Source organism: Collinsella aerofaciens (genome assembly GCF_015548375.1).
In the GTDB taxonomy this organism is placed as follows: Bacteria; Actinomycetota; Coriobacteriia; order Coriobacteriales; family Coriobacteriaceae; genus Collinsella; species Collinsella aerofaciens_AB.
Genome location: NZ_JADMWW010000009.1, coordinates 1 through 57671 on the forward strand (window position 1 = coordinate 1; position 57671 = coordinate 57671).

53 protein-coding genes and 1 pseudogene (1 of these 54 running past the window's edge) are annotated in these 57671 nt (G+C 60.0%); 48 read left to right on the forward strand and 6 right to left on the reverse strand.

The window, feature by feature from the left end; all coding sequences use genetic code 11:
• Window positions 1-1601: 1601 nt before the first annotated feature.
• Genes I1969_RS05155 through I1969_RS05165 form a run of 3 tightly spaced genes read right to left on the reverse strand, consistent with a single transcriptional unit; the run spans window position 1602 to window position 3736 of the window.
• A complete protein-coding gene (locus I1969_RS05155) occupies window positions 1602-1784 on the reverse strand; it encodes a hypothetical protein (protein ID WP_195233559.1) in 183 nt (60 codons plus the stop codon).
• Window positions 1785-1796: 12 nt separating this feature from the next.
• Window positions 1797-2843 (reverse strand): radical SAM/SPASM domain-containing protein, encoded by a 1047-nt coding sequence (locus tag I1969_RS05160; protein WP_195233561.1) that lies wholly within the window; start codon window positions 2841-2843, stop codon window positions 1797-1799.
• Window positions 2843-3736, reverse strand: a complete 894-nt coding sequence (locus I1969_RS05165) for a PqqD family protein (RefSeq protein WP_195233563.1) — start codon at window positions 3734-3736, stop codon at window positions 2843-2845. The genes I1969_RS05160 and I1969_RS05165 overlap by 1 nt, the downstream gene beginning before the upstream one ends.
• A 170-nt stretch (window positions 3737-3906) precedes the next feature.
• Between I1969_RS05165 and I1969_RS05170 the strand changes: the two genes are divergently transcribed.
• From I1969_RS05170 to I1969_RS05270, 21 genes and pseudogenes are all read left to right on the forward strand, one after another.
• Window positions 3907-4266 carry a hypothetical protein gene (locus tag I1969_RS05170; RefSeq protein WP_195233565.1) on the forward strand — a complete coding sequence of 120 codons (360 nt, stop codon included), beginning with the start codon at window positions 3907-3909 and terminating at the stop codon, window positions 4264-4266.
• Window positions 4267-4362: 96 nt separating this feature from the next.
• Window positions 4363-5967 (forward strand): ATP-binding cassette domain-containing protein, encoded by a 1605-nt coding sequence (locus I1969_RS05175; protein WP_195233573.1) that lies wholly within the window; start codon window positions 4363-4365, stop codon window positions 5965-5967.
• A 104-nt stretch (window positions 5968-6071) separates the two neighbouring features.
• Window positions 6072-6653, forward strand: a pseudogene (locus I1969_RS05180) (ATP-binding cassette domain-containing protein); the annotation flags it as partial.
• A 746-nt stretch (window positions 6654-7399) separates the two neighbouring features.
• Window positions 7400-10150, forward strand: coding sequence for a pyruvate, phosphate dikinase (ppdK, locus tag I1969_RS05185; RefSeq protein ID WP_195233577.1), 2751 nt, complete (start codon window positions 7400-7402; stop codon window positions 10148-10150).
• Window positions 10151-10359: 209 nt separating this feature from the next.
• Window positions 10360-10701 carry a 50S ribosomal protein L19 gene (rplS, locus tag I1969_RS05190; RefSeq protein ID WP_117583231.1) on the forward strand — a complete coding sequence of 114 codons (342 nt, stop codon included), beginning with the start codon at window positions 10360-10362 and terminating at the stop codon, window positions 10699-10701.
• A gap of 93 nt (window positions 10702-10794) precedes the next feature.
• Window positions 10795-11583 (forward strand): ribonuclease HII, encoded by a 789-nt coding sequence (locus I1969_RS05195; protein ID WP_195233580.1) that lies wholly within the window; start codon window positions 10795-10797, stop codon window positions 11581-11583.
• 189 nt (window positions 11584-11772) lie between these two features.
• The gene (locus tag I1969_RS05200) at window positions 11773-12258 is read left to right on the forward strand and encodes a YraN family protein (RefSeq protein ID WP_195233582.1); all 486 of its coding nucleotides are present in this window, start codon (window positions 11773-11775) and stop codon (window positions 12256-12258) included.
• Window positions 12258-13781, forward strand: a complete 1524-nt coding sequence (locus I1969_RS05205) for a YifB family Mg chelatase-like AAA ATPase (RefSeq protein ID WP_195233584.1) — start codon at window positions 12258-12260, stop codon at window positions 13779-13781. Before I1969_RS05200 ends, I1969_RS05205 begins: the two co-directional genes overlap by 1 nt.
• Window positions 13778-14713, forward strand: a complete 936-nt coding sequence (locus tag I1969_RS05210; RefSeq protein WP_324248647.1) for a DNA-processing protein DprA — start codon at window positions 13778-13780, stop codon at window positions 14711-14713. Before I1969_RS05205 ends, I1969_RS05210 begins: the two co-directional genes overlap by 4 nt.
• Window positions 14714-14727: 14 nt before the next feature.
• Window positions 14728-16065, forward strand: coding sequence for a methylenetetrahydrofolate--tRNA-(uracil(54)-C(5))-methyltransferase (FADH(2)-oxidizing) TrmFO (trmFO, locus tag I1969_RS05215; protein ID WP_195233586.1), 1338 nt, complete (start codon window positions 14728-14730; stop codon window positions 16063-16065).
• 8 nt (window positions 16066-16073) lie between these two features.
• Window positions 16074-16982 (forward strand): tyrosine recombinase, encoded by a 909-nt coding sequence (locus I1969_RS05220; protein WP_229028276.1) that lies wholly within the window; start codon window positions 16074-16076, stop codon window positions 16980-16982.
• A 219-nt stretch (window positions 16983-17201) separates the two neighbouring features.
• A complete protein-coding gene (gene rpsB, locus I1969_RS05225; RefSeq protein WP_006236109.1) occupies window positions 17202-17930 on the forward strand; it encodes a 30S ribosomal protein S2 in 729 nt (242 codons plus the stop codon).
• A gap of 45 nt (window positions 17931-17975) precedes the next feature.
• Window positions 17976-18845, forward strand: coding sequence for a translation elongation factor Ts (tsf, locus tag I1969_RS05230; RefSeq protein WP_089573406.1), 870 nt, complete (start codon window positions 17976-17978; stop codon window positions 18843-18845).
• Window positions 18846-18962: 117 nt separating this feature from the next.
• Window positions 18963-19685, forward strand: a complete 723-nt coding sequence (pyrH, locus tag I1969_RS05235; RefSeq protein ID WP_040359955.1) for a UMP kinase — start codon at window positions 18963-18965, stop codon at window positions 19683-19685.
• A gap of 2 nt (window positions 19686-19687) precedes the next feature.
• Window positions 19688-20224 (forward strand): ribosome recycling factor, encoded by a 537-nt coding sequence (gene frr, locus I1969_RS05240; protein WP_195233588.1) that lies wholly within the window; start codon window positions 19688-19690, stop codon window positions 20222-20224.
• 1 nt (window position 20225) lies between these two features.
• Window positions 20226-21020 (forward strand): isoprenyl transferase, encoded by a 795-nt coding sequence (locus tag I1969_RS05245; protein ID WP_161155514.1) that lies wholly within the window; start codon window positions 20226-20228, stop codon window positions 21018-21020.
• A gap of 2 nt (window positions 21021-21022) precedes the next feature.
• The gene (locus I1969_RS05250) at window positions 21023-21922 is read left to right on the forward strand and encodes a phosphatidate cytidylyltransferase (protein WP_233539903.1); all 900 of its coding nucleotides are present in this window, start codon (window positions 21023-21025) and stop codon (window positions 21920-21922) included.
• On the forward strand, window positions 21922-23109 hold the full coding sequence (gene dxr, locus I1969_RS05255) for a 1-deoxy-D-xylulose-5-phosphate reductoisomerase (RefSeq protein ID WP_195233590.1): 1188 nt from the start codon (window positions 21922-21924) through the stop codon (window positions 23107-23109). The genes I1969_RS05250 and dxr overlap by 1 nt, the downstream gene beginning before the upstream one ends.
• Before the next feature lie 25 nt (window positions 23110-23134).
• Window positions 23135-24496, forward strand: a complete 1362-nt coding sequence (locus I1969_RS05260; protein ID WP_195233592.1) for a M50 family metallopeptidase — start codon at window positions 23135-23137, stop codon at window positions 24494-24496.
• 13 nt (window positions 24497-24509) lie between these two features.
• Entirely contained in the window at window positions 24510-25592 is a 1083-nt protein-coding gene (gene ispG / locus I1969_RS05265; protein WP_229028270.1) for a flavodoxin-dependent (E)-4-hydroxy-3-methylbut-2-enyl-diphosphate synthase, read from the forward strand.
• Complete coding sequence (locus I1969_RS05270) at window positions 25593-27314, forward strand: proline--tRNA ligase (protein WP_229025872.1); 1722 nt, start codon at window positions 25593-25595, stop codon at window positions 27312-27314.
• Between the two features lie 178 nt (window positions 27315-27492).
• Here I1969_RS05270 and I1969_RS05275 read toward each other — a convergent pair whose 3' ends face one another.
• From I1969_RS05275 to rpmB, 3 genes are all read right to left on the reverse strand, one after another.
• Entirely contained in the window at window positions 27493-28257 is a 765-nt protein-coding gene (locus I1969_RS05275) for an aminoglycoside phosphotransferase family protein (RefSeq protein WP_006236119.1), read from the reverse strand.
• 89 nt (window positions 28258-28346) lie between these two features.
• Window positions 28347-30995 carry a bifunctional acetaldehyde-CoA/alcohol dehydrogenase gene (gene adhE, locus I1969_RS05280; RefSeq protein WP_117716641.1) on the reverse strand — a complete coding sequence of 883 codons (2649 nt, stop codon included), beginning with the start codon at window positions 30993-30995 and terminating at the stop codon, window positions 28347-28349.
• 515 nt (window positions 30996-31510) lie between these two features.
• On the reverse strand, window positions 31511-31699 hold the full coding sequence (gene rpmB, locus I1969_RS05285) for a 50S ribosomal protein L28 (protein WP_022094725.1): 189 nt from the start codon (window positions 31697-31699) through the stop codon (window positions 31511-31513).
• Window positions 31700-32151: 452 nt separating this feature from the next.
• On the opposite strand from rpmB, the gene pyrR reads away from it, so the two are divergent.
• The 27 genes from pyrR to I1969_RS05420 form a co-directional block, all read left to right on the forward strand.
• Entirely contained in the window at window positions 32152-32736 is a 585-nt protein-coding gene (pyrR, locus tag I1969_RS05290; protein ID WP_006236123.1) for a bifunctional pyr operon transcriptional regulator/uracil phosphoribosyltransferase PyrR, read from the forward strand.
• Window positions 32737-32740: 4 nt separating this feature from the next.
• Window positions 32741-33685, forward strand: coding sequence for an aspartate carbamoyltransferase catalytic subunit (locus I1969_RS05295; RefSeq protein ID WP_035138537.1), 945 nt, complete (start codon window positions 32741-32743; stop codon window positions 33683-33685).
• Window positions 33669-34958, forward strand: coding sequence for a dihydroorotase (locus tag I1969_RS05300; RefSeq protein ID WP_195233594.1), 1290 nt, complete (start codon window positions 33669-33671; stop codon window positions 34956-34958). Before I1969_RS05295 ends, I1969_RS05300 begins: the two co-directional genes overlap by 17 nt.
• Window positions 34959-35074: 116 nt before the next feature.
• The gene (locus I1969_RS05305; protein ID WP_195233690.1) at window positions 35075-35842 is read left to right on the forward strand and encodes a dihydroorotate dehydrogenase electron transfer subunit; all 768 of its coding nucleotides are present in this window, start codon (window positions 35075-35077) and stop codon (window positions 35840-35842) included.
• Between the two features lie 14 nt (window positions 35843-35856).
• Window positions 35857-36765: a dihydroorotate dehydrogenase gene (locus I1969_RS05310; protein ID WP_006236128.1), complete on the forward strand. Its 909-nt coding sequence runs from the start codon at window positions 35857-35859 to the stop codon at window positions 36763-36765.
• Complete coding sequence (pyrF, locus tag I1969_RS05315; RefSeq protein ID WP_195233596.1) at window positions 36759-37475, forward strand: orotidine-5'-phosphate decarboxylase; 717 nt, start codon at window positions 36759-36761, stop codon at window positions 37473-37475. Before I1969_RS05310 ends, pyrF begins: the two co-directional genes overlap by 7 nt.
• A gap of 239 nt (window positions 37476-37714) precedes the next feature.
• Window positions 37715-38023 (forward strand): integration host factor, actinobacterial type, encoded by a 309-nt coding sequence (mihF, locus tag I1969_RS05320; protein WP_006236130.1) that lies wholly within the window; start codon window positions 37715-37717, stop codon window positions 38021-38023.
• Window positions 38024-38593 (forward strand): guanylate kinase, encoded by a 570-nt coding sequence (gene gmk, locus I1969_RS05325; protein WP_006236131.1) that lies wholly within the window; start codon window positions 38024-38026, stop codon window positions 38591-38593. It begins immediately after the preceding gene.
• A 5-nt stretch (window positions 38594-38598) separates the two neighbouring features.
• Complete coding sequence (locus tag I1969_RS05330; protein WP_035138532.1) at window positions 38599-38880, forward strand: DNA-directed RNA polymerase subunit omega; 282 nt, start codon at window positions 38599-38601, stop codon at window positions 38878-38880.
• Window positions 38881-40125: a tRNA uracil 4-sulfurtransferase ThiI gene (gene thiI, locus I1969_RS05335; RefSeq protein WP_006235944.1), complete on the forward strand. Its 1245-nt coding sequence runs from the start codon at window positions 38881-38883 to the stop codon at window positions 40123-40125.
• A 213-nt stretch (window positions 40126-40338) separates the two neighbouring features.
• On the forward strand, window positions 40339-41052 hold the full coding sequence (locus tag I1969_RS05340; protein WP_195233599.1) for a helix-hairpin-helix domain-containing protein: 714 nt from the start codon (window positions 40339-40341) through the stop codon (window positions 41050-41052).
• Window positions 41049-43352, forward strand: coding sequence for a DNA internalization-related competence protein ComEC/Rec2 (locus I1969_RS05345; RefSeq protein ID WP_195233601.1), 2304 nt, complete (start codon window positions 41049-41051; stop codon window positions 43350-43352). The genes I1969_RS05340 and I1969_RS05345 overlap by 4 nt, the downstream gene beginning before the upstream one ends.
• Window positions 43353-43430: 78 nt before the next feature.
• Complete coding sequence (gene holA, locus I1969_RS05350; RefSeq protein ID WP_195233603.1) at window positions 43431-44396, forward strand: DNA polymerase III subunit delta; 966 nt, start codon at window positions 43431-43433, stop codon at window positions 44394-44396.
• Between the two features lie 130 nt (window positions 44397-44526).
• The gene (gene rpsT, locus I1969_RS05355; protein WP_022094714.1) at window positions 44527-44793 is read left to right on the forward strand and encodes a 30S ribosomal protein S20; all 267 of its coding nucleotides are present in this window, start codon (window positions 44527-44529) and stop codon (window positions 44791-44793) included.
• Between the two features lie 96 nt (window positions 44794-44889).
• Window positions 44890-46701, forward strand: coding sequence for a translation elongation factor 4 (gene lepA, locus I1969_RS05360; protein WP_117770326.1), 1812 nt, complete (start codon window positions 44890-44892; stop codon window positions 46699-46701).
• Between the two features lie 4 nt (window positions 46702-46705).
• A complete protein-coding gene (dusB, locus tag I1969_RS05365; RefSeq protein ID WP_195233605.1) occupies window positions 46706-47749 on the forward strand; it encodes a tRNA dihydrouridine synthase DusB in 1044 nt (347 codons plus the stop codon).
• A 2-nt stretch (window positions 47750-47751) separates the two neighbouring features.
• Window positions 47752-48984: a radical SAM family heme chaperone HemW gene (gene hemW, locus I1969_RS05370; RefSeq protein ID WP_195233615.1), complete on the forward strand. Its 1233-nt coding sequence runs from the start codon at window positions 47752-47754 to the stop codon at window positions 48982-48984.
• 58 nt (window positions 48985-49042) lie between these two features.
• Complete coding sequence (locus I1969_RS05375; RefSeq protein ID WP_195233623.1) at window positions 49043-50146, forward strand: DnaJ domain-containing protein; 1104 nt, start codon at window positions 49043-49045, stop codon at window positions 50144-50146.
• Between the two features lie 81 nt (window positions 50147-50227).
• Entirely contained in the window at window positions 50228-51376 is a 1149-nt protein-coding gene (gene dnaJ, locus I1969_RS05380) for a molecular chaperone DnaJ (RefSeq protein ID WP_161161351.1), read from the forward strand.
• Between the two features lie 9 nt (window positions 51377-51385).
• Complete coding sequence (locus I1969_RS05385) at window positions 51386-52678, forward strand: MiaB/RimO family radical SAM methylthiotransferase (protein ID WP_195233625.1); 1293 nt, start codon at window positions 51386-51388, stop codon at window positions 52676-52678.
• Window positions 52659-53645: a PhoH family protein gene (locus I1969_RS05390; protein WP_195233627.1), complete on the forward strand. Its 987-nt coding sequence runs from the start codon at window positions 52659-52661 to the stop codon at window positions 53643-53645. The genes I1969_RS05385 and I1969_RS05390 overlap by 20 nt, the downstream gene beginning before the upstream one ends.
• Window positions 53642-54151, forward strand: a complete 510-nt coding sequence (gene ybeY / locus I1969_RS05395; RefSeq protein WP_195233636.1) for an rRNA maturation RNase YbeY — start codon at window positions 53642-53644, stop codon at window positions 54149-54151. Before I1969_RS05390 ends, ybeY begins: the two co-directional genes overlap by 4 nt.
• 9 nt (window positions 54152-54160) lie before the next feature.
• Entirely contained in the window at window positions 54161-54538 is a 378-nt protein-coding gene (locus I1969_RS05400; protein WP_117639888.1) for a diacylglycerol kinase family protein, read from the forward strand.
• Between the two features lie 12 nt (window positions 54539-54550).
• Window positions 54551-55618 carry a GTPase Era gene (gene era / locus I1969_RS05405; RefSeq protein WP_195233638.1) on the forward strand — a complete coding sequence of 356 codons (1068 nt, stop codon included), beginning with the start codon at window positions 54551-54553 and terminating at the stop codon, window positions 55616-55618.
• Between the two features lie 15 nt (window positions 55619-55633).
• Window positions 55634-56383 carry a DNA repair protein RecO gene (gene recO, locus I1969_RS05410; RefSeq protein WP_195233640.1) on the forward strand — a complete coding sequence of 250 codons (750 nt, stop codon included), beginning with the start codon at window positions 55634-55636 and terminating at the stop codon, window positions 56381-56383.
• 138 nt (window positions 56384-56521) lie between these two features.
• Window positions 56522-56800: a 30S ribosomal protein S15 gene (gene rpsO / locus I1969_RS05415; protein WP_035138510.1), complete on the forward strand. Its 279-nt coding sequence runs from the start codon at window positions 56522-56524 to the stop codon at window positions 56798-56800.
• Between the two features lie 149 nt (window positions 56801-56949).
• A protein-coding gene (locus tag I1969_RS05420; protein WP_055309899.1) for a polyribonucleotide nucleotidyltransferase crosses the window boundary here: on the forward strand, window positions 56950-57671 show its 5' end (the start). The gene runs 1525 nt beyond the window's last position; the window shows 722 of its 2247 coding nt (coding positions 1-722); it begins with the start codon at window positions 56950-56952; the stop codon falls past the right edge of the window.

A 57671-nucleotide genomic window follows, 5' to 3' on the forward strand; every position in this document is an offset into this window, starting at 1 on the left:
ATTGTGTCACAGGTAAGGGATAGCCGGTCCTTATGAGTTGAATTACGCGCGTGCGGATATAAAGGGTGGCATGTTAAGCTGGTCGTTTTCTCGTTCTGGGACATTTGCAGTAGGATGAGTGGGACTAGGCGCGCTGCGGTGTGATGGTTGAGACTTGTATCGCTGCAAATCCGCTGATGCACATTTTGCTATTGGGCTTGAAGGTGGGACCGGCAGGCCTTTGTTTGGGATGTTCTGGTCGTCCAACGCGTGTTGCACGGCTTTATATTGTTACGCTCGTTCGGCGCTCCGTTGGAGCATTTCCGGGTTTGTCGGCATCATGACTTGGCCAAGTGACACGCTTGCCGGGACGGTTGTAACGCCGCGCCGGTTCCGTGTGCTCCTTCGTTGTTGGCCTGTCCAGCCGGGGGCGGATTCGGCCTCATGTTGTGGCGCACGGCCTTCAGGGGCTTCCCCCTGGCGAGTTATGTTCGTCCGTATGGGTAAGGGTCGGGTTGAGCTGACAATCCCGTGTCGGAAGGGGCTTGCACCATGCGCGCGATGACAGAGATTGAGTGGCTGGACGGCCGTGTGACGAAGGTGCCGGAGCTCGCCCTGGGCGATGCGCTCGGCGAGAGCGTCCAGGCGGAGCTCGATTTCGGGTTCGACGACGTGTTGGAGGGCCTTTGGGTTGAGGTGCGCCATCATGAGCCGGATGAGGACTCGGACGGCGACCCGCGCGGGAGGGGCTGCGCACTGTACGCGGACTGCCGGTACAGCCTGGTCGAACCGTCGGACCTCGACCGTGTCTTCTGCATCCTTTACGAGGGGCAGCCGAGGGTCCAGCCGCGTCGCGGGGGAGCTCGTGAACCTTTCGCGGGCCTGCGCGTTGTCCTGCCTCATGCTCGGATCTCCCTACCCGCCAGGCGCCCTCGAGGCCCTGGCCGCGTGCGCTCGATACCTCTGCGGTCCGGCTTTCACATCCGACCTCGCCGCCCGTGCCCGCGCCGCGGGGGAGCTAGGGCCCCCGCGGCGGCGGTGAACGCGGCCGCTGCGTGGGAATTTGGGATGGGGGCGGGTTCCGAAACGCCTGCGGAGGGGAGAACCCCGTTGGGCGGGGACTATTCGTGATGCTTGATATCGCATTGCAGTATGGAAGCACGGATCATCTTCGCGATGGTCCGACCGGTTGATGGGCTAGGACGCGCATTCAGCAGGGAAGGGGATGGCTTTTAATGCCGCTTTTGGCTTATGCGTGCCGCGCTCCGCGTATGGCCATCCTGCGGTGCTAAAGCATTCTTGAAGTCTGTTAAGTGAATTCGTTTTAATCGCGCACGTGGCCGTTTGCCCATGTCGCATAACAGGATTCACTGTTGATTGCCCGTGTGATGACAGCGTGAGTTTCGGGGGGGGGTAGCGTGAGCGGAGTCGCCGCGTTGTATAAGTCTGGCCGGCCCGACTGATGTGTCGATCTGTCGGGCCGGCCGAGAATGGTGAAGAGATCTCGCTGTTGAATGAACGAATGTTACAAGCAGCTCTTCAAGGCGCTTTGGGCGTTGGCTGGGGCTGCGCAGTCAATCGCATGCAGTGATAGGCGAGGCGATTGCTCGATGAGCCGGCGACTAGTTCTGTGCTGCACTCGTCCCGGTGCCGTCGTTGTCTGCCGAGTACCAGAATGCGTAGGCCGCAACGACGGCATCATAGACGGCTGCGACTACGTTATCCACGACGGCTGCAAAGTTGACCACAACGGGAACGGGGCCGGTTTTGGAATCCATCTTCTCTACTTCTGGGGTCTCATACATGGGAACATCTCCTTAGAATTGTGACAGGACGCTCAGGTCGCCTAGATCATCGTCGATCAGGTCGATATAGAGGTCGCCGTCCATATTGATGTCTGCAATCAACGATGAGATCTCTTCCATCTCGTCAATCGAGTGCATACGATTGGCCAACGCGGTAACAACGGGCTTATCCCAAACGGTTGCCATTCCGGCATCGTAGTATTCCTGAAGGCTGTGTTTGCGAACGTTTCCGATGATGAGAGGTATATAGGGGGATGCGACGATATCGCCATTGGCGTGGATGGCCACTTGGTCAAATTGCATTTGCAGTTGAGGGAATCTGACCAAGTGGTCGATGGGGTCGCCCCACTCAAGCATGAAATAGCCTCGATAGTCCGGATCGTATCGAAGGTCATTGATCGTGTTGACTAGCCGACGGTATTGATTATTCGAAGGGCGAATCGTGCGGTTTCTTCGGGCTCTACCGAGGAGCATGAGCGGCTGAACTCTAAGGTCAATTCGGTCAGTTCTACCCGACGATTTCAGCTTGTCTCGAAGCATCGTGCAAACTGGTTTGAAATCGTCGACATTGAACGATGTCGGACAAAAGGCAATTGAAAGGTGCAGTGAGGTTTCGTTCAGCGTGATATCGATGGCGTCGAGCACCCGGTCGTATAATCCCGAGAGTCCTCGCATATGTTCGTGAGAATCGCGTAGGCCATCGAGGCTAAACTGTATGCCGTTTAAACCGGCGCGTTCGAGCTCATGCAAAGTATTTGAGTTTGCGAGCAGACCGTTTGACACGAGGTTGCATTTGACGCCAGATGCGCTGAGCCGCCGCAAGGACTCGATGACAAGATCCTTTCGCAGGAGGGTCTCGCCTCCGCAGAAGCAGAAGCTAAAGGGGTGCATTTGACAAATCGAGTCGACGAGTTCGAGGACTTCGTTGTCGGATAATTCGTTCGCGACGACATCGTTTTCTCCACTGTTGTTGAAGCAGTGTAGACAACGAAGGTTGCATTTGTTTGTAATGTCGAGCGCAACGCTGTGGGGCGCTCCGATTATTGCCGGCATGCTCATTATTGCTTCTTATCGAGCGGGCGAACAAACAGCTTGACGTCGCCCGAGTCGAGCTCATTGGGCAGGGTGCCGACTAAGGAAAAGCCAAGGCGCTGGTCGGAATGGTCAAGTTGTTCGGCGATTGGGGTGGAATCAGGCGCGTCAATTCTGAGCGCGCGGTAGGCTTTGGGAGCGGAAGATCCGTAGTATTCCGCAAGGCGGTCGAGCACACCGGCAAGCAGCGTGGAGCTGCATGAGATAAATTTGATGATGACGCTGCGGCCGGCGGGATTAGTGGCCGGCTCGCATATTATCAATCCATTAATTTCTCCGGACTGGCTCGTGAGTAGAAAATAATCATGGGTAAAGGAAAAGAGCCTTTGGCGAAGAACCAGAAAGTTCTCCAATTCGGGCTCAACGTCGAACTCAGAGAAATAGATCCTATTGCCATTTTTGGACTGTTTTGCAGAGAGGGATTTTGCAGCCGCCTCTTCGATTTCAGCAAACCTGCTCGCGTCCGCGAGAATAAGCAGCTCGTCGGGATTCACCGATGTTAGGTAATCGGAGCCGAAAGGGTCGTTCATATATCTCCCTTCTTTCTTCCAAACGATAAGACAGTTTACGGTCAGGCTATGCAGGGTTTGGGCCAGGTCATGCGCTAGCGTCTCGCGCGGTTGATCTGGGTATTTTTCTTGGAACAGACGGAGAATTTTGGGCAAATCGCAGGTGCCGTCGCATAAGTCAAGAATCTCTTTAGCGACCCTGTTGAGGATCGTATAGATTTGTTTCCCATCTGAGCTTAGGACGCTCAGGCGGTTATTTGGTTCACTGCGAAGGTAGCTTGGGACGAGGGGGATAGGGATGACTCCAGGCAATGATGAGATTTGCGCGCTCCAAACATTCACGGATTCCATTGATCTCCTTTGGTTGTGGCCTATCTTCCTCGAATAGCAACTCGTTCGATAAAATATCACAAATCGAAACGATATAAAAAAGAATATATTTATATCGATATACAATATTAGGTTAAAAAAAGTTTTGATGTTTGTCGATAGGGCTGGTATTGAAGGAGTGGACTGGAGTGATGGCGATGTCGGACGTTGTGGTTTCAATGGTGGGGTCATGCCTGCTGCTGTTGTTCGGAATAATGATATATCGAGGCAAGCTCACGGGATTGCTTGCCGGAATGTCATTGCTATCGGGAGAGCGTTTAGAGGAGGCAAAGCGGACGGCCGAGTCTCTAGGCGCAAACCGAGTGGTGGGGGCGTCTATAGTTTTCTCCGCAATATGCCTTTTTCTCTCGTCCCTTTTTCCGGACAAAAGGGCTATTCTCGGTCTGATGGTGGCTGCTGTTATAATCGCCGCGCTTGCCTATGCAAATAGGGGGCTTATTCGTATGTATATAAAGGTGAAATGGAATCCTGGGCACCGCAACCCGAGATAATGTCTTGAGCAAGGATTAACAACAAGGGATATATGGGAGCGATTAAGCGGCGAGCAAATTCAGTTTTGGATAAAAGGCCGCTTGATGGGAGCTGGCATGTTTAAGAAGACGGTTCACGAGTTGTTTCGGTGTAAAGGGTCACGGCTTTTCGTGATTCTCATGCTGGTGAATTTTGCTCTCTCGTGCGTCATGCCCGCCTTAAACGGTGGGTTTGTAGACTTTCTCGTGACGAATAGGGATCCATCTCGCGTCGTGTGGTTTGCGGCCTTTGTTGCGGGCATAGGGATATCGGCCTCCTTCATGTCGTATGCGATGGGTGTGAACGTATCGCGCGTCATCTTGGAGATGACGACGAGACTGATGGGGACCACGTGTGAGTCGTTTGAACGGGGGCCCCTGGAAAAGGGGGAGCAGGCGGATCCATCCTATACAACGCAGAGGGTGTATGCGGATTCGAATGCGGTGTCATCGTTTGTCGTGAACAACTTCCTGACGATCGGGCTTAACATCGTTCTGGTTGTGTTGATATGCATCATCCTGTTTTCGATTAATCCGGTGTTCCTGGTGTTAAGTGCATGTTCGCTTGTTGCGTACTTCATTTTATTCAGGGCGTTGAAAAAGCCGTTGTACAACAGTTCGCTTGCGAACAAGGAGGGTTTGAGTAAGCTTTTCGCGTCCGTGAGCGGCGAGCTGTCGCAGTTGTTTGACATTAAGTGCGATGGCGCATATAACCAGAGCGCTCGGACGCTCAAAGGGGTATTCGAGGGGTACTACCCGATTTACATGAAAGCAAGTAGGGTCTCGAATCTGGCCACATCAAGCGACGGCCTGATCTCGTCTGTGTTTCGGGGGGCACTGCTCGTGATCTCCGGGATGGAAATATTGAGCGGAAGAATGAGCTTAGGCGAGTTCACAATGGTGAACTCGTATTACTCGATGGCGTTCGGATGCTTCAAGTATTTTTTGAATTATTTCAAATCGTATCAGGACGCAAGGGCCTCGTTCGACCGATTGGGGGCTCTGACGGAGGACGCCGAGGACCGCGGCACCCTCACGGTTGGGCACGTGGAGAGCATATCGTTGTCCAACATCGCGTACCGATACGCGGGAAAGCCCTACTTATACCGCGACCTCTCCGTGGAGGTGGAGGAAGGAAAAACCTATGCCATTACCGGGCCGAACGGATGCGGAAAAAGCACGTTTCTGAAGGTGCTCCTTGGACTATATTCTGCTGGGGGACATCGGGCTTTGGGGTCGGTGCCATATGAAGAGCTCGATATGGAGACGATCCGACGGGACCTGTTTGCGGTGTGCCCGCAAAAGCTCTTTATTCCGAACGAAACGGTGGAGAATTACCTTGAGAGGACGTCGATTCGGGGATCGAGCGAAAACCTCCGAGAGCTTGTGCCGAGTTTCTATCGAACCGTCGAATCGTTAAAAGGCAAGAATTGTAGAGACCTTTCTGGTGGAGAGTATCGAAAGCTAAGGATATTCGCAGCACTTCGCAGGCAGCCGGAAGTGCTTGTGTTCGATGAACCAACGAACGATTTAGATGAAGAAAGCCGTCGGGAGTTCACGGAGTATATTCATCGAAATCCCTTCGATCAGCTAATTCTTGTTGTAAGCCATGATCAGGATTTGATTTCAGCATGCGATAGGAAGCTGGATTTGGATTTCGATCCGAAAAATGGGCAATGCTGATGGGAAACGCTTAGAGTTCGGGCTTGCGCGTCATGGAGTAATCTTTCCTCTTATCGAAAATCGTTACAATATAAGAAAAACAGTAAGCAAGAAGAAATGGCTCGGGGAAGAGCTCGCTGCTGTCAGTGATATTGGGTCTATATCCAGATAACACGGAAGGGGCCGTCCTCTACAACGGGGTATCACAGCGTCGCATCGACCGATACGCATTGCGGCGGTGCCGAGTTGGCATTACGGAGCAAGAGCCCCCTATTGTTGGGGGGACGATCCTCGATAATCTTACGCTGCTTTCTGATGATTTCGAGGCCGACAAACTGAATCGGATGCTTGCCATATTGGGGTTAGACAAAATGATTGCCGCTGCGGAGAACGGGGCGGCAGCGATGCTTGGCAGCAAGAAAGGAGGGGTGTCCGGCGGGGAGAAGCAGAACATCGCAATTGTGCGGCAGATGTTGAAATCGCCGGACGTCATGTTGTTTCTTGAGTCAACTTCAGCTCTTGATGCGAAGAGCCGGAGCGCGCTAATTAAATTGCTTCATGAGGTTAAGAGAGACCATATTGTAATTGTTGTCACTCATGACGAAGAGATGCTTGCGGCTTGCGACGAGGTCATTCCGATGCCCGGATGCTTATCGGGACGTGGCGTTGAAGGCCCAGAAGATCGAAATGGCGTGGGTGTTGGGTAAGTCCCTACGCGTACGACGTTGGGTTTCTGATCTTCATCGTCCTGCAAAGAAGGCTTTGTAACACGTTTCCCCTGGGAGGCCCCTTTTGTCCGTAGTGGCAAAGAGGGGCTTTTTCGTTTCCCTCTTGCGGCGGAGGGGGACACCATGCGCCTATACAGGACGACCTGCGCGCTTTCGTCGGATGACGGGCTATGTGTCGAGATGGGGGTCTCGGGTGGAGGCCGCGTCGCGGTCGCGGTCGGCCAGCGACCATCGGTACGGCTCAATCGTATTACCAGAACTAGTAAGGAGCCGCCCTTTCGGACGACTCAAACTGTAATGGGGCTTTTTTAGCTACCCCGGCCGTTACTCCGCCAAAGCATTCGCGCTATCTGCCGGGGTGGCTAAAATAGCCCCGTCCCAAATTAGCTACTCTGACCAAAATCCCTGGGACAAATACTTCTGATAGATTTTGTCTTTCTTGGCTATTGCGTAGTTTAAGAGATTCCATTACAATAATTACAGCTTTTTGCTAAAGCGTTTTAGCAGTTTATACCGCTTTTGACCTGCGACTACGTTGTACTGGTATCTTCATAAGGTAACCACCTTTACCTACCGTTTACCGCCAGTTTTAGCACGTTTACCAAACCGCGCAGCCTCTGCTCAAGCCCGCCCAAAACCCGCCGTATAGTTCCCTCACGGTCCGCATCCGGCGGGTCGATTCGTTACCACGGTCGTGTGTGCGAACACATAGAAGGGGAAGTATCGTGAGCGATTGCAAGAGGGTTTACCGTTTTGGAACCGACGCCCAGGGCACTTGTGTCACCGAGGGCGACAAGTCTATGAACTTTGTGCTTGGCGGCAAGGGCGCTAACCTTGCCGAGATGAGCCGTATCGGCCTGCCGGTCCCCGGTGGCTTTACCATTACCTGCCAGACCTGCGTTGAGTACTCCGGTGCCGGCAATGTTTGGCCTGCCGGCGCGCTTGACGAGATCGTTGCCGCCGAGGCCGACCTCGAAGCCCGCTGCGGCAAGAAGCTCGGAGATGCCAACGATCCGCTGCTCGTCTCGGTGCGCTCTGGCGCTCCGTTCTCCATGCCCGGCATGATGGACACGGTCCTCAATCTGGGCCTCAACGACGATTCCGTCCTGGGCCTCATCGCCCAGACGCAGAACCCGCGCTTTGCTTGGGACAGCTATCGCCGCTTTATCCAGATGTTCTCCAACGTCGTCATGGGCGTCGACGCCGACCTGTTCGAGAACGCCCTGACCCAGGCCCGCCTGGTTGCCGGCGTCCGCGTCGATTCCGAGCTTTCGGCCGAGGACCTGCAGGAGCTCGTCGAGACCTTCAAGGGCATCTTCTCCGATAACGTCGAGGCTGCCCTGTATCCCGAGCTCGAGGTCGTCGATGGCAAGCCCATCTTCCCGCACGACCCGGAGCTCCAGTTGCGCCTTGCCATCCAGGCCGTCTTTGGCAGTTGGATGAACGAGCGCGCCTGCATCTACCGCAAGCAGCACGGCATCTCCGACGAGCTCGGCACCGCCGTCAACGTTCAGGCCATGGCCTTTGGCAACAAGGGCGAGACCTCCGCGACCGGCGTCGCCTTCACGCGCAATCCGGCCGACGGCACCAAGGAATTCTACGGCGACTTTCTGGTCAACGCTCAGGGCGAGGACGTTGTCGCCGGCATCCGCAACACCGAGCCCATCGCCGACCTCAAGACCACTCCGGGCCTCGAGTCTGCAGGCGATGAGCTCGAGCGCGTGTTCCTGACGCTCGAGGATCACTATCGCGATATGTGCGACATTGAGTTCACCATCGAGCAGGGCAAGCTCTGGATGCTCCAGACCCGCGTGGGCAAGCGCGCCGCCACGGCGGCCCTGCGCATCGCCATCGAGATGGTCGAGGAGGGCCTCATTACTCGTGAGGAGGCCGTGAGCCGCATCGACCCTGCGCAGCTCGGCCAGCTCTTACATCCGCAGTTCGATTCCTCCAAGAAGTACGAGGCGCTCGCGACTGGCCTTAACGCCAGCCCCGGTGCCGCCGTGGGCGAGGTCGTGTTCTCGAGCGATGACGCCGTCGTGCGTTCTGCCGAAGGCCACAAGGTCATCTTGGTCCGCTGGGAGACCAACCCCGACGACCTGAAGGGCATGGTTGCCGCCGAGGGCATCCTGACGAGCCATGGCGGCAAGACAAGCCACGCCGCCGTTATTGCTCGCGGCATGGGTACGCCCTGCGTCTGCGGTGTCGAGCGCTTCCATATTGACGCGGCCGAGAAGGTTGTGCGCATCGAAGGCAGCGATCGCGTACTGCACGAGGGCGACATCATCTCCATCGACGGAACCCAGGGCATCGTCGTCGACGGTGCGGTCGACCTGGTCTCCGCCGAGCTCACGGGCGACCTGGACACCATTCTGTCCTGGGCCGACGAGATTCGTCTGGACGAGACCTGCGGCCACGCCAACCACGTGCGCGTCAACGCCGACAACCCCGAGGATGCCGAGCTTGCGCTTGAGTTTGGCGCCGAGGCCATCGGCCTGTGCCGCACCGAGCATATGTTCCTGGGCGATCGCAAGAACATCATCCAGAGCTTTATCCTGTCCGATGACGAGGCCGTGAAGCAGCAGGCGCTCGCCGATTTGCTCAAGGTCCAGACCGAGGACTTCTTGGCTATGTTCAAGACCATGTCCGGCCGCGATGTGGTCGTTCGTCTGCTCGATCCGCCGCTGCACGAGTTCCTGGATGATCCTCGCGAGCTCGAAGTCGCCATCACCAAGAAGGAAGCCGCTGGCGCTCCCGAGGAGGAGCTCGCCGCCCTGCGTGCCCGCCTGCGCCGCATCGATAGCATGGTTGAGTCCAACCCCATGCTGGGCCTGCGCGGCGTGCGTCTGTCCGTCGTCTTCGGTGACCTGCCGCTCATGCAGGTCCGCGCTGTGGCTACGGCTGCCGCCCGTCTCATCAAGGAGGGTGTCGACCCGCGTCCCGAGATCATGGTTCCGCTCGTCTCCATTACGGCCGAGCATGTCCAGACGCGCGAGGTCATTGAGCGCGTGATCGCCGAGGTTTCCGCCGAGGAGGGCGTTGAGCTCAATATCCCCGTGGGCACGATGCTCGAGCTGCCGCGCGCCTGCATGGTTGCCGACGAGATCGCCCAGCACGCCGACTTCTTCTGCTTTGGCACTAACGACCTCACGCAGACGACCTTCGGCTTCTCCCGCGACGATGCCGAGGCCAAGTTCATCCCGCTGTACATGCACAAGAAGATTCTGAAGGATAACCCCTTCGAGACCATCGACACGGCGGTGCTCGAGCTGGTGCGCATGGCCGTGGCCAAGGGTCGCGCCACCAACCCCGGCATGCACTTTGGTGTGTGCGGTGAGCACGGCGGCGACCCCAAGTCCATCAAGGGCCTGTTCAACGTGGCCGATGTGGACTACGTGTCCTGCTCGCCCTACCGCGTGCCGCTCGCACGTCTCGCTGCCGCCCAGGCCAAGCTCGAGGCCAAGCGTAACGCCTAACGCCTTGCGTTTCCGCGCGTAACGTAGCCCCCTTCATACCGCCCGTCTCATATTTGAGACGGGCGGTTATCATGTGCGGGTTTTGTCTTTTTGTCTGCGTAAAAAATAGTTCTTGCAGCGCAAACCTGCGCGTGTATACTCGAATACGTTTGTTCAACTACGTGCCGGCCAAGGTGGTACGGCACCTCTAGAAGAGTAAGGAATTGCACATGGATTACATCCGCGCAATCGAGCGTCAGCAGATCCGCGAGGACATCCCGCAGGTCCGCGTTGCCGACAACGTCAAGGTTCACTACCGCATTAAGGAAGGCGACCGCGAGCGCATCCAGGTTTTCCAGGGTGACGTCATCCGCATGGCCGGCGCCGGTGCCCGTGAGACCTTCACCGTCCGCAAGATTTCCTTCGGTGTCGGTGTTGAGCGTACCTTCCCGCTTCACAGCCCCAAGATCGCCAAGCTCGAGGTCGTTCGCCATGGTCGCGTCCGTCGCGCCAAGCTGTACTACCTCCGCGACAAGGTGGGCAAGGCTGCTCGCATCCCCGAGAAGCGCTAAGAAGATCGCAGCGTCTGTCCACTCGTTTGGACACAAGGGTCACCTTCGGGTGGCCCTTCTTTTTATCTGATTTGCATGCAAGGAGGGCCTGGTATGGCCAACATGACGAGCTCGGTTTCGGCATCGCAGGTTGCCGGTGAGTTGGCGAGCGCTACGTTTGAGGAGATTCCCGCCCTCGTGGAGCATTATCGCGAGGACCCGCGCCAGCAGGTGATCAAGGCTTGTGAACGCGCCCTCAAACGCCATGCCAAAGAGCTTGTCGAGCGCGAGCGCGTCAATGACATGTACGAGCTTATGCACGAGCTTGGCGGCGATGGGGTGGTCGTTGGTGTCGACGAGGTGGGTCGCGGATCGGTGGCCGGTCCTTTGACGGTATGCGCCGTCTGTCTTCCTATGGAGCCGCGCGTCTGGGGTATCAACGATTCCAAAAAGCTCACGCCCGCGCGCCGCGAGTTGCTCTCAGTGAAGATTGCCGAGGTGGCGACGGCGATCGGTTTTTGCCATATCGCGCCGAAGGATATCGATGAGATGGGCATGGCCCGTGCTATCCGTGCCGCCGTTGCGGGCGCCGTGGCCGATACGGGACTTGAACCCGACTGCGTCCTCATGGATGGCAACCCCTTGGGCGCCGTTCCTAACGAGCGCGACGTGGTCAAGGGCGATGCCAAGATCGCCTGTATCGCCGCGGCATCCATCATGGCCAAGGTCACGCGTGACGAAATGATGGTCGAGTACGACGCCGAGTATCCCGAGTACCATCTGGCCGAGTCGAAGGGCTATGCAAGCCCCGAGCATATCGAGGCCATTCGCAAACATGGACTTTGTCCACTGCACCGCGTGAGCTTTTGCGGAAACTTTCTGCAGACTGAGCGCCTTTTCTAGGTCAATTGTGGAGACAGGGACCTCTGGGGTTTTATAAACCTGCTGGTAGCGGGCCGTGTGCAACGTGAGTGTTGCGTACGGTCCGTTTTTTGTCGGCATTTGGTCAGCTATTGGTTTGCTTCCGGTACTTACCCGCATGAAAGGTGCCCTCATCATCGGGGCAATGCAGTGTGCGGGAAAGGAGACCCCATGTGTGCCGCAAGCAAAAAGAGCAAGACGCAGCAACTCAAGGAGCGCTGGGAAGACGGCGAGCTCGACTGCGGGGCGATTACGCCCGAGTTTATCAAGGGGCTCAGTCCCCGCGAGCTCGGCATGCTGGGCGAGCTGATCACCATCGATTACTTTAACGAGCGTGGATACACCTTGTTGGAGCAGGGCTATCGTTGCATTGAGGGTGAAGCCGATCTGGTGCTGCTCGATGAGCTCGACGATGTCGTTGTGATGGCCGAGGTCAAGACGAGACGCGTCGCCCTGGATTGCACCACGCGGGTCTTTCCCGAGGAGGCCGTGGACGCCCAAAAGCAGCGTCGGTATCGCCGTATCGCAAGTTGCTATCTCATGGAGCACTATCCGCTCAGGTCGATTCGCTTCGATGTCGTGGGCGTCACCATCCGCGGCGGGCATGTCGCCGAGATCGAGCATCAGTACAATGCGTTCGATTGGCAGGTGTCGTGATGGCGTTCGAGACGTTTGCCGTGCATGCGGCCTGCATCCGCGGCGTTGAGGCAATTCCCGTTACCGTCGAGGTCTCGCTTGCCGGTGGCGTTCCGGGCATCCAGATGCTCGGCATTCCGAGTATGGAGGTGATGGAGTCGCGCGGGCGTATCCGGTGCGCCATGCGCTCGGCCGGCTTCGAGATCCCTCGGTCTGGCATTACCGTCAACCTGGCACCTGGCGATATCCGCAAAACTGGCAGCGGTTTTGACCTGCCCATCGCCATCGCGGTTCTGGCGGCCGATGGGCAGATTCCCCGTGACAACCTCGATCGTTGCCTTATCGCAGGAGAGCTTGGCCTGGACGGCACGGTGCCACCCGTCAAAGGCGAGGTGGCGTTTCAGCTGTTGGCGCGCGATATGGGGCTTTCCTTTATCGCCGGTAGGTCCGATCAGCATGTCCCGCTTGCGGGCGTTGACTGCGGGTTTATCGACCACCTATCTCAGCTTGCCCATGGCATGGGGGATGCCGCACGGCATTACCTGGATTCTGAAGTGCTCGAGGCGACCTTTGAGCCCGAGCTCGATTATGCCGACGTTCTGGGGCAGGAGGTCGCCAAACGTGGCATGGCGCTTGCGGCCGCCGGCGAGCTCGGATTGCTCATGATCGGTTCGCCCGGTTCGGGCAAGACCATGCTTGCGCGGCGCATGACCGGCATCCTGCCCGAGCTTTCTCTCGAGGATCAGCAAGAGGCGCTGTGCATCCATTCGGTCTTGGGCGAGAACATCGATGGACTGCTTGCGGGGCATCGCCCCTTCCGCAGTCCGCATCACAGTATTTCGACCGCGGGACTTATCGGCGGCGGGCGTCCGGTGCATCCGGGCGAAATTAGCTTGGCTCATGGCGGCGTGCTCTTTTTGGACGAGCTCGCCGAGTTTCCCACCGGCGTGCTGCAGACGCTGCGTCAGCCCATCGAGCGCGGGTACGTGAGGATCGTGCGCGTTGACGGGGCCTTTACGTTTCCGTCGCGCTTTCAGCTGCTGGCCGCGAGCAATCCCTGCCCCTGCGGCTTTTTGGGCGATCGCGAGGTGCCGTGTCGCTGCTCGGCGGCGATGGTCGAGCGCTATCGGTCTAAACTGCGCGGTCCTTTGGCCGACCGTATCGACATGATGATCGATGTGACCCGTCCCGACCCCCAAGTGATTATCGAGGGTGCGGAGGGTATGTCGTCGACTGAGTTGCGTGACTACGTTGCGCGCGGTCGCGCTTTTCGCGCTTGGCGCGAATCCCGTATGGACGATGCGGATGCTGAGGCCGAGGATGACGAGACGCGGTCCATTGACGGCGTCGTTTCGACCTTTGAGCTTGATGATGCTGCCGAGAAATGCGTACTCGGCCTGTCCAAACGCACACATCTCACAGGGCGTGGCATCGTGCGCCTGGTTCGCATTGCGCGTACGATCGCAGATGTCGCCGAGAGCGAGCAAGTGACGCAGGACCACGTGCTCGAGGCGGCGATGTACCATGGAAGGAGGGACCAATGATGGCCGAGGGGACCTTTGAGCTGCATCCAGGTGATGCGTTGTATCCCGAGACCGTTTTGGAGCTTTCTGATGTACCCCAGACGCTTTATGTGCGCGGCAACCCCAAGGTGCTTTCGACGCCCGCGCTCTCCATCATCGGCGCGCGTAAGGCCTCGCCGTATGGTCTTGCCGTGGCAGAGCTTGCGGCAAAGGTGGCGGTCGAGGCGGGAGTGACGGTAGTTTCGGGCGGCGCGGTCGGTTGTGACCAGGCCTCGGGTTGGGCTGCGGTCAACGCCGGCGGCAAACACGTCGTGGTGCTGGGGACGGGCGCCGACGTGGTCTACCCGCGTTCGAGCGCGGGGCTTATTACTCGCACGCTCGATACGGGTGGCGCGGTCGTGTCGATCTCTCCGTGGGGCATGGGTCCGCGCAAGTTCGCCTTTCCGCGCCGCAATCGCGTGATCGCGGCCCTGTCGCAAGCCCTCTTTGTTTCCGAGGCGGGTATGCCTTCCGGGACGTTTTCTACAGCCGAGGCTGCTATGGATTTGGGGCGCGAACTTCTTGTCGTGCCGGGGTCGATCCTATCGCCCGAGTCGCGTGGCACGAATTACCTCATTGCGAACGGTGCCTGCTGCATCATCGACGAGGAATCTATCGAGATGGCTATCTCACGCATCTACGGCACCCTGCGCTACTCGCGCCCCGATGCTCCCGGCATTGCCGACCTGGATCCAACACAGCAGACCGTGATGCATGCGCTCATCGCCTCTCCGCTCAAGGTCGACGACATTGCGGCGCTCGTCTCGCTCGATGCTGTCGGCGTACTTAAGCTCCTGGGTTCGCTTGAGCTCGAGGGTCTTATCGAGCGCATGATGGATGGAAGGTATGCGCCCTCCAAGTTTGCCCTTCACGCCCAGACACCCTTCGGTCACAATGGAAAACATGTCAATTAGAAAGGTGTTTGCAGATGCTGTTTGATCAGGTGACGGTTATCGGTGGCGGTCTGGCGGGTTCGGAATGCGCGATCCAGCTGGCAGACCGCGGTTTTGCCGTTAAGCTGTGCGAGATGCGCCCCCAGGTTAGCTCCCCGGCTCACCATACCGATCACTTGGCAGAGCTCGTCTGCTCCAATTCGTTTAAGTCGACCCGTTCCGATTCCGCGGCTGGTTTGCTGAAGGCCGAGCTTGAGCGCATGGGTTCAGTCCTGCTCGATTGCGCCCATCGCGCGGCTGTTCCCGCCGGCGGTGCCCTGGCGGTCGACCGCGTCAAGTTTTCCGAGCTTGTCGAGGCCGAGGTTGCCGCCCGTCCCAATATCGAGATCATTCACGGCGAGGTCACGCAGATTCCCGAAGGTCACGTGGTCATTGCCGCCGGCCCCTTGTGCTCGCCGGCGCTGAGCGAAGAGGTCATGAAGCTCGTCGGTGGCGACGCCCTTGCGTTCTTCGATGCCGCGGCGCCGATCGTCGATGCCTCCACGCTCGATATGGACGTGCTGTTCTCGCAGTCGCGCTACGAGGAGCAGGGGAGCGGCGACTATCTCAACGCTCCGCTCAACAAGGAGGAGTACGAGGCCTTTATCGAGGCGCTTACCACGGCCGACCGCGTGGTGCTCAAGGACTTTGAGGGCGGCGATCTGTTCCAGGCCTGCCAGCCTGCCGAGGAAGTTGCGCGCACCGGCAAGGACGCCATTCGCTTTGGCGCCATGAAGCCCGTCGGCCTCACCGACCCGCGAACCGGTCGTCGTCCCTGGGCGGCGATTCAGCTGCGTGCCGAGAATAAGGAGAAGACCGCCTATAACCTGGTGGGCTTCCAGACCAACTTGACCTTTGGCGAGCAGAAGCGCGTCTTCCATATGGTGCCGGGCCTGGAGAACGCTGAGTTCTTCCGCTACGGTGTCATGCACCGTAATACCTTTGTCGACGCCCCGCACGTGCTCGATGGCACCTTTGCCGTGCCTGGTACCGGCGTGCGCCTGGCCGGTCAGATCACCGGCACCGAGGGGTACATGGAAGCCGTGGCGACCGGTCTGCTCGCGGCGCTCAACACCTATGCCGAGGCTATCGGCGCCGCGGGCGTCGAGTTGCCCCGCGTGGGCGCCCTGGGCGCGCTCGTGGGCTATGCGACCGATCCTGCCACCGTGGGCTACCAGCCCATGCATGTCAACTTTGGCCTGGTGCCGCCGCTCGAGGACGGTAAGCGTCGCAGCAAGCGCGACCGCTATCAGGCGTATGCGGACCGTGCGCTCGAGGCTCTTGATGCCTATCTGGCCACTCGCCCCGATCTGTTTGGAGGCGACCGGTCATAGCCTTTGACCTGTACGATGCCGTCGACTCGTTTATCGCCTATATCGCATGTGTCGAGGGACTTTCTCCCAACACGGTGACGGCCTATGGCTCGAGGCTGGAGCGCTTTGCTGCCTGGTGCGAACGCGAGGGCATCGACGCTCGCGCCGCCGACGTACGGACCGTTCGTTCCTATTTGGCCGAGCTGTCGCGTGGCCAGGTGGCGGCTCGGACCCTTGCGGCACACCTGTCTGCCATTCGCTCACTCTATCGGTGGATGGCTGTCGAGGGGATTGTCGAGGGCGATGCGGTCTCGGCGATCGCATCGCCCAAGCTGCCGCGCGACCTGCCGGGCGTCCTTACGACTCAACAGGTGGAGGCACTCCTCAAAGCCCCCGATACCTCAACACCCGCGGGACTGCGCGATGCGGCGATGCTCGAGTTGCTCTATGCCTCGGGTGCCCGCATCTCAGAGCTTGCGGCGCTCAATGTGGAATCCATCTCATGGTCCGAGCGCACGCTGCGCCTGTGGGGCAAGGGGAGCAAAGAACGTATCGTCCCCCTGTATCGTCGTGCGCTCGAGGTGACTCGTTTCTATATTGAGGAGGGGAGGCCGGTGTTGCTCGCTCAGGCAAAGCGCCGTGACCCCGCCACCGGGCCGCATCCGCTGCTTATATCGGTGCGCGGCAATCGCATGAGTGCCGCCATGTTCAGGCGGCGGTTCCATACGCTGGCGACGCTCGCCGGCATTCCGGCCGACATCGCCCCGCATGCGATGCGCCATACCTTTGCGACCGACTTGCTCGAGGGCGGCGCGGACCTGCGCTCGGTTCAAGAGCTGCTGGGTCATGCGAGCCTGTCCACGACGCAGATCTACACGCATCTCACACCCGATCGGCTTAAGCGGGCTGTGGCTCAAGCCCATCCCCGCGGCGAATAGTGGCTGGGACGTCCCGCGCCGCGCTCAGGTGTGTGGTTTTGATTGCGGGTTGGCAGGAAGATGCATTCCTGCTATCATTCATCGGGTTGCTTCACGGCAACAGGTTTATATCACGCACGCGCGGCTACTTCATACCGTGGTGCCCGGGCTTTGGTAGCACATGTCCGGGTTGGTTTTGGAGGATGACCCCGCGCGGAGGCAAACCACAGGAGGTTTAACATGGCTACCAAGATTAATATCCGCACCCTGCTCGAGGCCGGCTGCCACTTCGGTCACCAGACCCGTCGCTGGAACCCCAAGATGAAGCCGTTCATCTTCGGTGAGCGCAACGGCATCTACATCCTCGACCTCAAGCAGACTATCCTCGACGCCGACCAGGCCTACACCTTCGTCAAGAACGTCGCCAAGGGCGGCAACGTGCTGTTCGTCGGCACCAAGAAGCAGGCTCAGGAGGCCGTCAAGAACGCTGCTGAGCGCGCCAACATGCCTTACATCAACCAGCGTTGGCTCGGCGGCATGCTGACCAACTTCGTCACCATCCGCTCCCGCATCAACCGCATGGAGGAGCTTGAGGCCATGGTCGAGGACGGCCGCATGGCAGTGCTACCCAAGAAGGAGCAGGCTGTTCTCGGCAAGGAGCTCACCAAGCTCCAGACCAACCTCGGTGGCGCCCGCGACATGAAGGGTCTGCCCCAGGCTCTCTTCGTCATCGACACCAAGCGCGAGGAGAACGCCATCAAGGAGGCTCAGCGCCTGAACATCCCCGTCGTCGCTCTGATCGACACCAACTCCGATCCCGACGAGGTCGAGTACGGCATCCCCTGCAACGATGACGCTATCTCTGCTGTCACCCTTATGTGCGAGCTCATGGCTGACGCCTGCCTCGCTGGCTCCGGCAAGGAGCAGGTCTCCGAGGCCGAGATGGCCGCTGAGCCCAAGGCCGAGTAAATCAGTCTTAGTTAATTCTTTTTCATCTCTTTGAAAGGAACCACAATGGCCCAGATTACCGCCGCTATGGTCAAGCAGCTCCGCGAGATGACCGACTCCCCGATGATGGAGTGCAAGAAGGCTCTCGTCGAGGCTGACGGCGACATGGACGCCGCTGTCGACGTTCTTCGTAAGAACGGCCTTGCCAAGGCTGCCAAGAAGGCTGGCCGTGAGACCAACGAGGGCGCTGTCGCCGCGTTCGTCTCCGAGGATGGCAAGACCGGCGCTCTGCTCGAGCTCTCCTGCGAGACCGACTTCGTTGGCTCCAACGCCAAGTTCACCGGCTTTGCTTCCAAGGTCGCTGAGGTTGTCGCTACCACCGAGCCTGCTGACGTCGACGCTCTGCTCGAGAAGCCGATGGGCGAGGAGACCGTTTCCTCCGAGCTCACCGAGATGATTCACATCATGGGCGAGAACATGAAGATCTCCCGCTTCGCTGCCCGCAAGGCCGAGAACGGCGCGCTCGCTTCTTACATCCACATGGGTGGTAAGATCGGCGTCCTCGTCGAGTTCGCCTTCGAGAAGGCCGAGACCGCTCAGGCTGAGTCCTTCAAGGCCTTCGCTCACGACGTTGCCCTTCAGGTTGCCGCCGTCGCCCCGATCTGCGCTACCCGCGATCAGGTTCCGGCCGAGACCGTCGAGCACGAGAAGCAGATCTACATGGCTCAGGCTGCCGAGTCCGGCAAGCCCGAGGCTATCCAGGAGAAGATGGCTGTCGGCCGTCTGGAGAAGTTCTACAAGCAGTCCGTGCTCACCGAGCAGGAGTTCATCAAGGACAGCTCCCTCACCATCAAGAAGTACGCTGAGCAGGTCTCCAAGGAGCTTGGCGACACCATTACCGTCGTTGCCTTCGACCGTCTGGTCCGTGGCGAGTAAATAAGCTCTTGTAGCTGGTAATGAGCAGGCTGTGGGTTTTACTCACAGCCTGCTTTTTCATGGCTCTCCGTTAAGCCTTTGATATCATATTGAGAGTCTAATTAAAGGAGGATCGCTTTGTCCGACATCCGATATAAACGCGTGCTTCTTAAGCTTTCCGGCGAAGCACTGATGGGCGACGGCCAATATGGCATTGACCCCAAGGTTACCGACCATCTTGCCAAGCAGGTCAAGGAGCTGCTCGCCGTTGGCCATGAGGTCGGCGTCGTTGTCGGCGGCGGCAATATTTTCCGCGGCATGGCAGGCGCTGCCGGTGGCATGGAGCGTGCTCAGGCCGACTACATGGGCATGCTGGCAACCGTTATGAACGCGCTCGCCCTGCAGGATGCCTTCGAGCACAACGATGTTCCCTGCCGCGTGATGAGCGCTATCCAGATGAACGAGATCTGCGAGCCCTATATTCGTCGCCGCGCTATCAACCATCTGTCCAAGGGCAACGTCGTCATCTTCGCTGCCGGTTCGGGCAATCCGTACTTTACGACCGACACCGCCGCGGCTCTTCGTGCGTGCGAGATCGGCGCCGAGATTCTGATTAAAGCCACCAAGGTTGACGGCATCTACGACAAGGATCCCGTCAAGTGCGCCGATGCCGTCCGTTTTGACAAGATTACCTATCACGAGGTTCTCGTCCGCGGTCTGCAGGTTATGGATTCCACGGCTACGGCACTGTGCCAGGATAACCGTATGCCGATTTTGGTCCTCAACATCGATGGCGAGGACACCGTCAAGCGCGCGCTCGCGGGTGAGCCCGTCGGCACGCTCGTCTATCAGGAGGATTAAGCATGGCAGAGAACATCACCGCCCATATGGACAAGTCGCTCGAGTCCCTCAAGCATAACTTCTCCAAGGTCCGTACCGGTCGCGCCAACGCCAACATTCTGTCCGACATCACCGTTGATTATTACGGTGTCCCCACGCCGGTCACGCAGATTGCCGCCGTCAAGACCCCCGAGGCTCACATGCTGCTCATCGAGCCGTGGGACAAGGCGCTCATCAACGCTATCGTCAAGGCCATCGGCGCTTCCGATCTGGGCATTACCCCCAACTCCGATGGCACCGTCGTTCGTCTGCCGTTCCCGGCCCCCACTGAGGAGCGCCGTCGCGAGCTCGTCAAGGAGTGCCGCGAGTACGCCGAGCAGGCCAAGGTGTCTATCCGTAGCATCCGTCGCGACTTCAACAATAAGCTCGAGCGCGATGAGGAGCTCACCGAGGACGATGTCCGTCGCGAGCAGGCCAAGGTCCAGAAGCACACCGATGAGTATGTCGCCAAGGTCGAGGAGCTTCTGAAGGAAAAAGAAGCCGAGGTCATGGAGATCTAAGGTGCAATACGACAAGCATAAACTGGTCGAGTACTTTGCCGACGCCCCTGCGGGCGTCGGTTTTTCCGACCTTGACCTCAATAACATTCCGCACCATATCTCGTGCATCATGGACGGCAACGGTCGTTGGGCCACGTCGCGCGGTCTTGCACGCACCGAGGGTCATAAGGCAGGTATCGTCTCGCTGCGCGAGATCATTACCGCCTGCGTGCGCCTGGGCGTCGACGTGCTTTCTGCCTATGCGTTTTCTACCGAAAACTGGAACCGTCCGCAGCATGAGGTCAACGTCTTGATGCATCTGTTTGCCAAGACGTTTATCGACGAGCTGCCGCTTCTGAAGCGCGAAAACGTGCGTGTTGTCTTTTTGGGTGACATTTCCGCGCTGCCCAAGAAGACCCGCGACGTTTTTGAACGCGGTCTTGCCGAGTGCGCCGATCACACCGGTATGACGCTGGCGCTTGCCGTCAACTACGGCGCGCGTGCCGAGATTACCCGCGCTGTCCGTCAGATTGCACTCGACGCTGCCGCCGGTAAGATCGATCCTGCCGCAATTGATGACGACATGGTGGCTTCCCATCTCTATACCGCCGGCCTTCCCGATCCTGAGCTTGTGATTCGCACCTCTGGTGAGCTGCGCCTTTCGAACTATCTGCTGTGGCAGGTGGCTTATTCCGAATTCTACGTCACCGATACCTATTGGCCCGACTTTGATCGTTGGGGCCTTGTCGACGCCATTTTGGCCTATCAGGGCCGTGACCGTAGGTTTGGTGGACTGAGTAAGACCGAGGAGGCTTAATCGTGTCCGATCGTCCCAAGGCATCTGCTCCCAAGACGCCTGCGCGCAAAGCTGCCACTGCTGGAGCGCCTGCAGCTAAGAGCGGCACCGGTTCGTGGCTGGCGGGCTTTATTACCCGTGCCGCCGCCGGTATCGTCTACGCCGTTGTCTTTATCCTGTGCCTGGTTTTGGGTATCGTGCCCACGGCCATCTTTGTTTCCGTCATGAGCGGTCTGTGCTGCTATGAGTTTTTCCGTATGACAAGGCTCGATGGCAAGATGGCTAACGAGCGCATGGGTATCGCTGCCGCCGTACTCTTTCCGCTGTCGGCGTTGGGCGATTCGATGTTGCTGAATGCCCTGCTTTTTGCCCTGATGCTCGCTGTGGGCATTTGGTATGTCTGGTCGCCGCGTACCCGCATCTCTGATGTGGCCGTGACGCTCATGGGTCCCATCTACACTGGCTTTATGCTGTCGGCTATCGTGCTGCTGCGCGATGCCGTGCCCGGTTTTGCCGGTGCCCTGCTTTCAGTGGGCGTTTGCGCGTCCCTTTGGGTCTCCGATTCGTTTGCCTACATCGTGGGTAGCCGTATCGGCAAGCACAAGATGGTTCCCAAGATCTCTCCCAAAAAGAGCTGGGAGGGGTTTGCCGGCGGCATCCTGGGCTCGGTTTTGATTTGGCTCATCCTGTGGGCGACGCACTTCTACAAGCTCAGCCTGCCCTATGCGCTGCTGTGCGGCGTGGTCGTGTCCATTCTGGGCGTTATCGGCGACCTTATCGAGTCGCGCATCAAGCGCGGTGTGGGCGTCAAGGATTCCGGCAACCTTATCCCGGGCCACGGCGGAATGCTCGATCGTAGCGATTCGCTTATCTTCGGCTGCATCACCGCGCAGCTGCTTTTGATGATCGGAGGCGTGCTGTAATGTCCTTCCAGACGACGTATGGCCCCGATGGGCGCCTTCGCGTTGCCATCCTGGGTTGTACGGGCTCCATCGGCACCCAGGCACTCGATGTGTGCCGTCAGCATGCCGATCGCCTGCAGGTGACGGCGCTGTCCGTTAACTCCAGTACCTCCGAGCTCGTTGCCGCTGCCCGCGAGTTCTCGGTTCCGGCGGTTGCCGTGGCCGATGTCGATCATGGCGATGACGCCGTGCTGCAGGAGTTGCCCGAGGGAACGAAGCTCGGCGTTGGCGCGCAGGCGGTTTGCGAGCTCGCGCGTCGCGACGATGTCGACTGCGTGCTTGTCGCTATTGTGGGCGCCGCCGGTCTCGAGGCGAGCCATGCGGCCTTGACCTCAAATAAGCGCCTTGCCCTTGCCAACAAGGAGTCCCTCGTCGTCGGTGGCGACTTGCTTATGCCGTTGGCGCAACCGGGCCAGCTTATTCCAGTCGACTCTGAGCACTCCGCCATTTACCAGTGCTATCTGGGGGAGAACCCGCGCGAGGCTTATTGTATTTGGCTCACCTGCTCGGGCGGTCCGTTCTTTGGCCGCACGCGCGACGAGCTCAATCGCGTGACGCGTGCCGATGCCCTCGCGCATCCCACGTGGGCCATGGGTGCCAAGATCACCATCGACTCCGCCACCCTCATGAACAAGGGCCTGGAGCGCATTGAGGCCATGCATCTGTTTAACTGCGACCTCGATTTCATTAACGTGGTCGTGCAACGTCAGTCCAAGATTCACTCTATGGTCGAGTTCGCCGACGGCTCCGTGATGGCGCATCTCGGTGCATCCGACATGCGTATTCCCATCCAGTTCGCGTTCTCGTATCCCGAGCGTTGGGATGCCCCGGCGCCTCGTATCGATTTCCGCGAGCTGGGGCAGCTCACGTTTGATGCTGCCGACATGGATACCTTCCGCTGTCTGGCACTGGCCGAGCGTGCCGGCAAGACGGGTGGCACCATGCCGTGCGTGCTCAATGCCGCCAACGAGGTTGCCGTCGATGCCTTCCTGCACGATGGCTGCAGCTTTACCGATATCGATCGCATTGTGGAATCCTGCATGGACGCCCACGATATGCAGGCGGTCGATTCGTTTGAGCAGCTTCGCGACATCGATGCGTGGGCGCGTGAAAAGGCTGCGCAGGTGCTCGCCGCAACCCGTTCCTAACCCATAAGGATTGCTTTTTCGTTTTATGGATACTGTTCTGAGCGTTCTCTCATCGGTCTTTTGGGGCCTGCTGATGCTTTCCGTCCTCGTGTTTTTGCACGAGGGCGGCCACTTTTTGGCGGCGCGTGCCTGCGGCGTCCGTGTGACCGAGTTCTTTTTGGGCCTGCCGTGCCGCTTTGACATCCATTACACGTCGCGTCGCATTGGAACCAAGTTTGGCGTGACCCCGCTGCTGCTGGGTGGCTACGCTGCCATCTGTGGTATGGATCCGACCGACGTCTCGTGTGCCGATCGCGTGCTCGCGGCTATCTATCGTCATGGTCGCGTGACCGTGGCCGACCTTGCTGTCGAGCTCGAGCTTTCCGAGGAGGATGTGCTCGAGGCATGCGCCCTGTTGCTTGGCTGGGGCTCCATCGCACCCTGGTATGAGGAAGGGGAGAAGCCCTCGCCGAGCTACTATCCCACCAAGTATCAGACGCTGCCGCGAGACGCGGCGGGTTACACCACCTTTGACGGTCGCCGTTTCGATCGCGAACATTCAACTGCCGAGGGCGATGCGTGGGAGCTGCCGTGCGGCGAGGCCGAGTTCCTTGCACGAGAGCGCTCGCACACCTATCTTGGCCAAGGCTTTCTCAAGCGCGCCTTTATGCTGCTCGCGGGCATTATCGTCAATATCTTGACGGGTTTTTTGCTCCTTATGAGCATCTATTCCATTGCGGGTGTCACCGTGCCGATGGATACCAACGTGATCGGTCAGGTTGACGAGGGGTCTATTGCCGCCAAGGCGGGTATCGAGGCCGGTGATGCGATCCTTTCGGTTGACGGTGTCTCATGTTCCACTTGGATGGATGTCTACGATGCCATCGGCAAGGCCGCCGGTAAGGACGATATCGCCATCGAGTACGAGCGTGACGGCAAGCAGCATTCGACCACGGTTGCGCTCAAAGAGGACGAGCGCCTAGGTGTGTATGCCTCTACGCAGGTGGTCCGTTTAGACCCCATCACGTCGGCTCGCCTGTCGTTCTCCTATGTCGTGCAGACAGCGGATGGCGTGATGCGCCTGCTCCAGCCGCAGCATACGATGGAGATTCTCGATCAGTCTTCTTCGATCGTGGGTATTAGCGTTATGTCCTCACAGGCCGCTGCTGCCGGCCCTGCCACGTTCCTTTCGTTTGCTGCCCTCATTTCGTTCTCGCTTGGCTTTATGAACCTGCTGCCCATCCCACCACTCGATGGCGGCAAGCTGGTCATCGAGATCATTCAAAAGATTGCGGGCCGCGAGCTACCTCTCAAGGTCCAGACGATTGTGAGCTATGTGGGCATCGCGCTCTTTGCGCTGCTGTTTGTCTATATGCTTCGTTCCGACATCCTTCGATTTATTCTGTAGGGGAGTGTTTGGATTGTCTTTATCCCATCCTTTGCCTCGCGAGTTGACGCGCCCCGTGCATGTGGGCGGTGTGCAGATCGGTGGCGGCGCGCCGGTGGTGGTCCAATCCATGACCTGCACCGATACCGCTGATGCCCAGGCAACGCTTGCGCAAGTGTGCGCGTTGGCGCAGGCTGGCTGCGATATCGTGCGTGTGAGCGTGCCCACCGAGGCCGCGCTTGAGGGTTTCCGCACCATCTGTGCTGAGTCTCCGGTGCCAATCGTTGCCGATATCCACTTTAACCACAAGCTGGCCATTGGCGCTGTGGAGGCCGGTGCCGCCAAGCTCCGCATCAATCCCGGTAATATCGGCGATTGGGCCAAGGTCGATGCTGTCATCGATGCCGCGGGTGCTGCGGGCTGCGCAATTCGCATCGGTGTCAACGCTGGTTCGCTTGAGCAGGATATCGCCGAGCGCGAAGACCTCACGCAGCCCGAAAAGCTCGTGATGTCGAGCGAGCGCTTCGTCAAGCACTTTGAGGACCGCGGCTTTACGAACATTGTGCTTTCGGCCAAGGCCCATAGCGTGCAAACGACGCTCGATACCTATCGAGCCCTGTCGCGTGAGATTCCCCACGTTCCGCTTCACCTGGGCGTAACCGAGGCGGGTACCAAGCTTCAGGGCACTATCAAGAGCTCGGTGGGTCTGGGTATTCTGCTGTCCGAGGGCATCGGTGACACCATGCGCGTGTCGCTTACGGCCGATCCGGTTGAGGAGCCGCCGGTTGCCTGGGGTATTCTGCAGTCGCTGGGCCTGCGTCGCCGTGGCCCCGAGATTGTCTCGTGCCCCACGTGCGCCCGCTGCCAGGTTAACCTTATTCCCATCGCCGAGGAGGTCACCGAGCGGCTTAAGAACTACTCCGCGCCGCTTTCTATCGCTGTGATGGGATGTGCCGTTAATGGCCCCGGTGAGGCTTCTGATGCCGACCTGGGCGTTGCTTGCGGACGTGGTCAGGCCTTGCTCTTTTCGCATGGCCAGATCATTGGTAAAGTAGCTGAGGACCAAATTGTCGACGCGCTTATGGCAGAGGTCGACAAACTTATTGAGGAGAAATAAATGACCCGAGCAATGTATATGTCTAAGCTCTATGCGCCGACGCTTAAAGAGGATCCGGCGGACGCTGAGCTCGCCAGCCACCGCCTGCTGCTCCGTGCCGGCATGATCCGCAAGGAGGCCGCCGGTCTGTATTCTTATCTGCCGCTCGCATGGCGCTCGATCCGCAAGATCGAGAACATCGTGCGCGACGAGATGGATGCTGCCGGCGCCCAGGAGCTTATGATGCCTATCATGGTCGATGCCGAGCTGTGGCGTGAGTCCGGCCGTATCGATGCCTATGGCAAGGAGCTTGTGCGCTTTGACGACCGTCATGGTCGCGAGTTCGTCCTGGGCCCCACGCACGAGGAGACCGTCACGGCCCTGGTGCGCAACGAGCTGCGCTCCTACAAACAGCTGCCCGTCAACCTGTACCACATCCAGGATAAGTTCCGCGACGAGTTCCGTCCCCGCTTTGGCCTGATGCGCGGCCGTGAGTTCATCATGAAGGACGCCTACAGCTTCTCCGCCACGCAGGAGAGCCTGCAGGAGGAGTACGACAAGATGAAGCAGGCGTACGCCAATATCTGCGAGCGCTGCTACATCAAGGCTCTGCCCGTCGTCGCCGATTCTGGCGAGATCGGTGGCGATACCTCCGTCGAGTACATGGCTTTGGCTGACGCCGGCGAGGCTTCGCTCGTCTACTGCGACGATTGCGGCTTCGCTGCCGATGACGAGGCTGCAAGCACCAAGGTCGTCGTGACCGAGGGTCCTGGTGACGGTACGCTCACCAAGGTTGAGACTCCGGGCATGGGCACCATTGAGGCTGTTGCTAAGTTCTTTGGGTTCCCCGAGAACGGCACGCGCAAGTCGCTGGCACTCATCGACGCCGAGGGCAAGCCGGTCGTGGCCATTGTTCCGGGCGATCACGAGCTCAACGATTGCAAGGCCGAGCACGTCTTTGGCAAGGGCTATCGCATGATGACCGACGAGGAGCTTCAGGCGAACGGTCTGCACAAGGGCTTTATCGGACCGGTTAACCTGCCCGATGGCATTCGTCTGGTCTGCGACGAGAGCCTGCGCGAGTCCAAACAGTGGGCCTGCGGTGCCAACGAGGTCGATTATCACTTTACCGGTGCCTGCCCCGAGCGCGACTTTACCGTCGATGAGTGGGCCGACCTGGTCACCGTTGTCGCCGGCGACCCCTGCCCGCACTGCGGCAAGCCGCTCTCCGCTGCCCGCGGCATCGAGGTTTCTCAGGTCTTCCAGCTGGGCACCAAGTACTCCGAGGCCATGGGTGCCACCTTTATGGATGAGGACGGCAAGGAGAAGCCGCTCATCATGGGTTGCTACGGCGTGGGCGTGTCCCGCTCGCTTGCTGCCGTCGTGGAGCAGCACAACGACGAGCACGGTATCGTCTGGCCGGTCTCCGTTGCCCCGTACGAGGTCGCGGTGATTCCGCTTGATCCCAAGAAGGAAGAGTGCGCTACCGTCTGCGAGCAGATTGTTGATGGCCTGTGTGCCGAGGGTATCGAGGTCGTCGTCGACGATCGCGATGAGCGTCCGGGCTTTAAGTTTGCCGATAACGACCTCATGGGCTTCCCGTATCAGGTGGTTCTGGGCAAGCGCGGCCTTAAGAATGGCACCGTTGAGCTCAAGGACCGTGCTACGGGCGAGCGCGAGGACGTGGCGATCGACGAGGTCGTTGCCAAGGTTGCCGAGCTTGTTAAGGCAGCCCGCCGTTAATCGACGATTTCGCTTGTAGTTCGATATGTGGGACGGCCCCGCATTTCTCCAATCGGGGAGATGCGGGGCCGTCCTATTATCTTGTAGCATCCTCGATATCTAAAAGGAAAACCCCACAGCCCATGCGAGCTGCGGGGTTTTCCATTGTGCCTCCGATGCGAAATAAATCGCTCAGATATTACTGATAATCGACGACGTCGATCCAGTTCTTCAGGAACTCATCGTTCACGTTGCGCTTACGAGCGAGCTCGGAAGCGGCGACGATGCTCGTCCACTGACGCACGACCTGCATGGGCATGTCGGCACGGTCGCAGTAGAGCTCCAGGTAGGCCTCGGCCTGGTCCTTGCTGTTGAGGGCAAAGAGCAGGTAGGTGGTGGCAACGTCGGCAGCAGGGGAGCCCTGGGTGGCGTGTGCCCAGTCGCACACATAGAGCTGGCCGTCGTCGCCGACGATGACGTTGGAGGGGTTGAAGTCGCCGTGGCAGACCTTGAACTCCTTGGTCATGCCGTCCAGACGCTCCTGAAGGTTGTAGCGCGTGGTGGCATTGAGCTGATCAAGGCTGTCGATCATGCGGGCGAACTTGTCGCGCTGACGGTTGAGCAGCGGGGAGGTGTAGCCGTGGATCTCGATCTGGAGGTCGACGAACATCTCGAGGTACTCACCAAAGCGCTGGGGCTCGGCAGTCATCTTCTCGGCAAGGGTGGTGCCCGGAACCTTCTCGGTCACGAGCGCCCAGCCGTTGGCGTTCTCGAGCTGGGAAACCTCGAGAGCCTTGGGGCTGCGGATGCCGCACTCATTGATGCGGGCAAGATTCAAAGCCTCGTTGAACACGTCGGAGACAGGCTTGGTCTCGTTAAAGACCTTGACGATCTTGTCGCCCAGGTCGTAAACGACCTTGTTGCCACGGCGGACGAGCTCGGTCTTGGAATCGGGTAGCAGCATGGTTGCATCCTTTCAACGATGCGATAGAAGCGACGGCGGGGGTGTGTGAAACACCCGTGCACCCCCGCCGCAAAAAACCGTGCTAAAAACTAGCAGACGGCGTAGTCCTGGGGCTCGCGGCCGTAGTAGGCGTCCAGGTAGAGCTCCTTGATCTCGCTCATGAGCGGGTAGCGCGGGTTAGCGCCGGTGCACTGGTCGTTGAATGCCTGCTCGGTCATCTCGTCGAGGGTGTCGAGGAAGTACTGCTCGTCAACACCGTAGTCGGCGATGGTCTTCTTGACACCGATGAAGTCCTTGAGCTCCTCGAGCTTCGTGATGAAGTTCTCGAAGACCTCCTTGTCGTCCTTGCCCTCGATGCCGCAGTACTTGGCCATCTCGGCGTAGTTGTGCAGCGCGTTGGGGTAAGGATACTGGGAGAAGGTACCCATCTTGACGGGAGCCTCGGCGGCGTTGTAGCGCATGACGCGGGTCAGGATGACGGCGTTAGCGATGCCGTGGGGCAGGTGATGGAAAGCGCCGAGCTTGTGAGCCATGGAGTGGTTGAGGCCCAGGAAGGCGTTGGCGAAGGCCATACCGGCCATGCAGGAGGCGTTGTGCATCTCCTCGCGGGCGTGCGGGTCCTTGGCGCCGTTCGTGAAGCTGGAGGGCAGGTTCTCAAAGACGAGCTTGGCAGCGCGCTCGGAGAGGCCCTTGGTGTAGTCGGAAGCCATGATGGAGACGTAGGACTCGATGGCGTGGGTCATGACGTCGATGCCGGAGGCAGCGGTCAGGCCGCGCGGGGCGGTCATGCAGTTGTCGGCGTCGACGATAGCCATGTTGGGGAGCAGCGCGTAGTCGGCGAGCGGCCACTTGATGCCGGTCTCCTTGTCGGTGATGATGGCGAACGGCGTGCACTCGGAGCCGGTACCCGAGGAGGTCGGGACGGCGACGAAGTAGGCCTTCTTGCCCATCTCGGGGAAGGTGAAGATACGCTTGCGGATGTCCATGAAGTCCATGGCCATGTCCTCAAACTTGCACTCGGGGTGCTCGTACATCATCCACATGATCTTGCCGGCGTCCATAGCGGAGCCACCGCCGACGGCGATGATGACGTCCGGCTCAAAGAGAGCCATCTGCTTGGCGCCGCGACGTGCGCACTGCAGCGACGGATCGGGCTCGACGTCGTAGAAGCAGTCGTGGGCGATGCCCATCTCGTCGAGCTTGGCCTCGATGGCGCGGGTGTTGCCATTCTTGAAGAGGAACTGGTCGGTAACGATGAAGGCGCGCTTCTTGCCCATGACGTTGCCCAGCTCGTCGAGGGCGACGGGCGTGGAACCCTTCTTGAAGTAGACCTTCTCGGGAGCGCGGAACCACAGCATGTTCTCACGGCGCTCGGCCACAGTCTTAACGTTGATCAAGTGCTTCACCCCAACGTTCTCGGAGACGGAGTTGCCGCCCCAGGAGCCGCAGCCCAGGGTCAGAGACGGCTTCATGCCAAAGTTGTACAGGTCACCGATGCCGCCGTGCGAGGACGGGGTGTTGATGACGATGCGGCAGGCCTTCATGACGTGCTCGAACAGGCTGATCTTCTCGGCCTGGGCGGGGTGCACGTACAGAGAGGCGGTGTGGCCCGGGCCACCGGCGAGCACCAGGTGCTCGGCCTTGTCGACGGCCTCCTGGAAGTCCTTGGCGTGGTACATGGCCAGGACCGGGGAGAGCTTCTCGTGGGAGAACTCCTCCTTGGCGGGGTCGGTGGAGGTGACCTCGGCGATCAGGATCTTGGTCTTGGCGGGAACCTCGATGCCGGCGAGCTCGGCGATCTTGGCGGCAGCCATGCCGGGGATGCGGTGATCGAGGGCGCCGTTCTTGAACATGGCGGCACGCAGGGCCTCCATCTCGGCACCCTGCTTGACGAAGTAGCAGCCGCGCTTCTGGAACTCGGCCTTGACCTGGTCGTAGATGGTGTCGATGACGGTCACGGACTGCTCGGAAGCGCAGATCATGCCGTTGTCGAAGGTCTTGGAGTGGATGATGGAGTTGACTGCGAGCAGAACGTCGGCGGTGTCGTCGATGACGACCGGGGTGTTACCGGCGCCAACGCCCAGGGCGGGCTTGCCCGAGGAGTAGGCGGCCTTGACCATGCCCGGGCCACCGGTGGCGAGGATGATGTCGACGTCTCGCATGACCATGTTGGTCAGCTCGATGGAGGGGACATCGACCCAGCCGATGATGCCCTCGGGGGCGCCGGCCTTGACGGCGGCGTCAAGCACGAGCTTGGCGGCGGCGATGGTGCACTTGGCGGCAGCCGGGTGCGGGGAGATGATGATGGCATTGCGGGTCTTCAGGCTGATCAGCGTCTTGAAGATTGCGGTGGAGGTGGGGTTGGTCGTCGGGATGACGGCGCCCACGATGCCGATGGGCTCGGCGATCTTGGTGATGCCGTAAGCCTCGTCGCGCTCCAGAACGCCACAGGTCTTGGTGTTCTTGTAAGCGTTGTAGATGTACTCTGCGGCGTAGTGGTTCTTGATGACCTTGTCCTCAAGAACGCCGCGGCCGGTCTCCTCGATGGCCATCTTCGCCAACGGGATACGAGCCTTGTTGGCGGCCATGGCGGCCTCATAGAAGATCTTGTCGACCTGCTCCTGCGTGTACGTAGCAAAAAGCGCCTGGGCCTCTCGCATCTGAGCGAGCTTAGCCTCAAGCGCCTCTACGTTGTCCACAATTGCGGGAGTAGTGTTTTCCGGTGACTTTTTCACCATTTGTGTCTCCTTGCGATCGGAGATTTACCCTACGCCTTGCATGATAGCAAGAAATAATTCGGTGAACGGTAAGATTCCTTTAAAAGGCACACTAAAACGCTTCAATAAAATGAACCGCTTTAACTAAAACTATCTGCCTGCTGCATCGCCCCGCTCATTGGGGACGGACTTACATGAGAATTTCAATCGGAAAACGGGAAGAACGGGGCATCTTTTTGACAATTGCTATTCGCGGGTCGCGGTTGAGTCAGACACGCAGGCGGTGCAGCTGCTCGACTATATTCGTCTCAATCTCGTGAAAGGTGCGCTTGGCTCAATCGAGGCGTACCGCTGGTCAAGCTACAGGGCATACCAGCTGGGCTACGATCCCTTTGACATCTGCAAACACTCATGTAAGTCTGTCCCCAATGAGTGCAAAAAGGCGCCCTCATTGGGGAGGGCGCCTTTGGTAAGTTCTATATGAACGCGAGGTCTTTGACCCGGAGAGTCCGAAGTACTTGTTGGTAAGACCTTATTTAGGAGCGCGCAACCTTGCCAGACTTGAGGCAGGTGGAGCAAACGTTCATCTTGCGACGGTGACCATCGACGACGACGTAGACGCGCTGGATGTTGGGGCGGAACTTACGGTTGGTGACGCGGTGAGAGTGGCTGATGGAGCGACCGGCAACGGGGTGCTTACCGCAAACTTCGCAAACTTTGGACATAACTGACCCTCCTTGGGCGACAAACGAACATGTCGCGTTAACAAACAAGCCTGAACTATAGCACAGAAGTCGCTCCCTGTGCGCAATCTACACAGAGATATTCCTCTTTTGGCGATAGTGCCCACGCCACGGCCCTGGACGTAGATCCGATTTGCGTGCAGCAGAGGGGATTATGCCAGCTCGTGCGTGCGTTTTCAAGCTCGTCCCACAAATATATATAGGTTTATGGAGCATTGGGCTCCGTTTACGGATTGCTCTGTATTTATGCTCGCAATTAAGCCCGAGGTTGGCTACACTATCCCTTGACCATTAAAGGGGTACGAGATACCCACATGGAATTACATAGCTGCCAAAGAGCAGCCTTTCCTGTGGGTGTCTGGTCCGCTTTAAGCGGTCGGGCATCTATTTTTTTTGACTGTGTCAGCAGTCAAGACATGTGAGGAAGGAGATCGATGGGCACGACTTCCCCCAAGGCGGTCATCATGGACGAGACCGCCGTCAATCGAGCGATGACCCGCATCGCGCACGAGATTCTCGAGCGCAACGAGGGCTGTGAAGACCTCGCTCTGGTCGGCATCGTCACGCGCGGCGACCTTCTGGCAAAGAAGCTCGCCGAGGAGATCAAGGAGATCGAGGGCGTCGACGTTCCGCTCGGCAGCCTCGATATCAGCTTCTACCGCGATGACTACGCTACCAATTTCGCTCCCGCGATCCACGCCACCAACATTCCCTTCAGCGTCGATGGCAAACGCGTCGTTTTGGTGGACGACATCCTGTACACGGGTCGTACCATCCGCGCCGCTCTAGACGCCGTCATGGACCTGGGCCGTCCGAGCCGCATTGAGCTGGCAGTCCTCGTTGACCGCGGCCACCGCGAGCTCCCCATCTCGCCGGACTTTGTCGGCAAGAACGTTCCCTCGTCGCATGAGGAGAACGTGCACTTATATATGAAGGAAGTCGACGGCCACACCGCTGTCGAGATTAACGACGTCGCGCCGGGTTCCCACGTGGGCTCCGCGCCGCTGGGAGGTGAGTAGTACCGTGGCGTTCAACCATAAGCACCTGATCGACATTACCGAGTACTCCGAAGAGGACATCAAGCTCATCCTCGAGACCGCCAAGGCGTTCTCCGAGGTCAACGAGCGTGCCATCAAGAAGGTCCCCACGCTCAAGGGCAAGACCATCGTCAACATGTTCAACGAGCCCTCGACGCGCACCCGCAGCTCCTTCGAGCTCGCCGAGAAGCGTCTTTCGGCCGACAGCCTCAACTTTGGCGGCTCCTCGACCTCCACGGTCAAGGGCGAGAGCCTCGTCGACACCGTCGAGACCCTCAACGCCTACAAGATCGACTGCATCGTCGTGCGCGATAAGCACGCCGGTGCTCCCTACATCGTCACGCAGAACTCGCCCGCGAGCGTCATCTGCGCCGGTGACGGCAAGCACAACCATCCCACGCAGGCCCTGCTCGACCTGTACACCATCTGGGAGCACAAGGGTGACTTCCACGGTCTGAAGGTCGCCGTCGTCGGCGATATCGCGCACTCCCGCGTCTGCGGCTCGCTGATTCCCGCCCTTAAGATCATGGGCTGCGAGACCTACGCCGTCGCCCCCGGCACGCTGCTGCCGCCGGCGCCCGAGGTCCTGGGCTGCGACCACGTGACGAGCGACCTCGATTCCGTCCTGCCCGAGCTGGACGTCGTTTACATGCTGCGCGTGCAGCAGGAGCGTCTCGAGGGTGCCCCGTTCCCGACCATTCGTGAGTACCACAAGCTCTTCGGTCTGACCAAGGACCGCGAGAAGCTCATGAAGCCCGACGCGATTATCTGCCACCCGGGCCCCATCAACCGCGGCGTCGAGTTCGATTCCTATATGGCCGACCACCCGCAACGCTCCGTCATCCTGGAGCAGGTCTACGCCGGTATCTGCGTGCGTATGGCTATCCTGTATCTGCTGCTTGGAGGTGCCGATAATGGCCTTGCTTCTTAAGAATGCCCACGTCGTCGACCCGTCCGTCGAGCTTGACGGTGTCGTTGACGTCCTGATTGACAGCGACAAGATCGCCGAGGTCGGCGAGAGTCTCGCCGTCGAGGGAGCCGAGGTCCGCGACCTTTCCGGCAAGTACCTCGTCCCCGGCCTGGTGGACATGCACGTCCACCTGCGCGAGCCCGGCTACGAGGTCAAAGAGGACATTGAGAGCGGCACCCGCGCAGCTGCCAAGGGCGGCTTTACCGGCGTGTGCGCCATGCCCAACACCGACCCCGTTACCGACAACGGTACCGTCGTTGAGTTTGTCAAGTCCCGCGCTGCCGAGGTCGGCCACTGCCGCGTCTATCCGTCGGGCGCCATGACCCGCGGTCTTAAGGGCGAGGCCATGTCCGAGATGGGCGATATGGTCGCCCACGGCGCCGTCGCCTTCACCGATGACGGTCGCGGCGTGCAGGGCGCGGGCATGCTCCGTCGCTGCATGGACTACGGCAAGATGTTCGGCAAGGTCTTCATGAGCCACTGCCAGGACGAGGACCTGGTCGGCCACGGCCAGATCAACGAGGGCAAGGTCTCGACCCGTCTGGCTCTCGAGGGCTGGCCGGCTGCCGGCGAGGAGCTCCAGATCGCCCGCGACATCGAGATCGCCAAGCTGACCGGTGCCAAGCTGCACATCCAGCACATCTCCACCGCCCATGGCCTGGAGATCGTGCGTGCCGGCAAGGCCGCTGGCGTTCAGGTTACCTGCGAGGCCACCCCGCACCACATGTTCCTGACCGAGAACGATCTAGACGAGACCTACAACACCTCGCTCAAGGTCAATCCGCCGCTGCGTACCGAGGAGGATGCCGAGGCCATCCGCCAGGGCGTCATCGACGGCACCGTCGACGTTATCGTCACCGATCACGCTCCCCACACCCCGTGGGAGAAGGCCCGCGAGTTCGAGCTTGCGCCCTTCGGCATGATCGGCCTCGAGACTTCGCTGTCGCTCGTCCTCACCGAGCTGGTCAACACGGGCAAGATGAGCATGGGCCGCATGGTCGAGCTCATGGCCATCAAGCCGCGTGAGATCCTGGGCCTCGACCAGGTTCAGGTCAAGGCGGGCTCCGTTGCCGACCTGACCGTGTTCGACGCGTCCGCCACCTGGACGGTTGGCGAGGACGGTTACGAGTCGCGCGCCGAGAACTCCGGTTTTGCCGGCCGCACGCTCACCGGTCGTGCCACCGATGTGTTTGTCGGCGGCAAGCAGACGCTTGCCGACGGCTGCATCTGCTAGCATAGCTTTATCGCTTTTGTGCGCGGCGCCCTTGCGGTGCCGCGCTTTCTATTCGTTTGGACCATGCAACCGCATGGGGGATTGGAGCGTCTATGCCCACACCTTCCACTGCACGCATGCACGACTTCGAGGTCGTCTCGAACCGGGAGATCGCCGACGGCATCTTCTCGCTCGTCATCTCGGCCCCCAAGCTTGCAAGTGCGCTCAAGCCCGGCCAGTTTGTGAACATTGCCGTGCCCGGCGATGCTTCCTCGCTGCTTCGCGTGCCCCTGAGCTTCTATCGCGCCGACGCCGAGGCCGGCACCGTCGAGCTGTGGTACGCCGTCGTGGGCGACGATACCCGTCGTTTGTCCCAGATGGGCCCTGGCTCCACCTCTAACCTGCTGGGCCCCGGTGGCCGTGGCTGGATGGTACCCGAGGGCACCAGGAAGGCCCTGCTCGTCGCCGGTGGCATCGGTGTTCCGCCCGTGCTGTGCCTTGCCGGCAAGCTTGCCGAGCAGGGTGTGGCCGTCGACGTGTGCCTGGGTTTTGGTACCGCTTCCAAGGCCGTGGGCATCGATGAGTTCCGCGCGTTGGGCGCCACGGTCAACGTTTGCACCGACGACGGCTTGCTCGGCACGCACGGTTTTTGCACCGATCCTGCCGCCGAGCTGCTCGGCGAGGGCGGCTACGACTACGTCGCCAGCTGCGGTCCCGCCGTCATGATGAAGAAGGTCGCCGCTGCTGCCGCCGAGGCCGGTGCGTACTGCGAGGTGTCCCTCGAGCGCATGATGAGCTGTGGCTTTGGCGCCTGCAACACCTGCAATGTCGAGACGGTCGACGGTATGAAGGGCGCTTGCATGTGCGGCCCCGTGTTCGATGCTTCCAAGGTGGTGGTCTTCTAGTGGGTACCGTGAACATGGCCGTCGATTTCGGCGGCGTCAAGATGCAGAACCCCATCAACACCGCAGCCGGTACTTTTGGCTACGGCTGGCAGTTCCAGAACTTCTTTGATGTTTCCCAGCTGGGCGCCATCACCACCAAGGGTTGCGCAGCCGAGCCCTGGCCCGGCAACCCCGCGCCCCGCATGGCCGAGATCCCCGGCGGTATGATCAACTCCGTGGGCCTTCAGAACCCCGGCGTGGCCGCCTTTGCCCGCGAGTCCGGCCCGTGGCTCGAGCAGCTCTCCAAGGACGGTTGCCAGGTCATCTGTCAGGTTGCCGGCCACTCCGTTGACGAGTTTGTGCGCGCGCTCGAGATGTATGTCGAGCTATGCCCCTGGGCTGCCGGCTACGAGATCAACGTGAGTTGCCCCAACATCGCCGCCGGCGGTGCCGCCATGGGCTCCACGCCCGAGGGCGCCTCTTCCGTTATGGCTGCCTGCCGCAAGGTGACCGATAAGCCGCTGTTCGTGAAGATGGCGCCGGTCAACGTCGCCGAGATCGCCAAGGCCCTCGAAGCCGCCGGCGCCGACGGCCTTTCGGTCATTAACTCCATCCAGGGCATGGCCATCGACGTCCATACCCGCAAGTCCCGCGTGGCAAAGCCCAAGGGCGGCCTTTCGGGCCCGCTGTGCCACCACATCGCCGTGCGCATGGTCTGGGAGGTCGCCCAGGCCGTCGATATCCCCATCAACGGTGTCGGCGGTGTCATGACCGGCGAGGATGCGGCCGAGTTTATCCTGGCCGGTGCCACCTGCGTGTCGGTCGGCATGGCCAACTTCGTCGATCCGTGCGCTTCGCTCAAGATCGCGCATGAGCTTGAGGCCTGGGCCGAGTCCCAGGGCGTAAAGGACATCAACGAGCTGGTAGGTGCTTTCGAATGCTAGAGACCGATGCCCGCGACCGCGTAATCGTCGCCCTCGACTGCGATCGTGAGCGTGCGCTCGAGCTCGCCCACGAGCTTTCGGGCCATGCCGCCTGGCTCAAGGTTGGTATGACGCTCTATTACGCTGAGGGCCCAGAGATCGTCAAGACCTTTAAGGACCTGGGCTTTAAGGTCTTCCTCGACCTTAAGTTCCATGATATTCCGCATCAGGTTCGCGGTGCCGCCCGTTCGGCCTCGCTTGCCGGTGCCGACCTGCTCTCGGTTCACGGCTTGGGTTCGGGCGCCATGCTCGCTGCCTGCCGCGAGGGTGCCGAGGAGGCGCGCGAGGATCGCGCCAAGCTCGTTGCCATCACCGTGCTCACGAGCATGAACCAGGATTCGCTGGCCGAAATCGGCGTTGAGTCGCCTGTGGCCGAGGAAGCCGCCCGTCTGGCAAAGCTTGCCCAGGCCAACGGCATCGACGGCATCGTGTGCTCGCCGATGGAGGCCCATGACATGCGCGAGTTGCTCGGCCCCGACGCGCTGATCGTGACTCCGGGCGTGCGTCCGGTGGGTGCCGCCCTTGGTGACCAGTCCCGTGTGGCGACGCCTTCCCAGGCTATCGAGCGCGGCGCGAGCCATATCGTGGTGGGCCGACCCATCACCGGTGCCGACGACCCTGTTGCCGCCTTTGACGCCATCGTCGCCGAGCTGGTCGAAAACGTCGCGTAAAAGATTCCCCTAAGTCACCACTTTTGGGTTTCATTAGCACAAAATAGCCCCTGTGCCTGCGTAAACTTTCCCATCCTTTGTGTGGAATCGCAGGTCAGGGGCTTAACTTTGGGCGCAGTATATTGCACTTTTTGCGGGTATCGTCTAACCTATGGAGCCGCGATTGGGCATTTTGTACGTTCTACGTGCTAAAATGCCAATTATTGAATCAGATATAACCCAACTATTTGGAGGTACGAATGGCACTCCCTCAGCTTACCGATGAGCAGCGCAAGCAGGCTCTTGAGAAGGCTGCTGCCGCACGTCACGCCCGCGCTGAGCTTCGTGAGCAGATCAAGAAGGGCGAGAAGTCCCTCGAGTCCGTGCTCAACTCCGATGACCCCATCGCTTCCCGCATGAAGGTTTCCACCCTCATCGAGTCTCTTCCTGGTTATGGCAAGGCCAAGGCCGCCAAGATCATGGAGGAGCTCGGTATCTCCGCTACCCGTCGCGTCCAGGGCCTCGGCGTCCGTCAGCGCGAGCAGCTCCTCGAGCAGCTGACCAAATAAGTGAGCGCTCAGGATTCCAAGCTCTTTGTGATTTCTGGACCGTCAGGCGCAGGGAAGGGTACGCTCGTCACTCGTGTGCGCGAGCGCCGCTCGAACCTGGGCCTGACGGTTTCGGCTACCACGCGAGCACCACGCAAAGGTGAGGTCGACGGCGTTAACTACTTTTTTCTGACGCGCGAGGAGTTCGACCGCCGCGTGGCAAACGGCGAGTTTGTTGAGTGGGCCGAGGTCCACGGTAACTGCTACGGCACGTTGGTGAGCGAGGTCACATCCAAGCTCGCCTCGGGCGCGTCTCTGATTTTGGAGATCGATGTCCAGGGCGCCCTGCAGGTGAAGGAGCGTTTCCCCGAGGCCGTGCTGATCTTTATCAAGCCGCCTTCGCTTGAGGTGCTCCGCGAGCGTCTAGTCGGTCGCGGTACCGAGACGCCCGAGACGATTGAGCTGCGTATGGCAAACGCCGCCGATGAGCTTGCCCTTGCCGACCGCTACGACGACGTCGTGGTAAATGACGATCTCGACCGCGCGACCGATGAGCTCGTTCGCGTTCTCGATATGCATGAAAGGATCTGAGGTCCGTGTCCGTTGTAAAGCCTTGCATTGACGATCTTCTGGAGAAGACCGATCACAACCGCTTCCTGCTCGCTTCGCTTGCCTCCAAGCGCGCCTGCGACATCAATAGCATGCTGCGTGGCCAGCACAACCGCGTGCTTGCCGTCCAGGATGTCGATGACATCACCATCGGGCTTTCCGGTGCCGACACCATCTCGATGGCTATGGACGAGATTGTCGACGGCGACATCTCTTACGACGAGGCCCGTTACGAGAAGGCGCTCGGCCACAAGGTTGCTGAAGCCTAAATGGCGGCTCGCGTCTGCCTGGTCCACTATCACGAGGTTGGACTGAAGGGTAAGAACCGCGCACATTTTGAGCATATCCTCATGGATAACATCAAGGCGGCCTTGGCCGCCTTTTCCGTGAATGCCGTGTCTCGAATTTCCGGTTATATCCTCGTGACCTTTAACGAGCATCAGGCCGACGAGGCGGCGCGTGTCATTCGCACCGTTCCCGGCGTTGCTCGTGTGTCTTTGGCGTATCACACCAATCGTGACCCTCAGGAGTACTGTGCCGCCGCCGTGAAGGCGCTGCGCGAGTTTGGTTCCTTCGATTCGTTTAAGGTGCACGCCAAGCGCTCCAATACCGACTATGAGCTCACCTCGATTGACATCAATCGTCAGGTGGGCGAGGTGCTGTGCGAGGCCTTCCCCGATAAAAAGGTTCAAATGCATGACCCCGATGCGATGGTGCACGTACTGGTGGTCCAGGGTAGCGTTTATGTGTACGCGCGCTCCGAGCGCGGCGTGGGCGGTCTGCCGGTGGGTTCTGCCGGCAAGGTCGTGACGCTGCTGTCGTCGGGTATTGATTCTCCGGTGGCGACCTGGATGCTCGCGCGTCGCGGCGCGGTGTGCGTGCCGGTACATTTCTCAGGTCGTCCGCAGACGCCCGACACGAGCGAGTATTTGGTGCAGGACATCATCCGTGCGCTTGAGCCGGGTGTCCAGATCGGCCGCCTGTACGTGGTGCCGTTTGGCGATTGCCAGCGTGAGATTTCGGTCACCTGTCCCAGCAACCTGCGCGTGATCATGTATCGCCGCATTATGTATTCGGTTGCCGAGCGCATTGCACACATCGAGGGCGCCAAGGCCATCGTGACGGGCGAATCGCTTGGACAGGTTGCCTCCCAAACGCTTGAGAATATCATGGCCGTTAACGAGGCCGTGAAGATCCCCGTGTTCCGTCCGCTCATCGGTTCGGACAAGCAGGAGATTATCGCGCGCGCCGAGGAGATTGGTACGTTCGATATCTCGACTGAGGCCGCTCCCGACTGCTGCACGCTGTTTATGCCGCGTCGTCCCGAGACGCACGCTAAACTCGATGCCGTGCATGAGGCCTGGGAGTTGTTCGATCACGAGGAGATGATCGAGCGCCTACTCAAGCAGACCGAGTACATCGACTTCGAAAGCAACACGTATAAGGCCCCTAAGACCTTAAAACGCAAACATTCGGAGCTTGCTCCGCGTGAGATTTACCAAGATCACGAGTAAATTTGTGCATAGACCGACGATGCTCTTGCATCGTCGGTCTTTTGCTATCTGGGCATTTTGCGGCTAAGTGTTCATTTGCTGACGTGTGTCTGAATAAATGGACAGATTTGTGCAAGGTTTTGGTCAGCTTTTGGTTTGACTGCGAAAACCGGTTTTGAAGCATGGCTGTTGCAGGGCTCTTTTCCTGACACGATGTTGTTGGGAGGTTTTGCTATGGCGCAGCGCGAACAACACGAACGGGTCAAAAAGATGGACCGCTGGGCGGGCAAGCTGCTCGGTCATAAGGCTGTGGTGGTGGCGATACTGGTCGTCATTGCGATGGCGAGCGGCTTGGCGATGGCGAACCTTAGCGGCGGTACTGGCGGCGTGTCGTTTGAGCGCACTGATGGTTCGGGCTCGTTAGTGGAGCCGGGATCCGGCGATGCCTCGAGCGGAAAGACATCCGAAGGCTCTTCGTCTAAGGCGTCTGCCGCGGCAGAGGTTTATGTCGATGTTGATGGTGCCGTTGTGTCGCCCGGTGTATATCGCGTCAAGGACGGCGCGCGGGTGGCTCAGGCGATAGATGCCGCCGGCGGGCTGGCGCCCGAGGCAGACGTTACGGGGCTCAATCGGGCATCCAAGGTCGTCGATGGGCAGAAGATTCACGTTCCAACGGTGGGGGAGCAGCAGGCGTCCATTGCGGAAGCCGGTGTTGATGGTGGGGCTTCCGCATCATTGGGCGTGAGTGGCGCAACGGGCCTAGTCAACATCAATACGGCAAGCGCGGCAGAGCTGCAAACGCTCTCGGGCATCGGTCCCTCCATGGCACAGTCGATTATCGATGAGCGGACAAAGAACGGTGCTTTTGCCTCGGTTGACGATCTGATGCGTGTGTCGGGAATCGGCGAGAAGAAGCTTGCCAAAATCAAAGATTGCATCTGCGTATGAGTGCGACCGAGCGCGAACATGTGATGCCTCCGCGGCCCCTGATGCCGTGGACGATGGCCCTGTGTGCCGGCATGTGCATGAGCTGCGCCTTGGTGCTCAACGTGGCCGCCGATGCGCTGCTGTGGGAGCGGGCTTCGGCGGTCGGGCCGCTTTGGGCCATCCCCGTTGCGGCGGCGGTATTCGTTGTGCTGGCTCAATCTTGTGCGTGGCTTGCCCCTTGGAAGCGGTGGCTGTATGCCGCGTCCGTCGGTCTTGTGGCGGGAGCGGTCGTCTCGGCCTGGTGGGCTGTGGGCGCGCTAAGCGCCTCGAAGGCGCTCGACGGTCGAGCGGCAAGCAGCCTTGAGTTTGTCGTGCAGGGTGATCCATCCATAAACGACGACGTGTTTTCCTATACCTGCGAGGCACGCGCGGACGGTAAGAACTTGGCAATGGTTCGCCTATCGTGCGACCTCGAGCTCAAGGTCGGGGCGCACGTGCGTGTTATCGGTCGCGTTTCACGTTTTGAGAACGATGCGTATGGACGATCGCGCGTGCTCCGAGGTGAGGTGCGCAAGGTTAAAGTCGTTCGGATTTTGTCGGTCGATGAGGACTCTCCGGGACCGCTTCTTCGGATGCGAAATGGGCTGCTTGCGTCCATCGCGCCTGCGACCGACCCGGCGCGTGCACTCATAGCCGGTGTCGCCTGCGGTCGTTCGGCCGAGCTGCGCGCCCAGCCGACGGGCGACTGGTTTTCGGTGACGGGAACGGCGCATCTTATCGCCGTCTCGGGCAGCCATTTGGCTATCGTGGGGTTTGTAATCGAGGGTGTATTGCAAAAGACTCGGTGCTCACGTGGTCTTCAGCGGGCGATATTGGCGATAACGCTTGTGGGCTACGTTGCCTTTACGGGCGCGTCTCCCTCGGCCGTGCGCGCGTGCTGCATGGTGTTCGCGACGCTTGTCGTAAACGGCGCGGGGCGTCGCCGGCACGGAATTTCGGCACTCTTCGTAACCATGTCCATCTTTGTGCTGCTGCGGCCGACGGTTCTGTTCGAGATGGGATTTCAGCTTTCATGTGCCAGCGTCTTAGCCATTCTGTGCTTTTGCCCCTATGCGACCTACGCTTTGGGTGAGCTTAGTGTTCCGTCGGGCGTTGCCGGCATGCTTTCCGTCACGCTGTGCTCGCAACTGGCGACACTTCCCATTACCATTCCTGCCTTTGGTACGTTCTCGCTCATTGCTCCGCTGGCAAATGCGGTCCTCGGTCCGGTGGTGAGCGTACTGCTCGTCGTGTCCATCGTGCTGGTTCCCTTTTCGCTCGTGGGACCGTTGCGGACTTGGGCGCTCGTTGTGCCCATGATTGCCGCCCGTTGCGCGCTGTTTTTCGAGCAGCTGTTTGCCGCCGTGCCGGGTGCATCCGTGAGTGTGCCGCCCGATAGCAAGTGGATTTACCTAGTGCCGTGTTTGCTGGCGGTTCTGCTTGTCCGGTGGCCGCGTCCCCGTGCACGTCCTATGGCGGTGGGGCTTGCATGCCTGGTGCTCTTGGCTGCGATTCCGTACGCCTACTGGGATCGATTCGCTCCGCCTTCGGTGACGGTGCTCGATGTGGGCCAGGCCGATGCGATTCTTATTCGCCAGGGCGGCGCAGTGGCGCTCGTCGACTGCGGGCTCGACGAGCGCGTGGTGGCGGCGTTGGTTCGCAATAACGTGCACCATATCGATGCCGTCTTTGTGACGCATTGGGATGAGGACCACTGGGGTGGTCTGCCTGCCGTGCTCGAACAGTTTTCGGTCGGAACGATTGCCGTGGCGGCGGATGCGCTGGAGGATGCTCCTGCCGAGGTATTGAACCGACCTGGCGTGGAGTATCGGCAGGTGTGCCGTGGGGATACGGTCGACATCGGCTCTTTTTGCGCCCGCGTGGTGTGGCCATTCGAGTCCGTGGATGGCGAGGGAAATGAGGACTCGCTTGTCCTGTTGCTCTCTTATGTTCAGGAAGGCAAGGGCCTGCGCATACTCCTCACCGGTGATGCCGAGCTTGACCAAGAACGGGAATTCGTGCAGGAGGTGGGGGATATCGATGTCCTTAAACTTGGGCATCACGGCTCTAAGGTTTCAGTTGATGGTGAGTTGCTGGACGTCCTGAAGCCCGAGCTTTCCCTCGCGAGCGCGGGCGAGGGGAATCGATACGGCCATCCGTCCGATGCCTGCATCGATGCCGTTAAGGAAGCGGGCGGCGTGTTCGCGTGCACCATCGAACACGGCGATATCACCATCACGCCGACTGCGAATGGCTTTGCGATGCGATGCCAGCGACCGTGACGACGTCGTTGGCGTGTGGTGGGCCCCTGGGCTAGAATGGCACGGAACGAATACGAAGGCCTGCGGGAGGGGAGCGCAATGTCCGAAACCGGTCTGCTGCCGGCATATCTGATTGTCGGTACCGACGGAGTCAAGCGCGATCACGCCGTCTCGCGTATGAAAGCGCGTCTGGAAAAGTCGGGCATGGTCGAGTTCAACCTCGACGAGCGCGACATGACCAAGGACCCCGAGATCGAGTCCATTATCGGATCGCTTAACACCTTTCCGATGGGCAGCGAGTTTCGCCTGGTAATCCTTGATGGCTGCTCAAAGCTCGCCAAGGCGGTCTCGGAGCCGCTTGTCGAGTATCTGGCGAGTCCCAGCCCCACAACGGTTTGCCTTATAATCGCCGATTCGCTTGCCAAGAACACGCGCCTGTACAAGGCGATCGCCAAGATTGACAAGAAGGCCGTGATCGACTGTTCAGGCACTAAGCGCTGGGAGCTGCCGCGTCGCGTGCAGCAGATGGCGACGCAGCACGGAAAGTCCATCTCGACGGCGGCTGCCGAGGAGCTCGTTTCGCGCTCGGGCGAGAACACCCGCATGCTCGATAACGACTTGGCTAAGCTTGTCCAGATGGTCGAGGCGCCCCAGATTGAGCTTGCCGACGTTGAGCGCTGGATTGTACGTACGGCTGAGGTTCAACCCTGGGACTTTCTCAATGCGGTCTCGGCACGTGACATGCGCCGCTCGCTCGAGCTCTTCAATCTACTGCCCTCCAAGAGCTACGTGTGGACTTATACATTGCTGTGCGGCCGCATTCGCGAACTGATCGTTGCCAAGGCGCTCGATGCGCGCGGGCAGGGGCGTGAGCTCGCTGCGACGCTCAAGCTCCAGTCCTGGCAGGTCAAGAATCACCTGACCTGGGCACGTCGCTTTTCGATGGCAGAGCTCGTCGCAGCGCTCGAGGGGGCAGTCGATGTGGAGCTCGCGCTCAAGGGTTCGGCCGATTCTCAGACCGCGCTTTTGCTCTGGATTACGAACATCTTGAGAAAATCGTGTTGATACCTGCCTATTTGACAAATTCGTTCTATCCCTTTGAGGGGGAGCGTGCTATAGTAGGCGCTTGCATGACCTCACCGTGTCTCAGAGGTGTCATACATTTTTTGCAAGGAACTCGAAAGGAACTCCAGAAGTGGCAAACATCAAGTCTCAGAAGAAGCGTATCCGCACCAATGAGGCAGCTCGCATGCGTAACAAGGCTGTCAAGTCCGAGCTCAAGACGCTGACCAAGCACGTCCAGTCCGCCGTCGCCGAGGGCGACGCCGAGAAAGCCCAGGCTGCCCTCAAGACCGTCACCAAGCGTCTCGACATGGCTGCCGCCAAGCATGTTATCCACAAGAACCAGGCTTCCAACCGCAAGTCCGGTCTTGCCAAGCTCGTGAACAGCATCAACGCCTAAGTTGTAAATTTCACACCACACAGATTACGCGCATAAATGGAGCCTGTTTTATGGAACAGGCTCCATTTTTTGTACCGCTCGGGTAAGATAGTCCGCATGAATACTTCAATTGACATTTCCCACATCCGCAACTTCTCAATCGTTGCGCACATCGACCATGGCAAGTCCACGATCAGCGATCGCATCCTCGAGCTCACCCATACCGTCGACGAACGCGACATGGAGTCGCAGCTGCTCGACACCATGGATATCGAGCGCGAGCGCGGCATCACGATCAAGTCCAATGCCGTTCGCGTGTCCTATGACGCCGACGATGGCGAGACGTATCAGTTCAATCTGATCGATACGCCGGGCCACGTGGACTTTACCTATGAGGTCTCGCGCTCGCTGGCAGCCTGTGAGGGCGCGGTGCTCGTCGTCGACGCCACGCAGGGCGTCGAGGCGCAGACCGTCTCTAACGCGACGCTCGCCATGAACGCCAATCTGGACATTGTGCCGGCCATCAACAAGATCGACCTGCCCTCGGCTCATCCCGATGAGGTTAAGACCGAGATCGAGGATGACCTGGCGATCCCTGCCGATGATGCCGTGTGTGTCTCGGGCAAGACCGGCGAGGGCATCCACGATCTGCTGGAGTCCATTGTCTTTCTGATCTCTCCGCCCAAGGGCGATGCGAATGCGCCGCTCAAGGCACTCATTCTGGATTCATACTTCGACGAGTATCGTGGCGTCGTCGCCACGGTGCGCATCTTTGACGGCTCCATCAAAAAGGGCGATACCTTGCGCATGATGCAGGCAAAGGGCGACTTTTTGGTCGATGGCGTGGGCGTCAAGCGTCCCGCCGAGACGCCGGTCGACGCGCTGACGGTCGGCGAGGTCGGATACGTGGTCACGGGCCTGAAGGACCCCGAGGCCGTTCGCGTGGGCGACACCCTTACCTGGGCGTCGAACCCCTGCCCCGAGCCGCTTCCCGGCTACCGCGAGGCTAAGCCCATGGTCTATACGGGCCTGTTCCCGATCGATAACAAGGACTACGAGAACCTGCGTGACGCGCTCGATAAGCTGCACGTCAACGACCCGTCGTTGGTGTGGGAGCCCGAGACCTCGGTGGCGCTCGGCTTTGGCTTCCGCGTGGGCTTCTTGGGCCTGCTGCATATGGAGGTCGTCAAGGAGCGCCTGGAGCGTGAGTTCAATCTTGACCTCATTGCCACGAGCCCCTCGGTGGACTATCACGTCTACAAGACCGACGGCGAAATGATCGATGTCCGCAGTCCGCAGGACCTTCCCGAGGCCACGCGCATCGAGCGTATCGAGGAGCCCTACCTTAAGGCAAAGATCATCTGCCCGCCCGAGTATACGGGTGCCGTCATGCAGCTCGCTATCGAGCACCGCGGCATTACTACCGACATGATCCATCTCACGAGCAAATCGGTCGAGATGCGCTTTGATATGCCGCTCGCCGAGCTCATCTTGGACTTCTTTGACCAGCTCAAGAGTCGTACAAAGGGCTATGCCTCGCTCGACTACGAGTTCAACGAGTACCGTCCCTCTGAGCTCGTTAAGCTTGATATTTTGCTTTCGGGCGACGAGGTGGACGCGCTGTCGTTTATCGTCCATAAGGACAAGGCCTATGGCCTGGCCCGTGGTCTGTGCGACAAACTTAAGGAGATCATCCCGCGTCAGCTGTTCGAGGTGCCCATCCAGGGTGCTATCGGCAACAAGATCATCGCCCGTTCTACCGTCAAAGCGCGTCGCAAGGACGTTCTTGCTAAGTGCTACGGCGGCGATATCTCGCGTAAGCGCAAGCTGCTCGAGAAGCAGAAAGAGGGCAAGAAGCGCATGAAGGCCATCGGCTCGGTCGAGGTCCCGCAGGAGGCCTTTATGGCGATCCTCAAGGTGGACGAGTAGGTCTATGGCGCTTTCCGAATACAGCAAGCGGCTGCTGGGCGCCTATGCCGAGCAGCCGTTCCTTATGGCTCCCATGGCGGGCGTAACCGATCCCGCTTATCGCATCATGTGCCGCCGCCGCGGTGCCAATCTCGCCTATAGCGAGATGGTGAGCGTGGCGGGCCTTGCCTATGCCAGCAACAAGACCTGGCGCCTGGTGCTACCGGCCGACGAGGAGCAGCAGATTTGCGTGCAGCTCTTTGGCTCCAAGCCCGAGCAGTTTGCGAGTGCCGTCGCCGCCGTCGAGGAGCGTGTGGGCGATCGCCTGTCATTGATTGATATCAACATGGCCTGTCCGGCTCGCAAGGTCGTTACTAAGGGCGAAGGCTCGGCGCTTATGCGCACGCCCGACCTGGCCGAGAAGATTGTCGAGGCAGCGGTGGGCGCGGCGCATGTTCCCGTGACCGTGAAGATCCGCAAGGGTTTTTATGCCGAGGACCGCAACGCCGCAACGTTTGCCCAGATGCTTGAAGGGGCGGGCGCCTCTGCAGTTGCCGTGCACGGTCGTTGTGCCACGCAGCTCTATACGGGCCAGGCCGATTGGTCTGTCGTCGATGAGGTTGCCGACGCCGTCGAGATTCCCGTGATTGGTTCGGGTGATGTGTTCTCGGCCGAGGACGCTGCTGAGCATCTGCGCAGTTCTGGTGCCAGCGCGGTGTTTATCGCGCGCGGCATCTACGGCAATCCGTGGGTGTTCGGTGATGCTCGCGCCCTTGCGCTCGATGGCATGCCGGTGCCGGCGCGCAGCTCCGTTGAGCGCCTAGACGCCCTGCGTGAGCACCTAACGCTGACGCATGAGCTCCTGCCGCTCATGTCGCGTGCCCGTACGTACGCAAGCTGGTACTTAAAAGGCATGCCCCATGCCGCCGCTTGGCGTGCTCATGTGGTGCGCTGCTCCACGTACGAGGAGTTCATGGCGCTGGTCGATGAGATCGAGCGCGATGTGGTGGCCTGCGAGGCTGCCCTTGCCGCCGGCGAATCGGTGCCCCCTCATCCGCTGGGGGCTTAAGGGTGGCCGTTACCGCGCTGTATGCGCACGTGCCGTTTTGCGCCCAAAAGTGCCGGTACTGCGACTTTGACTCACGCAGTTTTGCTCCGTGCGACCTGAGCGCTGCGCTCGATTTCTATTTTGAGCAGTTGTTCGCGCGTCTCGATGCTTTTGGCAAGGCTGGGGCCCTTGACCAGATCCGCACCGTCTATGTTGGCGGCGGTACGCCGTCGCTGGCGGGGGAGCGCCTGGTGGAGCTTGTGCGGCGTATTCGTGCGTGGTGCGCCCCCGTTGAGTTTACCTGCGAGGCCAATCCCGAGTCGCTGACCGCCGAGCTTGCCGCTGCGCTTGCCAAGGTTGGTGTCACACGCGTCTCTCTGGGCGTGCAAACGCTCGATAACACCGAACTTACTGCCATCGGCCGTATTCACGATGCCGATCGGGCGCTCGCCGCCATCGCGACGGTCAAGAACGCTGGGCTTGACGTGTCGTGCGACCTTATGTGCGGACTTCCCGGGCAGACCGCAGCGAGTTGGAAGCACACGCTCGATGGCGTGCTGGCGGCGGCTCCGCATCATGTGTCGGTCTACCCGCTTACGCTTGAGGAGGGGACGCCCCTTTATCGCATGGCGTGCCGCGACGAGTCGGTCGAGCCCGACGAGGATTTTCAAGCTTCGTGCATGGATGTGGCGCGTGAGCGTCTGGGTGCGGCCGGCTATCACCCGTATGAGGTGGCAAGCTATGCGCTCGACGGCCATGAGTGCGCCCATAACATTGCCTACTGGACCGGACGGGGCTACCTGGGCCTGGGTCGTTCTGCCGCGGGCATGCTCGACGCCGGGGATTTCGACCGTCTTGCAGGTTTGTTCCCCGGTGTTTCTTCTCGAGGCGTTGCGTACCGCGTGCGTCTGGTGCAACGTGACGATGACGCGACGGCGTTCGAGACTGAATATCTGTCGCAGCGTGAGGCTGCGGCTGAAGACCTGATGCTCGCTTGTCGCATGACGCGCGGTATTGCGTCCGATCTGTTGGTTCGTGCAGCTTGCGTCATCCCAACGGGCGAGCTGGCAGCTGCCTGCGATCGCGCGCTCGAATTGGGTCTTGCCACTTGGGTGCCCGAGACGCTCGGAGTCCATGAGGGACCCTTCACTTCGGCAGACGTCCTCGCGGGCCATGTCCGAGCTCGTCTGGCGCCGACACACCTGGGCTGGCTCGATGGAAATGTTCTGTTCGAGCTGTTTTGGGATCTAGCTTAGGCCGCTCGGGTAGAATTACCGGAATATATACGCTGCTGTGAGCAGGAGGTTGGCGCGCATGGCGACGATGAACGAAAAAGATTACTACGAGATTTTGGGTGTCTCCAAGGACGCCACCTCGCGTGATATTCAAAAGGCCTTCCAGCAAAAGGCCCGCAAGCTCCATCCGGACGTCAACAAAGAGCCGGATGCCGAGGAAAAGTTTAAAGAGGTTTCCGAGGCCTACGCCGTGCTTTCGGACGAGCAGAAGCGTTCGCGCTACGACGCCATGCGTTCGGGCAACCCCTTCGCCGGCGCTCCTACGGCTTCGCCCTATGGCGGCGGCTACGCCGGCAGCGCGGGCTATGGCAATCCCTTTGAGGGCGGTTTTCCCTTTGGTGGCGCCTGGGGCCAGCCGCGTCGCGGGCAGGCTGCCTACAATCCCGAGAACGGCGCCAACGTGGTCGTTGATATCAAACTCGACGCCAAGGAGGCCAAGGGCGGTGCCCGCAAGACCGTCCGCTACACGCGCTTCGATACCTGCGGTCACTGCGGCGGCTCGGGTTCTGTCTCCTCCGAGCATGCCCATACCTGCCCAAGCTGTGGCGGCCGCGGTCACATCGACGTCGACCTGTCCTTCCTGTTTGGTGCGGGCACGTTCCAGTCGGTCTGCCCCGAGTGCGGCGGTTCCGGTAAGGTCGTGGCAGACCCCTGCCCTGATTGCGGTGGCAGCGGTCGTACTCGCGTAACCTCCGAGCAGACGATTGAGTTTCCTGCCGGCACGCACGATGGCGACGAGGTCCGCATTAGCGGCATGGGTCATGCTGGCACCAACGGTGCCGCGGGCGGCGACCTGGTCGGCCGCGCCCATGTTGAGGCCGAGCGCTTGGAAGGCAAAGCTCGTACCGGTTTTTACCTGATGGGCATCGTGGCGCCGTTTTTGGTACTCTCGGCCATTTCGGGCGTGTTCTCGGCCTTTGCCGTGATGTGCTTTATTCCGTTTACCATGGGCCTGTTCATGGTGCTTTCGGACGGCGTGCTTCATCGCAGTCTGCTGTGGTGGAAGCGCGGCGCGATGCAGTTTGCCAACGGTTTTGCCAACGGCTTCATGTTCGCGCTCGTGTCGGTTTGGTTCGCGAGCTGCTCGCAACGGGCCATGCTTTCGCCGTACCAAATGCAATAACATCAAACCCTCTGTTTGCGGTCGGCCCAGCTTGGGTATAGGACGCACTGTGACAATAATGAAAGTCGGAAGGATTCGGTCGTGTCGGAAAATAGGGATTACTACGAGGTGCTTGGCGTCGACAGGGATGCCGACGCGCGGACGATCAAGCGTGCGTTTCTAAAGAAGGCCCGTACCGTACATCCGGATGTTTCGGACGACCCCGAGGCCGAGGCCAAGTTCAAGGAGCTCAACGAGGCCTATTCCGTTCTTTCCGATGAGCAGAAGCGTGCTAACTACGACCGTTACGGCACTGCCGACGGCCCTGGTGGTTCGGGCTACGTCGATATCAACGATATCTTTGGTGGCATGGGCATGGACGACTTGTTCTCCTCGTTCTTTGGCGGCGGTGCCGGCGGTGGCGCCCGCAACCGTCGTGAGCGTCGTCGCGGTCGCGACATGGCCATCTCGCTTTCGGTGACGCTCGAGGAGGCGGCGCTCGGCTGCAAAAAGACGATCAGCTATGACCGCCTTGCTCCTTGCGAGGACTGCAATGGCACCGGTAGGGCAGAGGGCGCACAGGAAAAGCAGTGCGGCCGCTGTCACGGTACAGGCTACGTCACGACGGTCCAGCGCTCGTTCCTGGGCCAGGTTCAGTCTTCCTCGCCTTGCCCCGACTGCCATGGCGAGGGCACGGTTATCGACCATCCCTGCGAGACCTGCGACGGTCAGGGCCGCACGCCTTCGCATGAAAAGATCGACATCGATATTCCCGCCGGCGTTTCGACCGGTCGCCAGCTGCGCGTGAGCGGCTTTGGCGAGGCCGGCCTTCGCGGCGAGCCCTCGGGTGACCTGATTGTCAACGTGCGCGTTGCCGACCATGAGCGCTTTAAGCGCAACGGTGACGACCTGTACCTGGTGAGCGATATCTCGATTGCGCAGGCTGCGCTCGGCTGCGAGATTGAGGTCGAGGGCATTATGCCCGACGAGGTCGTTAAGGTGACGGTTCCCGCCGGCGCCCAGTACGGCGACACCGTGAACGTCAATAATTACGGCATGCCGCGCATTGGCGGTGGCGGTTCGCGTGGCCGCCTGATCGTGCAACTGCGCGTGGTCGTTCCCACCAATCTTTCCAATAAGCAGCGCGAGCTGCTCCGTGCTTTTGCCGATGATATGGGCGATGACGTCGCTTCCGGTAAGAAGTCGGTGACCGACCGTATCAAGAGTGCCCTCGACGATATCCTCGATTAAGGAGCCCGCGTGCTCGCACCCCATATTTCCGTCGTCAACCTCGGCTGCCGTGTCAACCGGGTTGAGTCCGACCGTATCACTGCCGATCTTATGCGCCTGGGCTTTGCTATGGTGGAGCCCCAGGATGCCGATTTGATCGTCATTAACACCTGTGCCGTTACGGGCGAGGCCGAGGCCAAGACCCGTAAGGCCGTTCGTCATGCGCTGTCCCATCCAAACGAGCCCTATGTGCTCGTGACCGGTTGCGTGGTCAATTTGCATCCTGAGGAGTTGTTGGAGCTTTCGGATCGCGTGATCGCCGAACCGTCCAAGATCGATGTCGCCGAACGTGTCTGTGAGGTGCTGGGCGTTGAGTCCGATAGCGTTCCCGCCTGCAGCGATGGCGAGGTGGTCGATGCGCTCGGTCGCTCTCGCCTGGGCGTGAAGATTCAGGACGGCTGCAACCACCGCTGCACCTATTGCATTGTGTGGAAGGCACGTGGCCCCGAGCGCTCCGCGCCCGTCGAGTCCGTGCTCGAGCAAGTTCGCGAGGCCCAGGAGGCCGGCGTGCCCGAGGTGGTGCTGACCGGTGTGAACCTGGGTGCCTACGATGGCAAGAGCGCGACCGACGAGCATGTCGAAATCGATGAGCTGCTCGAGGCCATCATGGAGCGCACGTCTATTCCGCATGTGCGCATTTCCTCGGTCGAGCCCATGGATATCTCTGAGCGCCTGCTTAAGGTTATGGCGCGCTATCCGCAGCGTATCGCCCCGTTTTTGCACCTGCCCGTGCAGTCCGGCTGCACGGCGACCCTGCATCGCATGGGCCGTCCCTATAGCGCCGAGGCCTTTGAGGACACGGTGCGCATGATTCGTGCCAACTTGCCCCAGGTGTCTCTTTCGTGCGATGTCATCGTCGGTTTTCCTGGTGAGACGGACGAGGAGTTCGAGGAGTCGCTGGCGCTGTGCCGTCGTGTGGGTTTCTCGCGTATGCACGTGTTCCGCTATAGCAAGCGTCCCGGTACCCTTGCTGCCGATATGCCCGACCAGGTGCCGCCCGAGGTTATGGCTGAGCGCAGCCGCCGTATGCGGGCCGCGGCACAGGAGCTCGCTATTGCCGACGCTCGTCGTCGCGTGGGCACAGTCGAGCGTGCCGTGCTCGAGTATGGTGACAACCTGACGCTCGGCTCGTTCCATCATGCCCGTCTTGACGATACCTGTGGACTTTCAGCCCCGTGCCTGCTCGATGTTGCTATCATCGGAGTCGATGATTCCGGCTTGGTCCATGCGCGCAGGGAGGTTCATGGAAGCCTCGAAGATTAGACTTACCGTTCCCGAGGGAATCGACCCCTCGCGCGTTTTGGGCGCCGGCGACGGCGTCCTTCGTGCACTCGAGAACTTGGTGCGCGCCCATGTGGTCGCCCGTGGCGATAGCATCGCCGTGAGCGGTGACCCGGATGAGGTCGAACTCGTGGCGCGTTTTTTCGAACATGCCTTTCGTGAGGCTGCTGCCGGGCGCACGCTTTCTGCCGACGATGTCTCGCGCTGTCTGGCCGTTCTGCGCGACGGTGAGCACGAGGCTACGTCGCTTCGCGATGACGTGCTGCTTTCGTATCGCGGTCGTGCCATTCGCCCCAAAACGCTCGGCCAAAAGCGCTACGTGGATGCCATTCGCTCGCATACCATCACGTTTGGACTGGGTCCTGCCGGCACCGGTAAGACTTATCTGGCCATGGCGCTCGCCGTTGTCGCGCTTAAGCGTCACGAGGTGGGCCGTCTGATCTTGACGCGTCCGGTTGTCGAGGCGGGGGAGAACCTGGGCTTTTTACCCGGTACCCTCGAGGAAAAGATCGATCCCTACATGCGTCCGCTCTACGACGCCCTTTTTGACATGATGGATCGCGAGCGCACCGATGAGCTTATGGACCGCGGCGTGATCGAGATCGCCCCGCTTGCCTATATGCGCGGCCGCACGCTGAGCGATGCCTTCGTGGTGCTCGACGAGGCGCAAAATACCACGCCTGAGCAGATGAAGATGTTTCTGACGCGCTTGGGTTTTAACTCCAAGTTCGTGATTACCGGCGACCTGAGCCAGCGCGACCTGGTGGGTCGTCGTGGCGGTCTTGCCGACGTTGAGCAGATTTTGGGCCGTGTCGACGATGTCGCATTTTCGCACCTCGAGCGTGCCGACGTGGTGCGCCATGCCTTGGTGGGACGTATCGTCGAGGCATACGACACTTATGATGATGTGCGCGAGAAACGCGTACGTGACCGAAAGGAGTCCCGTTGAGTGTATTGATCAGCAACGATGCCGAACTCGATACGCTGCTTGACGCGCAGGAGGTGGAGCACATCTGCGAGGTTGTGCTTGCCGCCGAGGGCGTTGAACGTGAAGTCGAGATTTCCCTTTCGTATGTCGACGAGGACGAGATGCATGAGCTCAACCACGAGTGGCGCGGTATCGACCGCACCACCGATGTGCTCTCGTTTGAGTGCGACTCGGCCTTTGACGATGACATTCCCGTCGATGAGACGCTCGAGCTCGGCGATATTATCTTGGCCCCGCAGGTCATTGCCCGTCAGGCCCCCGGCTTTGGCAATAGCCCTGCTGACGAGTGCCGTCTGATGCTCGTACACGGCATGCTGCACCTGCTGGGCTATGACCACATCGAGGACGACGAGGCCGAGGTCATGGAGGCCCGCGAGGACGCCATCCTGCGCGATTTGGCGCTCGAGCGCGGCGAGGACCCCAAGCTAGTCCACGTCGGCCCCATCACCAACCACGCCCACGACTAGGAGCCGTCTATGATTCCCGGATCGAACAAGGACCATCCGTCCTTCTTAAAGTCGTTTTCCTACGCCATGGAGGGCTTCGTCACCGCCGTCAAGACCGAGCGTAACATTAAGGTCATGCTCGTGGCGGGCGTGTGCACCGTCATTGCCGGCTGCATCGTGGGGCTCGACATTGCCGAGTGGGCCACGATTATCATCTGTTGCGGCCTGGTGATTCACGGCGAGCTGTGCAACACCGCCATGGAGGCCATTGTCGACCTGGCGACCCAGGAGCTCCATCCGTTGGCCAAGCGTGCGAAGGACATCGCCGCCGCCTCTGTATACGTTCTTTCCATCACCGCCGCGATTGTGGGCGTGCTGGTATTTGCCCACGCGCTCGGCTTTATTTAGAAAGGGATTCCCATGTCCGACAATATGCAGTCTACCGATGAGATTTTGGACGACGAGTCCCTGGATGCGGTGGATACCGAGGAGCTCGAGGAAGTCGAGGAGTTCGACCCGTTTAAGGGCATGAGCGATGAGGAGCTCGACGCCCTGTGCGACGAGGACGACAACCTCGCGGACTTTGGCGACGTGGAGCCCAGTTTCCGCAGCGGTTTCGTGGCCCTGGTCGGTCGTCCCAACGCTGGCAAGTCTACGCTGCTTAATGCCTGCTATGGCAAAAAGGTCGCCATCACCTCGCCGGTGGCCCAGACGACCCGCCGCCGCATGCGCGCCGTCGTCAACCGCCCCGGCTACCAGCTGGTCTTTGTCGATACCCCCGGTATTCATAAGCCCAAGGACGGCTTGGGATCTGAGCTCAACAAGAGCGCGTTGTTCGAGCTGAACGATGTCGATGTCGTCGCGTTTTTGATTGATGCCACCAAGCCGATCGGCAGGGGAGACGCTTGGGTTGCCGAGCGCGTAAGATGCGCCCGTTGCAAGAAGGTCCTGGTGCTCACCAAGGCCGATGAGGCCGATCCCGCCCAGGTTATGGAACAGCTCAAGGCCGCCCACGAGCTCATGGAGTATGACGACGAGATCGTGACGTCGTCGGTCAAGAACTTCAACGTCGATGCCTTTATCGAGACCGTTGCGCACTTTTTGCCCGAGGGTCCGCGTTGGTTCCCCGAGGACATGGGTACCGACGCTTCCGATGAGACGCTCGTTGCCGAGTTTGTGCGCGAGAAGGTCTTGCGCCGCACCCGTGATGAGATCCCGCACTCCGTGGGCGTGATCTGCGATGCGCTCGAGCAGACCAAGAAGGTGCTGCGCGTGCACGCCACCATTTACGTTGAGCGTGAGGGCCAGAAGGGCATCATCATTGGCAAGGGCGGCGAGATGATCAAACATATCGGTATCGACGCCCGTCGCGACCTTGAGCGCATCTTTGGCACCCAGGTCTTTTTGGAGCTGGACGTGAAGGTTAAGGCCGGCTGGCGTGACGACGAAGCTCAGATTCGCCGCTTTGGCTACAACGCCGAAGATTAGGGACACGCGGCGCGAATGGCAGGTTCTCGCACATATCGCACCAAGGTGCTCGTCCTCGACAAGACGAAGCTCAAAGAGACCGACCTGATCTTGACGATGCTTGACGAGCGGGGGCGGCAGGTTCGTGCCGTGGCAAAGGGCGCCCGCAAACCCGGCGGACGCCTGGCTGCGCGCTGCGAGCAGTTCTGTACGGTAGATATGCTGCTCGCACATGGACGGTCACTCGACGTGGTTTCCCAGGCCGAGCTTATGGAGGCGCCGCTCGGCGTTGCGCCCGATTACGAGACGACCTGCGCCGCAAGCGCGATCGCCGAGGTCGCGCGCGTGTGCTCGTTCGAGGACGCCGAGGACCCGTTTACCTTTGCTATAACGCAGCGAGCGCTTGCCCTGGTGGGCAGCGGGCTCGACACGGCGCATATGGATCTACTTGTTGCGGCATATGTCTTTAAGCTGCTGTCGCACGTTGGCTATCGACCCGATTTTTCGGCCTGCGTGCTGTGCGGAGACCCCATGCTGTCGTATTTTTCGCCCCAGGCGGGCGGCCTCATGTGCGGGTCGTGCGCGTCGAGCGTTCCAGGTGCCGAACTGGTGTCGACCGGTGAGGCCGCATGGCTGCGCGCCCTCATGTCCATGACCTTCGATGCGCTTTTGGCCGAGCGAATCGACCCGCATACCGCAGCCTTTTTGCTGGGGCTTTCGCATGTTTGGGCTGCGACGCACACCGATCAGCGCCTCCGTGCGATGGAATTCATGTTGGGTCGGTGATGATGCGCAGGCGCGGGCTGCTTGTGGTAACATACCGACCTGTTGGTACCTCGACCTTGGTTGCTCGCTCCACCGGCGGCTTCCCAGTCCGAGGCGAATCGAGTCGCCCGATGGCGACGCAAAACGAAAGGTGAAACAATGACTGTTTCCAAAGAGCGCAAGGCGGAGCTGACTGCCCAGTTCGGTAACACCCCGGTCGACACCGGCAACCCCAAGGTTCAGGTCGCCATCCTGTCCGAGCGCATCAAGGAGCTGACCGAGCACATGAAGTCCCACCAGAAGGACTTCCACACCCGTCGTGGTCTGCTCATGCTCGTCGGTCGTCGTCGTCGTCTTCTCTCCTACATCAAGAAGAACGACATCGTCGAGTACCGTGAGCTCATCAAGGCTCTGGGCATCCGCGACAACATCCAGTAGGATTTGTACATGCTAAGAGCGTCCTGCGCAGCGGGGCGCTCTTTTTGTGTAAGGGCGCGAACAATCACGCTCTGAAGCGTGGCGGGGGCAGGGGGCCCGCGTCACATGAGAAGCCCGCAGGCAAGGGGTCTGCGGGGTAAAGGAGAACAATGACACTCGTATCCAAGACCTTTGAGCTGTACGGCAAGACCTACACCTTTGAGTCGGGCGAGCTTGCCAAGCAGGCCACCGGCGCCTGCCTGGTCAAGCAGGGTGACACCACGATGCTCGACACCGTGGTCGTCTCCAAGGAGCGTAAGAACTACGACTTCTTCCCGCTGACCGTCGACTTCAACGAGAAGATGTACGCTGCCGGCCGCATCCCGGGTGGCTACCTCAAGCGTGAGGGCCGTCCCAGTGAGAAGGCTACGCTCACCGCGCGCATGATCGACCGTCCGATTCGCCCGAGCTTCCCGGATGGCTTCCGCAACGAGGTGCACATCGTCGCCACCTCGCTCGTCGCCGACCAGGTCAACCCCTTCGACGTCATCAACGTCATGGGTGCTTCTCTGGCCATGACGCTCGGCGGCGTGCCCTTCGAGGGTCCGCTTGCCTGCGTGCGCATCGGCCGTAACGTGGAGACCGGCGAGTTTATCGTCAACCCCACCTACGAGGAGCGCGAGAACTCCGATCTGGACCTGGAGCTGGGCGGCTCTGCCGACTTCATCTCGATGGTCGAGGCCGGCGCCGAGGAGATCTCCGAGGACGACATGCTCGCCGCCATGAAGTTTGGCCAGGAGGCCCTTGCTGCTTTCTGCCAGGCTCAGGACGAGTTCGTTGCCGAGTGGGAGCAGGTCAACGGCCCCATCGTCAAGAAGGAGTACCCGCTCGA

Excerpts from the sequence above, each read along its gene's own strand:
- I1969_RS05155 (WP_195233559.1), bottom strand. The coding sequence starts at position 1,784 with ATGTATGAGACCCCAGAAGTAGAGAAGATGGATTCCAAAACCGGCCCC.
- I1969_RS05160 (WP_195233561.1), bottom strand. The coding sequence starts at position 2,843 with ATGAGCATGCCGGCAATAATCGGAGCGCCCCACAGCGTTGCGCTCGAC.
- I1969_RS05165 (WP_195233563.1), bottom strand. The coding sequence starts at position 3,736 with ATGGAATCCGTGAATGTTTGGAGCGCGCAAATCTCATCATTGCCTGGA.
- I1969_RS05170 (WP_195233565.1), top strand. The coding sequence starts at position 3,907 with ATGGCGATGTCGGACGTTGTGGTTTCAATGGTGGGGTCATGCCTGCTG.
- I1969_RS05175 (WP_195233573.1), top strand. The coding sequence starts at position 4,363 with ATGTTTAAGAAGACGGTTCACGAGTTGTTTCGGTGTAAAGGGTCACGG.
- rplS (WP_117583231.1), top strand. The coding sequence starts at position 10,360 with ATGGATTACATCCGCGCAATCGAGCGTCAGCAGATCCGCGAGGACATC.
- I1969_RS05195 (WP_195233580.1), top strand. The coding sequence starts at position 10,795 with ATGGCCAACATGACGAGCTCGGTTTCGGCATCGCAGGTTGCCGGTGAG.
- I1969_RS05200 (WP_195233582.1), top strand. The coding sequence starts at position 11,773 with ATGTGTGCCGCAAGCAAAAAGAGCAAGACGCAGCAACTCAAGGAGCGC.
- I1969_RS05205 (WP_195233584.1), top strand. The coding sequence starts at position 12,258 with ATGGCGTTCGAGACGTTTGCCGTGCATGCGGCCTGCATCCGCGGCGTT.
- I1969_RS05210 (WP_324248647.1), top strand. The coding sequence starts at position 13,778 with ATGATGGCCGAGGGGACCTTTGAGCTGCATCCAGGTGATGCGTTGTAT.
- trmFO (WP_195233586.1), top strand. The coding sequence starts at position 14,728 with ATGCTGTTTGATCAGGTGACGGTTATCGGTGGCGGTCTGGCGGGTTCG.
- rpsB (WP_006236109.1), top strand. The coding sequence starts at position 17,202 with ATGGCTACCAAGATTAATATCCGCACCCTGCTCGAGGCCGGCTGCCAC.
- tsf (WP_089573406.1), top strand. The coding sequence starts at position 17,976 with ATGGCCCAGATTACCGCCGCTATGGTCAAGCAGCTCCGCGAGATGACC.
- frr (WP_195233588.1), top strand. The coding sequence starts at position 19,688 with ATGGCAGAGAACATCACCGCCCATATGGACAAGTCGCTCGAGTCCCTC.
- dxr (WP_195233590.1), top strand. The coding sequence starts at position 21,922 with ATGTCCTTCCAGACGACGTATGGCCCCGATGGGCGCCTTCGCGTTGCC.
- I1969_RS05260 (WP_195233592.1), top strand. The coding sequence starts at position 23,135 with ATGGATACTGTTCTGAGCGTTCTCTCATCGGTCTTTTGGGGCCTGCTG.
- I1969_RS05270 (WP_229025872.1), top strand. The coding sequence starts at position 25,593 with ATGACCCGAGCAATGTATATGTCTAAGCTCTATGCGCCGACGCTTAAA.
- I1969_RS05275 (WP_006236119.1), bottom strand. The coding sequence starts at position 28,257 with ATGCTGCTACCCGATTCCAAGACCGAGCTCGTCCGCCGTGGCAACAAG.
- adhE (WP_117716641.1), bottom strand. The coding sequence starts at position 30,995 with ATGGTGAAAAAGTCACCGGAAAACACTACTCCCGCAATTGTGGACAAC.
- rpmB (WP_022094725.1), bottom strand. The coding sequence starts at position 31,699 with ATGTCCAAAGTTTGCGAAGTTTGCGGTAAGCACCCCGTTGCCGGTCGC.
- pyrR (WP_006236123.1), top strand. The coding sequence starts at position 32,152 with ATGGGCACGACTTCCCCCAAGGCGGTCATCATGGACGAGACCGCCGTC.
- I1969_RS05300 (WP_195233594.1), top strand. The coding sequence starts at position 33,669 with ATGGCCTTGCTTCTTAAGAATGCCCACGTCGTCGACCCGTCCGTCGAG.
- I1969_RS05305 (WP_195233690.1), top strand. The coding sequence starts at position 35,075 with ATGCACGACTTCGAGGTCGTCTCGAACCGGGAGATCGCCGACGGCATC.
- I1969_RS05310 (WP_006236128.1), top strand. The coding sequence starts at position 35,857 with ATGGCCGTCGATTTCGGCGGCGTCAAGATGCAGAACCCCATCAACACC.
- pyrF (WP_195233596.1), top strand. The coding sequence starts at position 36,759 with ATGCTAGAGACCGATGCCCGCGACCGCGTAATCGTCGCCCTCGACTGC.
- mihF (WP_006236130.1), top strand. The coding sequence starts at position 37,715 with ATGGCACTCCCTCAGCTTACCGATGAGCAGCGCAAGCAGGCTCTTGAG.
- thiI (WP_006235944.1), top strand. The coding sequence starts at position 38,881 with ATGGCGGCTCGCGTCTGCCTGGTCCACTATCACGAGGTTGGACTGAAG.
- I1969_RS05340 (WP_195233599.1), top strand. The coding sequence starts at position 40,339 with ATGGCGCAGCGCGAACAACACGAACGGGTCAAAAAGATGGACCGCTGG.
- I1969_RS05345 (WP_195233601.1), top strand. The coding sequence starts at position 41,049 with ATGAGTGCGACCGAGCGCGAACATGTGATGCCTCCGCGGCCCCTGATG.
- holA (WP_195233603.1), top strand. The coding sequence starts at position 43,431 with ATGTCCGAAACCGGTCTGCTGCCGGCATATCTGATTGTCGGTACCGAC.
- lepA (WP_117770326.1), top strand. The coding sequence starts at position 44,890 with ATGAATACTTCAATTGACATTTCCCACATCCGCAACTTCTCAATCGTT.
- dusB (WP_195233605.1), top strand. The coding sequence starts at position 46,706 with ATGGCGCTTTCCGAATACAGCAAGCGGCTGCTGGGCGCCTATGCCGAG.
- I1969_RS05375 (WP_195233623.1), top strand. The coding sequence starts at position 49,043 with ATGGCGACGATGAACGAAAAAGATTACTACGAGATTTTGGGTGTCTCC.
- I1969_RS05390 (WP_195233627.1), top strand. The coding sequence starts at position 52,659 with ATGGAAGCCTCGAAGATTAGACTTACCGTTCCCGAGGGAATCGACCCC.
- I1969_RS05400 (WP_117639888.1), top strand. The coding sequence starts at position 54,161 with ATGATTCCCGGATCGAACAAGGACCATCCGTCCTTCTTAAAGTCGTTT.
- era (WP_195233638.1), top strand. The coding sequence starts at position 54,551 with ATGTCCGACAATATGCAGTCTACCGATGAGATTTTGGACGACGAGTCC.
- recO (WP_195233640.1), top strand. The coding sequence starts at position 55,634 with ATGGCAGGTTCTCGCACATATCGCACCAAGGTGCTCGTCCTCGACAAG.
- rpsO (WP_035138510.1), top strand. The coding sequence starts at position 56,522 with ATGACTGTTTCCAAAGAGCGCAAGGCGGAGCTGACTGCCCAGTTCGGT.